Source organism: Arthrobacter sp. Ms25 (assembly GCF_059090365.1).
Genome location: NZ_JBNHFP010000003.1, coordinates 1 through 53,316, shown reverse-complemented (window position 1 = coordinate 53,316; position 53,316 = coordinate 1). Strand labels below are relative to the sequence as shown.

59 protein-coding genes, 3 tRNA genes, 1 rRNA gene and 1 other RNA gene (1 of these 64 only partly in view) are annotated in these 53,316 nt (G+C 67.0%); 33 read left to right on the top strand and 31 right to left on the bottom strand.

Features of this window, described 5'->3' with window-relative positions:
* A protein-coding gene (locus AC5RT8_RS08370; protein WP_494095254.1) for an FAD-binding protein crosses the window boundary here: on the bottom strand, nucleotides 1-16 show its 5' portion. Its footprint begins 620 nt before the window's first position; 16 of the gene's 636 nt are visible here — the first part of the coding sequence; its start codon is at nucleotides 14-16; its stop codon lies off the left edge, out of view.
* Between the two features lie 165 nt (nucleotides 17-181).
* Here AC5RT8_RS08370 and AC5RT8_RS08365 point away from each other — a divergent pair, with 165 nt between their 5' ends.
* Nucleotides 182-1,183, top strand: coding sequence for a universal stress protein (locus tag AC5RT8_RS08365; RefSeq protein ID WP_494095253.1), 1,002 nt, complete (start codon nucleotides 182-184; stop codon nucleotides 1,181-1,183).
* Between the two features lie 11 nt (nucleotides 1,184-1,194).
* Here the strand turns inward: AC5RT8_RS08365 and AC5RT8_RS08360 are convergent, their stop codons facing one another.
* Together AC5RT8_RS08360 and AC5RT8_RS08355 are read right to left on the bottom strand one after the other, a co-directional pair.
* On the bottom strand, nucleotides 1,195-2,124 hold the full coding sequence (locus tag AC5RT8_RS08360) for a cation diffusion facilitator family transporter (RefSeq protein ID WP_494095252.1): 930 nt from the start codon (nucleotides 2,122-2,124) through the stop codon (nucleotides 1,195-1,197).
* Nucleotides 2,125-2,133: 9 nt separating this feature from the next.
* Entirely contained in the window at nucleotides 2,134-2,493 is a 360-nt protein-coding gene (locus AC5RT8_RS08355) for a metallopeptidase family protein (protein WP_494095836.1), read from the bottom strand.
* Nucleotides 2,494-2,638: 145 nt separating this feature from the next.
* On the opposite strand from AC5RT8_RS08355, the gene AC5RT8_RS08350 reads away from it, so the two are divergent.
* The 8 genes from AC5RT8_RS08350 (at nucleotide 2,639) to AC5RT8_RS08315 (ending at nucleotide 5,474) form a co-directional block, all read left to right on the top strand.
* Nucleotides 2,639-2,711 (top strand) — tRNA-Glu (locus tag AC5RT8_RS08350).
* Nucleotides 2,712-2,770: 59 nt separating this feature from the next.
* A tRNA-Asp gene (locus tag AC5RT8_RS08345) sits at nucleotides 2,771-2,844 on the top strand.
* A 56-nt stretch (nucleotides 2,845-2,900) separates the two neighbouring features.
* Nucleotides 2,901-2,976: transfer RNA gene (locus AC5RT8_RS08340), tRNA-Phe, on the top strand.
* Between the two features lie 159 nt (nucleotides 2,977-3,135).
* Nucleotides 3,136-3,645, top strand: coding sequence for an Asp23/Gls24 family envelope stress response protein (locus tag AC5RT8_RS08335; RefSeq protein WP_494095251.1), 510 nt, complete (start codon nucleotides 3,136-3,138; stop codon nucleotides 3,643-3,645).
* Between the two features lie 62 nt (nucleotides 3,646-3,707).
* Complete coding sequence (locus tag AC5RT8_RS08330; RefSeq protein ID WP_494095250.1) at nucleotides 3,708-3,899, top strand: hypothetical protein; 192 nt, start codon at nucleotides 3,708-3,710, stop codon at nucleotides 3,897-3,899.
* 17 nt (nucleotides 3,900-3,916) lie between these two features.
* The gene (locus AC5RT8_RS08325; protein ID WP_494095835.1) at nucleotides 3,917-4,282 is read left to right on the top strand and encodes a hypothetical protein; all 366 of its coding nucleotides are present in this window, start codon (nucleotides 3,917-3,919) and stop codon (nucleotides 4,280-4,282) included.
* Nucleotides 4,279-4,866: a DUF6286 domain-containing protein gene (locus tag AC5RT8_RS08320; RefSeq protein ID WP_494095249.1), complete on the top strand. Its 588-nt coding sequence runs from the start codon at nucleotides 4,279-4,281 to the stop codon at nucleotides 4,864-4,866. The genes AC5RT8_RS08325 and AC5RT8_RS08320 overlap by 4 nt, the downstream gene beginning before the upstream one ends.
* Nucleotides 4,863-5,474, top strand: a complete 612-nt coding sequence (locus tag AC5RT8_RS08315) for a hypothetical protein (protein WP_494095248.1) — start codon at nucleotides 4,863-4,865, stop codon at nucleotides 5,472-5,474. Before AC5RT8_RS08320 ends, AC5RT8_RS08315 begins: the two co-directional genes overlap by 4 nt.
* A gap of 5 nt (nucleotides 5,475-5,479) precedes the next feature.
* Here the strand turns inward: AC5RT8_RS08315 and AC5RT8_RS08310 are convergent, their stop codons facing one another.
* From AC5RT8_RS08310 to nadE, 3 genes are all read right to left on the bottom strand, one after another.
* Nucleotides 5,480-6,328, bottom strand: a complete 849-nt coding sequence (locus AC5RT8_RS08310) for a DUF8083 family protein (protein WP_494095247.1) — start codon at nucleotides 6,326-6,328, stop codon at nucleotides 5,480-5,482.
* 2 nt (nucleotides 6,329-6,330) lie between these two features.
* Nucleotides 6,331-7,134 carry an exodeoxyribonuclease III gene (locus AC5RT8_RS08305; protein ID WP_494095246.1) on the bottom strand — a complete coding sequence of 268 codons (804 nt, stop codon included), beginning with the start codon at nucleotides 7,132-7,134 and terminating at the stop codon, nucleotides 6,331-6,333.
* Between the two features lie 112 nt (nucleotides 7,135-7,246).
* Nucleotides 7,247-8,068 carry an NAD(+) synthase gene (gene nadE / locus AC5RT8_RS08300; protein WP_494095245.1) on the bottom strand — a complete coding sequence of 274 codons (822 nt, stop codon included), beginning with the start codon at nucleotides 8,066-8,068 and terminating at the stop codon, nucleotides 7,247-7,249.
* Between the two features lie 138 nt (nucleotides 8,069-8,206).
* Between nadE and AC5RT8_RS08295 the strand changes: the two genes are divergently transcribed.
* A complete protein-coding gene (locus AC5RT8_RS08295; protein ID WP_494095244.1) occupies nucleotides 8,207-10,093 on the top strand; it encodes a tetratricopeptide repeat protein in 1,887 nt (628 codons plus the stop codon).
* A 95-nt stretch (nucleotides 10,094-10,188) separates the two neighbouring features.
* The gene (gene pyrE / locus AC5RT8_RS08290; RefSeq protein WP_494095243.1) at nucleotides 10,189-10,758 is read left to right on the top strand and encodes an orotate phosphoribosyltransferase; all 570 of its coding nucleotides are present in this window, start codon (nucleotides 10,189-10,191) and stop codon (nucleotides 10,756-10,758) included.
* 19 nt (nucleotides 10,759-10,777) lie between these two features.
* Here the strand turns inward: pyrE and AC5RT8_RS08285 are convergent, their stop codons facing one another.
* Nucleotides 10,778-11,530 (bottom strand): HAD-IIA family hydrolase, encoded by a 753-nt coding sequence (locus tag AC5RT8_RS08285; protein ID WP_494095834.1) that lies wholly within the window; start codon nucleotides 11,528-11,530, stop codon nucleotides 10,778-10,780.
* Nucleotides 11,531-11,688: 158 nt separating this feature from the next.
* On the opposite strand from AC5RT8_RS08285, the gene AC5RT8_RS08280 reads away from it, so the two are divergent.
* The 4 genes from AC5RT8_RS08280 (at nucleotide 11,689) to AC5RT8_RS08265 (ending at nucleotide 14,746) form a co-directional block, all read left to right on the top strand.
* Nucleotides 11,689-12,357, top strand: coding sequence for a TrmH family RNA methyltransferase (locus tag AC5RT8_RS08280; RefSeq protein ID WP_494095833.1), 669 nt, complete (start codon nucleotides 11,689-11,691; stop codon nucleotides 12,355-12,357).
* A gap of 126 nt (nucleotides 12,358-12,483) precedes the next feature.
* A complete protein-coding gene (gene fbaA, locus AC5RT8_RS08275) occupies nucleotides 12,484-13,503 on the top strand; it encodes a class II fructose-bisphosphate aldolase (RefSeq protein WP_494095242.1) in 1,020 nt (339 codons plus the stop codon).
* Nucleotides 13,503-13,925, top strand: coding sequence for a DUF3151 domain-containing protein (locus AC5RT8_RS08270; RefSeq protein WP_494095241.1), 423 nt, complete (start codon nucleotides 13,503-13,505; stop codon nucleotides 13,923-13,925). Before fbaA ends, AC5RT8_RS08270 begins: the two co-directional genes overlap by 1 nt.
* 167 nt (nucleotides 13,926-14,092) lie before the next feature.
* A complete protein-coding gene (locus AC5RT8_RS08265) occupies nucleotides 14,093-14,746 on the top strand; it encodes a GyrI-like domain-containing protein (RefSeq protein ID WP_494095240.1) in 654 nt (217 codons plus the stop codon).
* Here the strand turns inward: AC5RT8_RS08265 and AC5RT8_RS08260 are convergent.
* The 3 genes from AC5RT8_RS08260 to AC5RT8_RS08250 all read right to left on the bottom strand — a co-directional run bounded on the left by AC5RT8_RS08260 (nucleotide 14,713) and on the right by AC5RT8_RS08250 (nucleotide 16,745).
* A complete protein-coding gene (locus AC5RT8_RS08260) occupies nucleotides 14,713-15,423 on the bottom strand; it encodes a class F sortase (protein ID WP_494095239.1) in 711 nt (236 codons plus the stop codon). The two genes, AC5RT8_RS08265 and AC5RT8_RS08260, sit on opposite strands and share 34 nt — an antisense overlap.
* A gap of 23 nt (nucleotides 15,424-15,446) precedes the next feature.
* Complete coding sequence (locus AC5RT8_RS08255) at nucleotides 15,447-15,923, bottom strand: excalibur calcium-binding domain-containing protein (protein ID WP_494095238.1); 477 nt, start codon at nucleotides 15,921-15,923, stop codon at nucleotides 15,447-15,449.
* 228 nt (nucleotides 15,924-16,151) lie between these two features.
* Nucleotides 16,152-16,745 carry a hypothetical protein gene (locus AC5RT8_RS08250; protein WP_494095237.1) on the bottom strand — a complete coding sequence of 198 codons (594 nt, stop codon included), beginning with the start codon at nucleotides 16,743-16,745 and terminating at the stop codon, nucleotides 16,152-16,154.
* 219 nt (nucleotides 16,746-16,964) lie between these two features.
* On the opposite strand from AC5RT8_RS08250, the gene AC5RT8_RS08245 reads away from it, so the two are divergent.
* Nucleotides 16,965-18,254 carry an adenylosuccinate synthase gene (locus tag AC5RT8_RS08245; RefSeq protein ID WP_494095236.1) on the top strand — a complete coding sequence of 430 codons (1,290 nt, stop codon included), beginning with the start codon at nucleotides 16,965-16,967 and terminating at the stop codon, nucleotides 18,252-18,254.
* Between the two features lie 95 nt (nucleotides 18,255-18,349).
* On the opposite strand, the gene AC5RT8_RS08240 is transcribed toward AC5RT8_RS08245, so the two are convergent.
* Entirely contained in the window at nucleotides 18,350-18,895 is a 546-nt protein-coding gene (locus AC5RT8_RS08240) for a CueP family metal-binding protein (RefSeq protein WP_494095235.1), read from the bottom strand.
* 97 nt (nucleotides 18,896-18,992) lie between these two features.
* Here AC5RT8_RS08240 and AC5RT8_RS08235 point away from each other — a divergent pair, with 97 nt between their 5' ends.
* Together AC5RT8_RS08235 and AC5RT8_RS08230 are read left to right on the top strand one after the other, a co-directional pair.
* Complete coding sequence (locus AC5RT8_RS08235) at nucleotides 18,993-20,291, top strand: ATP-binding protein (protein ID WP_494095234.1); 1,299 nt, start codon at nucleotides 18,993-18,995, stop codon at nucleotides 20,289-20,291.
* Entirely contained in the window at nucleotides 20,288-22,081 is a 1,794-nt protein-coding gene (locus AC5RT8_RS08230) for a hypothetical protein (protein ID WP_494095233.1), read from the top strand. Before AC5RT8_RS08235 ends, AC5RT8_RS08230 begins: the two co-directional genes overlap by 4 nt.
* A 22-nt stretch (nucleotides 22,082-22,103) precedes the next feature.
* Here the strand turns inward: AC5RT8_RS08230 and AC5RT8_RS08225 are convergent, their stop codons facing one another.
* Entirely contained in the window at nucleotides 22,104-23,099 is a 996-nt protein-coding gene (locus AC5RT8_RS08225; RefSeq protein ID WP_494095232.1) for a DUF2804 domain-containing protein, read from the bottom strand.
* A gap of 98 nt (nucleotides 23,100-23,197) precedes the next feature.
* Here AC5RT8_RS08225 and AC5RT8_RS08220 point away from each other — a divergent pair, with 98 nt between their 5' ends.
* The 5 genes from AC5RT8_RS08220 to AC5RT8_RS08200 all read left to right on the top strand — a co-directional run bounded on the left by AC5RT8_RS08220 (nucleotide 23,198) and on the right by AC5RT8_RS08200 (nucleotide 27,051).
* Nucleotides 23,198-24,316, top strand: a complete 1,119-nt coding sequence (locus AC5RT8_RS08220; RefSeq protein ID WP_494095231.1) for an NAD(P)-dependent alcohol dehydrogenase — start codon at nucleotides 23,198-23,200, stop codon at nucleotides 24,314-24,316.
* A gap of 38 nt (nucleotides 24,317-24,354) precedes the next feature.
* Nucleotides 24,355-25,161, top strand: a complete 807-nt coding sequence (locus AC5RT8_RS08215) for a carbon-nitrogen hydrolase family protein (RefSeq protein ID WP_494095230.1) — start codon at nucleotides 24,355-24,357, stop codon at nucleotides 25,159-25,161.
* A gap of 197 nt (nucleotides 25,162-25,358) precedes the next feature.
* The gene (locus AC5RT8_RS08210; RefSeq protein ID WP_494095229.1) at nucleotides 25,359-25,919 is read left to right on the top strand and encodes an RNA polymerase sigma factor; all 561 of its coding nucleotides are present in this window, start codon (nucleotides 25,359-25,361) and stop codon (nucleotides 25,917-25,919) included.
* Nucleotides 25,903-26,670, top strand: a complete 768-nt coding sequence (locus AC5RT8_RS08205) for a hypothetical protein (RefSeq protein ID WP_494095228.1) — start codon at nucleotides 25,903-25,905, stop codon at nucleotides 26,668-26,670. The genes AC5RT8_RS08210 and AC5RT8_RS08205 overlap by 17 nt, the downstream gene beginning before the upstream one ends.
* A gap of 120 nt (nucleotides 26,671-26,790) precedes the next feature.
* A complete protein-coding gene (locus AC5RT8_RS08200) occupies nucleotides 26,791-27,051 on the top strand; it encodes a hypothetical protein (RefSeq protein ID WP_494095227.1) in 261 nt (86 codons plus the stop codon).
* On the opposite strand, the gene acs is transcribed toward AC5RT8_RS08200, so the two are convergent.
* From acs to AC5RT8_RS08175, 5 genes are all read right to left on the bottom strand, one after another.
* The gene (gene acs / locus AC5RT8_RS08195) at nucleotides 27,048-29,012 is read right to left on the bottom strand and encodes an acetate--CoA ligase (protein WP_494095226.1); all 1,965 of its coding nucleotides are present in this window, start codon (nucleotides 29,010-29,012) and stop codon (nucleotides 27,048-27,050) included. The two genes, AC5RT8_RS08200 and acs, sit on opposite strands and share 4 nt — an antisense overlap.
* Nucleotides 29,003-29,833 (bottom strand): ABC transporter permease, encoded by an 831-nt coding sequence (locus AC5RT8_RS08190; RefSeq protein ID WP_494095225.1) that lies wholly within the window; start codon nucleotides 29,831-29,833, stop codon nucleotides 29,003-29,005. Before AC5RT8_RS08190 ends, acs begins: the two co-directional genes overlap by 10 nt.
* Nucleotides 29,830-30,888 (bottom strand): aliphatic sulfonate ABC transporter substrate-binding protein, encoded by a 1,059-nt coding sequence (locus AC5RT8_RS08185; protein ID WP_494095224.1) that lies wholly within the window; start codon nucleotides 30,886-30,888, stop codon nucleotides 29,830-29,832. Before AC5RT8_RS08185 ends, AC5RT8_RS08190 begins: the two co-directional genes overlap by 4 nt.
* A gap of 110 nt (nucleotides 30,889-30,998) precedes the next feature.
* Nucleotides 30,999-31,814: an ABC transporter ATP-binding protein gene (locus tag AC5RT8_RS08180; protein WP_494095223.1), complete on the bottom strand. Its 816-nt coding sequence runs from the start codon at nucleotides 31,812-31,814 to the stop codon at nucleotides 30,999-31,001.
* 298 nt (nucleotides 31,815-32,112) lie between these two features.
* A complete protein-coding gene (locus AC5RT8_RS08175) occupies nucleotides 32,113-32,937 on the bottom strand; it encodes a hypothetical protein (RefSeq protein WP_494095222.1) in 825 nt (274 codons plus the stop codon).
* Nucleotides 32,938-33,115: 178 nt separating this feature from the next.
* Here AC5RT8_RS08175 and AC5RT8_RS08170 point away from each other — a divergent pair, with 178 nt between their 5' ends.
* Together AC5RT8_RS08170 and AC5RT8_RS08165 are read left to right on the top strand one after the other, a co-directional pair.
* The gene (locus tag AC5RT8_RS08170; protein ID WP_494095221.1) at nucleotides 33,116-33,733 is read left to right on the top strand and encodes an alpha/beta fold hydrolase; all 618 of its coding nucleotides are present in this window, start codon (nucleotides 33,116-33,118) and stop codon (nucleotides 33,731-33,733) included.
* 67 nt (nucleotides 33,734-33,800) lie between these two features.
* On the top strand, nucleotides 33,801-34,220 hold the full coding sequence (locus AC5RT8_RS08165; protein ID WP_494095220.1) for a CoA-binding protein: 420 nt from the start codon (nucleotides 33,801-33,803) through the stop codon (nucleotides 34,218-34,220).
* Here the strand turns inward: AC5RT8_RS08165 and AC5RT8_RS08160 are convergent.
* A complete protein-coding gene (locus AC5RT8_RS08160) occupies nucleotides 34,217-35,050 on the bottom strand; it encodes a DUF1206 domain-containing protein (protein WP_494095219.1) in 834 nt (277 codons plus the stop codon). The genes AC5RT8_RS08165 and AC5RT8_RS08160 overlap by 4 nt on opposite strands.
* 115 nt (nucleotides 35,051-35,165) lie before the next feature.
* Here AC5RT8_RS08160 and AC5RT8_RS08155 point away from each other — a divergent pair, with 115 nt between their 5' ends.
* On the top strand, nucleotides 35,166-35,552 hold the full coding sequence (locus AC5RT8_RS08155; protein ID WP_494095218.1) for an MmcQ/YjbR family DNA-binding protein: 387 nt from the start codon (nucleotides 35,166-35,168) through the stop codon (nucleotides 35,550-35,552).
* Complete coding sequence (locus tag AC5RT8_RS08150) at nucleotides 35,549-36,121, top strand: DUF1990 domain-containing protein (RefSeq protein ID WP_494095217.1); 573 nt, start codon at nucleotides 35,549-35,551, stop codon at nucleotides 36,119-36,121. The genes AC5RT8_RS08155 and AC5RT8_RS08150 overlap by 4 nt, the downstream gene beginning before the upstream one ends.
* Here AC5RT8_RS08150 and AC5RT8_RS08145 read toward each other — a convergent pair.
* Both AC5RT8_RS08145 and AC5RT8_RS08140 read right to left on the bottom strand, forming a co-directional pair.
* On the bottom strand, nucleotides 36,097-36,633 hold the full coding sequence (locus tag AC5RT8_RS08145; protein WP_494095216.1) for a GNAT family N-acetyltransferase: 537 nt from the start codon (nucleotides 36,631-36,633) through the stop codon (nucleotides 36,097-36,099). The two genes, AC5RT8_RS08150 and AC5RT8_RS08145, sit on opposite strands and share 25 nt — an antisense overlap.
* A gap of 97 nt (nucleotides 36,634-36,730) precedes the next feature.
* Nucleotides 36,731-37,339 carry an NADPH-dependent F420 reductase gene (locus tag AC5RT8_RS08140; protein ID WP_494095215.1) on the bottom strand — a complete coding sequence of 203 codons (609 nt, stop codon included), beginning with the start codon at nucleotides 37,337-37,339 and terminating at the stop codon, nucleotides 36,731-36,733.
* 97 nt (nucleotides 37,340-37,436) lie between these two features.
* On the opposite strand from AC5RT8_RS08140, the gene AC5RT8_RS08135 reads away from it, so the two are divergent.
* Complete coding sequence (locus tag AC5RT8_RS08135; RefSeq protein ID WP_494095214.1) at nucleotides 37,437-37,871, top strand: MarR family winged helix-turn-helix transcriptional regulator; 435 nt, start codon at nucleotides 37,437-37,439, stop codon at nucleotides 37,869-37,871.
* A 24-nt stretch (nucleotides 37,872-37,895) separates the two neighbouring features.
* On the opposite strand, the gene AC5RT8_RS08130 is transcribed toward AC5RT8_RS08135, so the two are convergent.
* The 7 genes from AC5RT8_RS08130 to AC5RT8_RS08100 all read right to left on the bottom strand — a co-directional run bounded on the left by AC5RT8_RS08130 (nucleotide 37,896) and on the right by AC5RT8_RS08100 (nucleotide 43,642).
* Complete coding sequence (locus tag AC5RT8_RS08130) at nucleotides 37,896-38,288, bottom strand: hypothetical protein (RefSeq protein ID WP_494095213.1); 393 nt, start codon at nucleotides 38,286-38,288, stop codon at nucleotides 37,896-37,898.
* 55 nt (nucleotides 38,289-38,343) lie between these two features.
* On the bottom strand, nucleotides 38,344-40,641 hold the full coding sequence (gene purL, locus AC5RT8_RS08125; protein WP_494095212.1) for a phosphoribosylformylglycinamidine synthase subunit PurL: 2,298 nt from the start codon (nucleotides 40,639-40,641) through the stop codon (nucleotides 38,344-38,346).
* Nucleotides 40,638-41,420: a phosphoribosylformylglycinamidine synthase subunit PurQ gene (gene purQ, locus AC5RT8_RS08120; protein WP_494095832.1), complete on the bottom strand. Its 783-nt coding sequence runs from the start codon at nucleotides 41,418-41,420 to the stop codon at nucleotides 40,638-40,640. The genes purL and purQ overlap by 4 nt, the downstream gene beginning before the upstream one ends.
* Nucleotides 41,417-41,671: a phosphoribosylformylglycinamidine synthase subunit PurS gene (gene purS / locus AC5RT8_RS08115; RefSeq protein ID WP_494095211.1), complete on the bottom strand. Its 255-nt coding sequence runs from the start codon at nucleotides 41,669-41,671 to the stop codon at nucleotides 41,417-41,419. Before purS ends, purQ begins: the two co-directional genes overlap by 4 nt.
* A gap of 126 nt (nucleotides 41,672-41,797) precedes the next feature.
* A complete protein-coding gene (locus AC5RT8_RS08110) occupies nucleotides 41,798-42,031 on the bottom strand; it encodes a hypothetical protein (RefSeq protein ID WP_494095210.1) in 234 nt (77 codons plus the stop codon).
* A 99-nt stretch (nucleotides 42,032-42,130) separates the two neighbouring features.
* Nucleotides 42,131-42,550 carry a hypothetical protein gene (locus AC5RT8_RS08105; RefSeq protein WP_494095209.1) on the bottom strand — a complete coding sequence of 140 codons (420 nt, stop codon included), beginning with the start codon at nucleotides 42,548-42,550 and terminating at the stop codon, nucleotides 42,131-42,133.
* A 162-nt stretch (nucleotides 42,551-42,712) separates the two neighbouring features.
* On the bottom strand, nucleotides 42,713-43,642 hold the full coding sequence (locus AC5RT8_RS08100; protein WP_494095208.1) for a 3-methyladenine DNA glycosylase: 930 nt from the start codon (nucleotides 43,640-43,642) through the stop codon (nucleotides 42,713-42,715).
* Between the two features lie 127 nt (nucleotides 43,643-43,769).
* Between AC5RT8_RS08100 and AC5RT8_RS08095 the strand changes: the two genes are divergently transcribed.
* A complete protein-coding gene (locus tag AC5RT8_RS08095; protein WP_494095207.1) occupies nucleotides 43,770-43,985 on the top strand; it encodes a hypothetical protein in 216 nt (71 codons plus the stop codon).
* Between the two features lie 92 nt (nucleotides 43,986-44,077).
* On the opposite strand, the gene AC5RT8_RS08090 is transcribed toward AC5RT8_RS08095, so the two are convergent.
* A complete protein-coding gene (locus AC5RT8_RS08090; RefSeq protein ID WP_494095206.1) occupies nucleotides 44,078-45,364 on the bottom strand; it encodes an aspartate kinase in 1,287 nt (428 codons plus the stop codon).
* Between the two features lie 217 nt (nucleotides 45,365-45,581).
* Here AC5RT8_RS08090 and AC5RT8_RS08085 point away from each other — a divergent pair, with 217 nt between their 5' ends.
* Both AC5RT8_RS08085 and AC5RT8_RS08080 read left to right on the top strand, forming a co-directional pair.
* Nucleotides 45,582-46,523, top strand: coding sequence for an ABC transporter ATP-binding protein (locus AC5RT8_RS08085; protein ID WP_494095205.1), 942 nt, complete (start codon nucleotides 45,582-45,584; stop codon nucleotides 46,521-46,523).
* Entirely contained in the window at nucleotides 46,520-47,581 is a 1,062-nt protein-coding gene (locus tag AC5RT8_RS08080) for an ABC transporter permease (RefSeq protein ID WP_494095204.1), read from the top strand. Before AC5RT8_RS08085 ends, AC5RT8_RS08080 begins: the two co-directional genes overlap by 4 nt.
* 6 nt (nucleotides 47,582-47,587) lie before the next feature.
* Here AC5RT8_RS08080 and recR read toward each other — a convergent pair whose 3' ends face one another.
* From recR to ffs, 3 genes are all read right to left on the bottom strand, one after another.
* Nucleotides 47,588-48,184, bottom strand: a complete 597-nt coding sequence (gene recR, locus AC5RT8_RS08075; protein ID WP_494095203.1) for a recombination mediator RecR — start codon at nucleotides 48,182-48,184, stop codon at nucleotides 47,588-47,590.
* Between the two features lie 127 nt (nucleotides 48,185-48,311).
* A complete protein-coding gene (locus AC5RT8_RS08070; protein WP_494095202.1) occupies nucleotides 48,312-51,239 on the bottom strand; it encodes a DNA polymerase III subunit gamma and tau in 2,928 nt (975 codons plus the stop codon).
* Nucleotides 51,240-51,315: 76 nt separating this feature from the next.
* Nucleotides 51,316-51,411: signal recognition particle sRNA small type (gene ffs, locus AC5RT8_RS08065), an RNA gene on the bottom strand.
* Between the two features lie 282 nt (nucleotides 51,412-51,693).
* On the opposite strand from ffs, the gene AC5RT8_RS08060 reads away from it, so the two are divergent.
* Together AC5RT8_RS08060 and AC5RT8_RS08055 are read left to right on the top strand one after the other, a co-directional pair.
* Nucleotides 51,694-52,440, top strand: a complete 747-nt coding sequence (locus AC5RT8_RS08060) for a glucosamine-6-phosphate deaminase (protein ID WP_494095831.1) — start codon at nucleotides 51,694-51,696, stop codon at nucleotides 52,438-52,440.
* A 582-nt stretch (nucleotides 52,441-53,022) separates the two neighbouring features.
* Nucleotides 53,023-53,316 (top strand): 16S ribosomal RNA (locus AC5RT8_RS08055); the annotation flags it as partial.

The following is a 53,316-nucleotide window of genomic DNA, read 5'->3' as shown; positions in this document are numbered from 1 at the left end:
GCGCACTGGAATTCACGCAGGTGGTCCTTCCGACGGTCTGGGAACCTCCCCACAGGCTTCAAGGCGGAACCATATAGCCGCCGGCCCTGCCGCGGTAGCGTAGCCGGGTGCCACGCGCGGTACGCTACTGCCAAGGACAGCCGGAAGGTGTTCGCCGGCGAGGAACCGGAAGGGACGGCATATGACTGATTCGACCTGGAGTGCTGACAGCGCGGACGGGCCTGCGGGCATCGTCGCTGGAGTGGACGGATCCGACCAAAGCATCTGTGCCCTGTTCTGGGCTGCGCGCGAAGCGCGGCGGCGGCAGTGCCCGCTGCACGTGGTGACGGCGTACACGGTGCCTATCTTCGCCGCTTCCTCGATGGACGCCGGCTACACCACGGTGGATGACGCCATGATCCGGGACGGCGCCCAGCAGGTGCTGGACGAGGCAGTGGAGCGGATCAGCCACTACGGCATTGAAGTGATTCCCCGCGTGGAGACCGGAGATGCGGCAGCAGTGCTGCTGGAACTGTCTGAAGATGCCGACCTCATGGTGGTGGGCTCGCGCGGCCGCGGCGGCTTTGTCGGGCGCCTGCTGGGCTCCGTCTCCAGTGCCCTCCCCGCGCACGCGAAATGCCCCACGGTCGTGGTGCCGCTGCGGACCGCCGGACGGCTTCCCGACTCGGGAGTGCGGCCCCCGGCAAACTCGCCGGACCCGGACGCGGTGCACCGCGCCGTCGTCGTTGGCGTGGACGGCTCCGAACAGGGCCGCGCCGCATCGCTGGTCGCGGCCGAACAGGCGCAGAGCATGGGCCTGCCGCTGCGCATCCTGTGCGCCCTGCCTCCCTTCACCGGTTCCCTGGCCTGGGTGCCGGCCCCCTTGGACCTGGCGGCGCTGCACGCGGAACTGCGCGAACAGCTCGACGCCGGCCGGGACTGGCTGCAGAGCCACTTCCCCGGGCTGGAAATGTCCGTGGAACTGGTGGACGGTGCGCCGGGGGAGATCCTGATCGAACGCACCGCGAAGGTTGAACTCCTGGTGCTGGGGACCCGCGGCCGCGGGGGCTTCGCCGGCATGCTGATGGGTTCCACCAGCCAGAGCGTGCTGCACCATGCGAAGGGGCCGCTGATGGTCGTGCCGGACCATGATGATCCCCGCCTGCTGGACCGGCCGAACTTCGGACCCATGATCGCCGAGTAACCGGCGGCGGCTCAGGCGTGCTGCTGGCCTTCGTGCACGGCGTGGCTGGCCGGCTCCAGCTGGAACGTGCAGTGTTCCGTGTCGAAGTGGCTGCTCAGGCAGCGGGTCAGCCGGTCCAATACCCGGTCCAGGCCGTCAGGAGTGAGGTGTTCCTCCTCCAGCACCACGTGCGCCGAGAACACCGGAACCCCGGAGGTGATGGTCCAGATGTGGATGTCGTGCGCGTCCGACACCCCGTCCACGGAGACAATGTGGTCGCGGATCATGCCTACGTCCACGCCCTGCGGGGTGGCCTCCAGCAGCACGTCGATCACTTCCCGCAGCAGCGACCAGGCGCGCGGGGCGATCATCAGGGCAATCAGGATCGAAGCCCAGGTATCGGCCTGCTGGTAGCCGGTGGTCATGATGACGACGGCGGAAACCACCACCGCGGCCGAGCCCAGCAGGTCCCCCAGCACTTCCAGGTATGCGCCGCGCACATTCAGGGATTCCTTGCGTCCGGCATGCAGCACCAGCAGGGAGATGAGGTTCGCCAGGCCGCCCACGACGGCGAACGGCAGCATCAGTCCGGTGTCGACGTCGGGTTCACCGCCCAGCCTGCGGACCGCCTCGACGAAGATCACCACGGCAATCACGATCAGGAGCACGGCGTTGGCCAGGGCGGCCAGGACCTCGGCCCGCTGATAGCCGTAGGTCCGGCGCGTGGTGGCCGGCCGGGCGGCAATCCAGGAGGCCACGAGCGCAATGGAGACCCCTGCCGCGTCGGAAAGCATGTGGCCGGCGTCGGCAAGCAGTGCCAGCGATCCCGAAAGCAGGGCGCCGGCAGTCTGGACCAGGACCACCGAGAGGGTGATGAGGAAAACGATCAGGAGCCGCCGCCGGTGCTTCCCGGTGGCGGTGACTGCACCCAGCCCGTGGCTGTGCCCGTGATGTTCACTCATGCTTAAAGGCTAGCCCCAGCCCAGTTCGTGCAGCCGCTCGTCATCGATGCCGAAGTGATGGGCCACCTCATGGATGACGGTAATACGGACCTCGTCCACCACTTCCTCCCGGCTCTCACACATCCGCAGGAGCGGGCCGCGGAACACCACAATCCGGTCCGGCAGGGAACCGGCATCCCACCAGGAATCACGCTCCGTCAGCGGGGTTCCTTCGTAGACGCCCAGCAGTTCGGTGTCCGGATCCTCGTGCGGGCCCGGAACGTACTCGTCCTCGATAAAGACCGCCACGTTATTCATGGCGCGGGACAGGTCCGCGGGGATGGAGTCGAGGGCTGCTTCCACACAGGCCTCGAACTCGTCCGGATTCATCTCGATTGGCACCCCTCCACTGTAGTGGCGCAGCCCTCATCGGAACCGTTTTGGATATTCCGGAAATAAGCCCTATAGTTTTAGAGTCCACAACGGAGCGAAACGACTGGTTCACCAGCCGCTTCAACCCACGTGTGTTCTGTTGGCCCCCATCGTCTAGCGGCCTAGGACACCGCCCTTTCACGGCGGCGGCACGGGTTCGAATCCCGTTGGGGGTACTCAGGAGTGGTAAATCGGCCGGCGAAAGTCTGGTAGAGTTGACACTCGTGAAAAGCAAGGCCCTGTAGCGCAGCTGGTTAGCGCGCCGCCCTGTCACGGCGGAGGTCGCGGGTTCAAGTCCCGTCAGGGTCGCTCAGATTTTCTGAAGCGATTTGGAAGATCTCGGTGATCATCGGTTGATGATGCCAGGCTCTGTAGCTCAGTTGGTAGAGCGTTCGACTGAAAATCGAAAGGTCACCGGATCGACGCCGGTCGGAGCCACCAGCTAAAACCCCGTAGCTGTCTCGCAGGAGACAGGACGGGGTTTTTCTTTTGCCCGGACAGCTTCGCCTGGTCCCTGCCGTGCCCTTCCCGGCCGTCCAGCCCACGGCGTCGGCCGGCGCCGCCCTGCAAAACGTCCGGCTCCCGGGATACGCTGATCCCATGGATGAGCCCCGGAACACACCAGTGAACGCTCCCGTCACAGCTGCACCAGCCGCGCCCGCGCCGGCAACTCCGGTGCCGGCAGCTCCCGCACATGCCGTGGCAGGCACAGACGTCCCGGCTGCCGTCGGCGGTCGTACCTCCATCAGCGAGCAGGCGGTGGCGAAGGTGGCCGCCATTGCCGCCCGGGCCGTTCCCGGCGTCTTCACCCTGGGCAGCACTCCGGGCCGGGCGCTCGGAGCGGTGCGAGACGCCGTCGGCGGAACCAACGCAACTTCCGGCGTGCACGTAGAGGTCGGCGAACGCGAAGTGGCCGTTGATGTCAGCCTGGTGGCTGCCTACGGCAACGCCCTGACCGTGGTCGCGAACAATGTCCGTGCCGCCGTCTACGGTGCAGTGGAGGAACTGGTTGGCCTCAGCGTCGTCGAAGTCAACGTGGAAATCACCGACGTGCACCTTCCCACCGAGCCGGCCGGCACCGCACCGGCTGGCGGGGCCAAAGCGGTATAGGCTTCAAGACAGGTTCCTCGCATGGACGCGCACGTTATGGGGCAGGGAATGAGGCAGGGGAAATGAAACCAACAGTGGTGGGAATGGGCATCGGGGCCGTACTGGCTTTCGCCGCATTGATATTCGACTTTTGGGGCTTTCTGCTGACCGCCCTGTTCATTGGAGTTGGAGCGCTGCTGGGCCGCGCTGCCGAGGGCAAGATCGACTTCCGCAGCGTCACCGATGCGCTGACCGGCCGCCGCTCCTCTTCGTGAGCAGCGCCGGAATGACCATGCCGCTGGCGGAGGCCGGTGCGCCCCTGGCCGGGCACAACCGGATCAGCACCCAGGCGCTGACCAGTACTGCCAAAGCCGTTGCCTCCGAATACTTCGGCGTCCCGGCCCAGCAGGTGCGCGTGCAGTGGACCGATGACCGGGGACTGCTTGCGCTCTCCGTATCCCTGCCTATCGCCCTGCCGCCGCTGCAGTCACTCACCCCGGCCATGCTGCACATCGCCGGCGGCACAGTCTGGGAACGGGCCCACGCCGCAAAGCCTGTCCTGTTGCAACGGGTTGCCGAGCTCACCGGCTCCAGCCTGTCCCGCGTGGATATCCGCATCACCGGCGCCCTGCAGGCCGAGGGCAGGCGGGTGCAGTGAAGCAGGCGGACCACGACGTAACCGCCAGAATCCTCCGGCGCGAAACCCATTCCGCCCGCACCGCCGCGGCGGCTGTGGCTGCGGTGCTCGGCATCCTCTTCTTTGCGTACGTCCTGCTCGAATCGGTGCTCCAGGCGCTGGGCCAGGAGGCATGGCTGACCGACCCGGGGGCCCTGTGGCGGTGGCTGACGGACCTTCCCGCAGGATCGGACCCGCTGGTCCTCGGACTGTCCGGCGCCCTGATTTTCCTTGCGGGGCTGGTCTTTTTCCTGCCCGCGGTGCTTCCCGGACGCCGGGCCCGCTATGCGCTGCCCAACCCGCGTGCCGCCGTCGTTGTGGACGGCGAAGTGCTTGCAGCGTCGCTGGCCCGGTGCGCCCGGACGCGGGCCGGCGTCACACCGCAGCAGGTGCTGGTCACGGTGGGCCGGAGCGCGGTTGAGGTGCAGATCCGCCCGACATCGGGTACTCCCGTGGATGCAGAGGCCGTCCGGGCCGCAGTGGAGGACGAGCTGACGCTGACCAAACTGGATCCGCAGCCCGCAGTCCGGGTGCGGGTTGCTGAAACGGGGGTGATCGGACAGTGAATGCCACACCGCGGGCACTGAACCGCGTCCTGCTCGGCCTGCTCGGGCTGGTGCTGATGGGCCTCGGCGCCGGGCTGGTGCTTGTTTCCGCCTGGCCTGCGGCCGCGCGGACGTGGAACGGGTTCGCCGCAGACGCCGGAGAGGGCGTCGGCGCTGCCCTCTCGGCCACGGCACTGCCGGGCAGCAGCGGCAGCTGGATCTGGGTGGCACTGGCCCTGCTGAGCTTCCTGGGGATTATCGCGATGGGTGTATGGATGGCGGGGCAGGGCGGCGGCCGGACCGGAACGCTGATTTCGGAGTACAACGACGACGGTGCTCCCGGCCGGGTGGCGATCAGCGGAACCGTAGCGGAACAGGCCCTGCGCAGTGCCCTCCGCGAGAACCCGGACGTGACGGCGTCCGCCGTCAGCACCTACTCCGTGAAGGGGCGCAGCGCCCTGCGGGTGCGGATCACCCCGCGGCAGGGCGCCGCTCCGCACCTGGTCGCGGCCGACGCCACCGCCCTGGTGGAAACTCTGGATTCTGTCCTCGGACACCAGACACCGGTGCTGCTGAGCCTGGAGGCCGGGCGGCGGTTGCGGTTCAGCCGGGAGGACCGGGTCCGCTAGGGGACCTAGGAGGCCCGGGCCAGCTGCCGGATCGGAATCCAGCGCGAGGCCAGGCGGCGGTACGCGGCGGCCGCGCCCGTCATGTCGCCGTCGGCCAGCGACTCGATGCCCAGCCGCACATCGGAGGGGGAATCGTCCGGGAACACCAGATCGGCCACCGGGCCGTAATCCAGTTCCAGCACGGCATCCGGATCGAAAACCTCCAGCCACGCGGTCAGCTCGGCCAGTTCATCGAGCAGATCCAGTTCGGGAGCCGCCAGTGCCAGGGCGGCCGAGGCCGCACGTGCCCGGTCGATGCACTGCAGCACCGGTGCCGACAGGCGGACGGTCTGGACATGGCCGTCATCCTCCACCACCTCGGTGTGGTCCTCTTCATGCAGCAGGACAAACCAGCCGAAGGGGACGCCCCAGGTGGCGGAGCGGGTGTGCAGCTTCGCCAGTGAATCCGCAAAGGAGTCCGGGTCCAGCCGTGCCGCATGTGCTTCGCGGGCCACTTCCGGGACCAGCACGTCCACCAGCGGACCCCGGATGGACTCGCCCAGGGATTCTGCCGCCAGGGAGGTGCGCACCGCCAGCTGGTTCGGGCAGTACAACCGGTTGGTGACTCCTTCCTGCGCCGGATAATGCAGGACGCGGACCAGGTCCGTCGCGTTGTGCGGGAACGGGTCGGACACTACCCGCACCAGCCGGCGGACAGCGTCGGTGCGTTCAAGGACCTCGGTCTCGTGGCGTCCGCGGGCACGCTGCTCCATGATGGCCAGCTGCTGGCTGTCGTCAAAGGCGTCCAACGGCTCGTAGACGCGCAGATAGGAGACAAACGGAAAAGTGCGGTACAGCGACGGATGCCGCGCCATGGCTAGTCCAGTTCCACAATCACGGGGGCGTGGTCTGAAGCGCCCTTGCCCTTGCGCTCTTCCCGGTCAATCACGGCGCCGGTAACGCGCTTGGCCAGGGCGGGGGAGCCCAGGACAAAGTCGATGCGCATGCCCTGCCGCTTGGGGAACCGCAGCTGGGTGTAGTCCCAGTAGGTGTAGACACCGGGTCCGGGATTGAACGGGCGGACGACGTCGGCAAACCCGGCATCGAGGAACTCGGCGAAGGCCTGCCGCTCCGGCTCGGTGATGTGCGTGGCGTTCTGGGCGCGGAACCAGTCGATGTCCCACACGTCGTCATCCTGCGGGGCGATGTTCCAGTCACCCATCAGCGCCAGTTCCAGGGACGGGTTCTCGGTGATCCATTCCGCGGCGTGGTCCTTGAGGGTTTTCAGCCACTGCAGCTTGTACGGCATGTGCGGATCATCCACGGCCCGGCCGTTGGGTACGTAGAGGCTCCATACCCGCACGCCGCCGCAGGTTGCGCCGATGGCGCGGGCTTCGGCGACGGTGGTCTCTTCGGTCTTGCCGAACTTCGGCTGGTCCGGGAAAGTGCGCTCGACGTCGTCGAGCCCCACGCGGGAGGCAATTGCCACGCCGTTCCACTGGCTCAGCCCGAAGTGCGCCACCTCGTAGCCGTTCTTTTCGAACAGTTCCCAGGGGAAATTGTCGTCTTTCGCCTTGGTTTCCTGGATGGCCAGGACGTCGACGTCGGAGCGCTGCAGCCAGGCCTCAATACGGTCGGCGCGGGCGCGGATGGAGTTCACGTTCCAGGTAGCTATCTTCACACTGCTACGTTACCGAATCCCGTCGACCTCCACACTGCGCCCCGCGCCACGCGTCGCTGCGGGCGGCCGGAGGGGCCGCCCGCGGCGTGTGGAACGGATCAGGGCGCCGGGACTACTTCCACCACGTGTCGGCAACGGTGACGGGCACGGTGCGCTTGTGCCGGGTCATGACAAAGCGTGCCTCGATCTTTTCGGCGTCTTCGGCGGCGGTGTCCCCGCCTTCCAGGTAGCCGTCTATGGTGTCGTAGCTCAGGCCCAGCTCCGTTTCATCGGTCTGGCCGGGCTTGTCATCCAGCAGATCTGCGGTGGGGGCCTTGGCGATGAGTGTTTCGGGGGCGCCCAGTTCGGCCAGCAGGGCACGGTTCTGGCGTTTGTCCAGGCCGGAAAGGGGCAGCAGGTCCGCGCCGCCGTCGCCGAACTTGGTGAAGAACCCCGTGACGGATTCCGCACCGTGGTCGGTGCCGATCACCAGCAGGTTGTGCTGGCCGGCAACGGCATACTGGGCGGTCATCCGGACCCGGGCCTTGATGTTGCCCTTGTTGAAGTCGGTGATTTTCTCGCCGGTCATCTTCACATACTCGTCCTCGAAGCCGTCCACGGCCGGGCCCACGTTGTAGACCAGGGACTTGTCCGGGGCGATGAAGTCCAGGGCAGCCTGGGCGTCGGCTTCGTCATGCTGGACCCGATACGGCAGGCGCAGGGCGATGAACTGGGCTTCCGTTCCTTCTGCCTTCAACTCGTCTACGGCCAGCTGGGCAAGCTTGCCGGCGAGCGTCGAGTCCACACCGCCGCTGATGCCCAGGACGTAACCCTTGGCATGCGAGGCGTGCAGATAGTCCTTGAGGAAGTCCACCCGGCGGCGGATTTCCGCGACCGCATCAATAGTGGGCTGAACTCCCAGTTCGGCAATGATTTCCTCTTGTAGTTTCCGCATGGACCTCAGCCTATATCCGTGTCGCCCGCAGCGTCCGGGAAAAGGCCGCCCGAGTTGGACGGCCTGCCCGGTAGTGATTTGGTTCACTCGCCGCCATCATGGTTCCCTGATACCCATCGTGACGGGGGAGGGGCACGGATGGACAGCAATCCAGGCGGGGGCGCACCGGACCACGGCGAAGCCCGGGCCGGGTATCAGCGGCTAGTCGAAGCGGCCAACGCCGGCAATGCCGAAGCCATGAATAGCCTCGGAATCCTGTTCGCCCAGGAACAGGATCCGCCGAACCTGGAAGCGGCCCGCATCTGGTTCGCTCAAGCAGGCAACGCCGGCCACACAAACGCCATGTACAACCTCGGAACCCTGCTGGCTACCCAGCTGGATCCGCCGGACCTGGACGCTGCCCGCATCTGGTTCGCGCGTGCGGGAAACAGCGGACATGTGCAGGCCATGAATACCCTCGGAAACCTGCTGATACAGCGGGTGGAGCCGCCGGATCCGGAGGCGGCGCGGACCTGGTTTACACGGGCCGCCGACGACGGCCACACCCATGCCATGAACAACCTCGCGATCCTGTTGGCCGAGGGGATGGACCCGCCGGACGTGGACGGAGCCCGCCGCTGGTTTACGGCCGCTGCCGAAGCCGGCGACGTGGAAGCCATGACCAACCTCGGCACACTGTTGTTGGAACAGCTGGATCCCCCGGACGTGGACGGAGCGCGTGCCTGGTACGCCCGCGCCGCGGAGACCGGCAACATTCGGGCGATGGTCCGCCTCGGGTTCCTGCTGTCGGAGCAGCTGGATCCCCCGGACGTGGACGGAGCGCGTGCCTGGTACGCCCGCGCCGCCGCTTCCGGTGACATCCACTCACAGTTCAACCTGGCGCATCTGCTGCTCAACCGGCTGGACCCGCCGGACGTGGACGCGGCGCGTGCCTGGTACACCCGCGCCGCCGAGGCCGGCCACGTCGAAGCGATGACCAACCTGGGAAACCTGCTGCTGGAACGGCTCGATCCTTCGGAAGCGGACGCGGCCCGGTCCTGGTATCTGCGGGCGGCCGGCTCGGGCAACAGTCCGGGGAGCCTCGAGGCCATGAACAACCTCGGAGTCTTCCACGCGGACCTGAGCGATCCGCCGGATCTGGATGCGGCCGTCACCTGGTATCTGCGGGCAGCCGGTGCCGGGCATGTCAGTGCCATGGCCAACCTCGGGGAACTGATGGCGGACCGGGTGGATCCGCCCGATCTCGCAGCGGCACGCTTCTGGCTCACCCGCGCTGCGGACGCCGGCCATACGGACGCCATGGTCCGTCTCGGCTTCCTGCTGGCGCACCGCCTGGATCCTTCGGAGGCGGAGGAGGCGGCCCTGTGGAATACCAGGGCGGCCAAGGCAGGAAATCCGTATGCGATGTTCAGCCTCGGGGTCCGGTTCTCCGAAGAGCCGGAATCACTGGACCTGGAAGCCGCGCGTACCTGGTACACACGGGCTGCCGAGGCAGGCCATGTGGATGCGATGTACAACCTCGGGGTACTGCTGGCGGACCGGCTGGATCCGCCGGATCCGGCGGCGGCCCTCGAACAATTCACCCGTGCCGCCGAGGCAGGGCACGTGGATGCGATGTACAACCTCGGGGTCCTGCTCGCGGAGCGGCTGGAACCACGGGACCCGGATTCCGCACGGACCTGGTACGCCAGGGCGGCCGAAGCCGGCCATCTCAGCGCGGCATACAACCTTGGACTGCTGCTGCTGAACCGGCTGGATCCGCCGGACGTGCCCGGCGCACGTTCCTGTCTCACCCAGGCCGCCGAGGCCGGAAGCGCGGACGCAATGCTCCATCTCGGAATCCTGTTGGCAGACCGCCTGGATCCGCCGGACGTGCCCGGCGCCCGCTTCTGGTTCACTCAGGCAGCCGACGCCGGCCAGCAGGACGCGGCGCACAACCTACGTGTCCTGGCCAAACATCCGGATCCTCCGGCTGCGGACACGCTCCTTACCTGGTTCGGCGGCTTCCGCCGCCGCAAGACCTGAGCCGGCGGACATCCGGCGCAGCCGGCCCGATACGGACCGCGTCGCAAAAGGGACCGGAACACGAATGAGCCGGGGTCCGTCGCTAGGATTGAGCCATGACATCGCCCGCGATTGCCCCGTCCCGTGCCCGGCTGCTTGAACTGATCATGGAATTGGCGGTGGTGCGCGGCAAGGTGGTGCTTTCCTCCGGCGCCGAGGCGGACTACTACATTGACCTGCGCCGGGTCACGCTGCAGCACGAAGCCTCCGTACTGGTGGGCGATGTGATGCTGGACCTGCTGGATCAGGCGGGCATCGCGTTCACCAACGCGGGCGGCCTGACCATGGGCGCGGATCCGGTGGGTACTGCAGTCATGCACGCGGCCACCCGTACGGGCCGCGCGGTGGACGCCTTCGTTGTGCGCAAGGCGCAGAAGTCCTACGGCATGGGCCGGCAGGTGGAAGGCCCCGACGTCGCCGGGCGCAACGTGGTGGTCCTGGAGGACACCTCCACTACCGGCGGATCCGCGCTGGCCGCCGTCGAAGGCGTGCGCAACGCCGGCGGCAACGTGGTGGCCGTGGCCGTGATCGTCGACCGGAACACGGGCGCCAAGGAACGCATCGAAGCCGAGGCCGGCGTCCCTTACCTGTTCGCATTCGGCAAGGACGAACTCGGCCTCGAATAGCCGTACCGGCCCGGCCGGCTTAGATCGTATTGATCAGGTCAGCCACCGAGTTCATGATCTGCGTGGGTCGGAACGGATACCGGTTGATGTCTTCGCGCTGGGTGATGCCGCTGAGCACCAGCACGGTATGCAGCCCCGCCTCGATCCCGGCCACGATGTCGGTGTCCATCCGGTCGCCGATCATGGCCGTGGTTTCGGAGTGCGCGTCGATCTTGCGCATGGCGGACCGGAACATCATGGGGTTGGGCTTGCCCACAATGTAGGGCTCCATCTTGGTGGCCGCCGTGATCAGCGCGGCGATGGCGCCGGTGGCCGGAAGCACCCCCTCCTGCGAGGGGCCGGTGACGTCCGGGTTGGTGGCAATGAACCGGGCGCCGCCGAGAATGAGCCGGATGGCCTTGGTGATGGTGCCGAAGGAATAGGTGCGGGTCTCGCCCAGCACCACATAGTCCGGATTCGTGTCGGTGAGGATCATGCCGGCCTCGTGCAGCGCCGTCGTCAGGCCCGCTTCACCCACCACGAAGCAGCGGCCCGGGGTCCCGGCGTTCTTCACCTGGTCCTTGAGGAACTCCGCAGTGGCCAGTGCGGAGGTCCACAGGTTCTCCTCCGGCACTTCCAGCCCGGAGGCGCGCAGCCGTGCGGCGAGATCGCGCGGGGTGTAAATGGAGTTGTTGGTCAGCACCAGGAACCGCTTGGACGTGGCGACCCAGCGGTCAATGAGCTCCGCGGCCCCGGGGATGGGGTGGTTTTCGTGGACCAGTACCCCGTCCATGTCCGTCAGCCAGCATTCAATGTTCTCGTTTTCGCCCACGGTCTCCCATTTCTCGCGTACTTTGCTGCCCCGGCGGTCGGTGTCCTCCGCGGCCCGGACCCGGGCCACGGAGCCCCGAAGCGGGCGCTGCCAGTCTTTCACCTTAGGCTGGAAGGGTGATAGACAGCCCCTCAGAACTCCGTAATGACAGCACCGATGAAGCCGCCGCGCCGTTGCACCAGGTAGGGGTGGGCCCCTGGGAGGGGCCGCTGCCGGAGGGGGACCACTGGGATCCGGAGCTGCTGGCGAACGGGGACGCCCGGAACGTGGTGGACGAATACCGCTATTGGAAACACGACGCGATCGTGGCGGACCTGGACACCAAGCGGCACCCGTTCCACGTGGCGATCGAGAACTGGCAGCACGATTTCAACATCGGCACCGTGGTGCGCACCGCCAATGCCTTCATGGCGAAGGAAGTCCACATCATCGGACGACGCCGGTGGAACCGCCGCGGTGCCATGGTCACGGACCGCTACCAGCACATCCGCAACCACCCGACAGTGGAGGATTTCGTGGAGTGGGCGCGCGGCGAGGGCCTGCACATCATCGGGATCGACAACTTTCCCGATTCGGTCCCGCTGGAAACCTATGAGCTGCCGGAAAACTGCGTGCTGGTCTTCGGGCAGGAGGGCCCCGGCCTGAGCCCGGAGATCCATGCCGCCGCCGACGCCACCCTGTCCATTGCCCAGTTCGGATCCACCCGGTCCATCAACGCCGGTTCCGCTGCTGCCATTGCAATGCACGGCTGGATCCGCCGGCACGTGTTCGGCCAGAAGGTGAACTGAGAACCGTCTCCCGGAAGCCGCCGTCGTAATCGAGCGGAACCACCTGCTGCCGCGGGGGCACTTGTGGCTAGGATGTAAGGAGCCAACGAGGGCTGAAGGCCCTGCCGTATCGACCTTGGAGTCAGCATGCCTATTGCAACCCCGGAGATTTATGCCGAGATGATCGACCGAGCCAAGGCAGGGGGCTTCGCGTATCCGGCAGTCAACGTCACCTCGTCGCAGACGCTGAACGCAGCCCTGGCGGGCTTCGCCGAAGCTGGCTCGGACGGCATTGTGCAGGTATCCACCGGCGGTGCGGCGTACTGGTCCGGCGCCACCGTGAAGAACATGGTCACGGGCTCCCTCGCGTTCGCGGCCTACGCCAAGGAAGTGGCCAAGAGCTACAACGTGAACATTGCGCTGCATACCGACCACTGCCCCAAGGACAAGCTCGACGACTTTGTCCTGCCGCTGCTGGCCGCTTCCGAAGCCGCAGTGAAGCGCGGAGAAGACCCGATCTTCAACTCGCACATGTGGGACGGTTCGGCGGAAACCCTTGAGGACAACCTGCGCATCGCCCAGGAACTGCTGGCCCGCACCGCGGCCGCCAAGATCATCCTCGAGGTCGAAATCGGCACCGTGGGCGGTGAAGAGGACGGCGTGGAGAACGCCATCAACGACAAGCTCTACACCACGGTGGCGGACGGCATGGCCACCATCGAGGCCCTCGGCGACGGCAGCAAGGGCCGCTACATCACCGCGCTCACCTTCGGCAACGTGCACGGCGTGTACAAGCCGGGCGGCGTGAAGCTGCGCCCGGAAATCCTCAAGGAAATCCAGGACGAGGTGGGCAGCTCCATCGGCAAGGACCGCCCGTTCGACCTGGTCTTCCACGGCGGCTCGGGTTCCTCCGCCCAGGAAATCGCCGACGCCGTGTCCTACGGCGTCGTTAAAATGAACATCGACACCGACACGCAGTACGCCTACACCCGTCCGGTTGCGGACCACATGCTGCGCAACTACGACGGCGTGCTGAAGGTGGACGGCGAAGTCGGCAACAAGAAGCAGTACGATCCGCGGGTCTGGGGCGCCTCCGCCGAAAAGGGCATGGCCGCCCGCGTGGTCGAAGCTGCATCGAATCTAGGATCGGCAGGCAAGGCACTCTAATGTCAGATGAATTCCGCACCAACCTCCTCGGCCCGGACGCCACGTACCTCCCGGAGGAGCCCGACGTCGTCGCGCGCCTGGAAGCCGGTGACGAACCCGTGGACCTCGCAGCCCAGTTCCCCACCTCATCCCAGGTGTGGGCCGCGCTGGCCGATGAGGCGTTCGAAGAGGGGCAGAATGTCGAGTCCTACGCCTACGCCCGCGTGGGGTACCACCGCGGACTGGACTCCCTGCGCCGCGCCGGCTGGCGCGGCATTGGACCCGTGCCCTGGTCGCACGTTCCGAACCGCGGGTTCCTGCGGTCGCTGTACGCGCTGGGCCGGGCGGCGGCGGCCATCGGGGAAACCGAGGAAGTGGAACGGATCCGCAAGTTCCTCGATGATTCGGATCCGAAGGCCAAGGCGGCCATCGAAGGACTGTAGGTCCTAGCTCAGCAGAACGACGACGGCGGTCCCCGGGTTTCGGGGGCCGCCGTTTGTTTTGTCCGGGGAGCTTTTTGTCTGCCCAGGGGCCGTCGGGCGGGCACGGACCTCCCCGCAGCCGTCGATGGGCGCCTACGCTGAAAGGCCGGCCGAAAGGTGGTCAGCACATGGAAAAGTTCGACCTGAAACGGTCCTATCCGGAACTGTATGCGCCCCGGGGCGGCGACTTCACGCTGGTGGATGTGCCGATCATGCACTACCTCGCCGTTGACGGGCACGGCGACCCCAATACATCCGCCGAGTACACCGAGGCCATCGAGTGTCTCTACCCGGTGGCGTATTCGGTGAAGTTTTCCTCCAAGGATGAACTGGACGCGGACTTCACGGTCGGCCCGCTGGAGGGGCTGTGGCGGGCCGAAGATCCCGGGTCCTTTGTCCGCCGCGAAAAAAGCGCGTGGGACTGGACTCTGCTGATTGCCCAGCCGGAATGGATCACTGCGGAGATGGTGGAGGCGGCTGTTGCTTCCGTAGGTGCCAAGAAGAAGGTTCCGTGGCTGGAAGGGATCCGGCTGTTGACGCTCACGGAGGGGCTGGTGGCGCAGATCCTCTTCGTCGGCCCCTACGATGCCGAGGGTCCGGTCCTGGACCGCCTGCACTCGATCTGGATGCCGGAGCGCCGCCTGACGTTCAACGGCGACCATCACGAGGTGTACCTCAGCGATCCGCGGCGGGTGGTTCCGGAGAAGCTGCGGACCGTGCTGCGTCAACCGGTCCGGCCGGTGGCGGATTACGGTCCGCCGGGTGGAACGAGCTCCGCGTAGACCACGTAGTTGTCGTCAAAGCGGCCCGTTTTCTGGTCGTAGCCGTCGCAGGTGATCAGCCGGAGTTCCGGTCCTGCAGTGTTTCCGTATACCTTCTGCGTCGGAAATTCGTCCTTGGGATACTGCTCGCCACGAAGCACCGTGAACACCGCGGTGCTTCCATCCTCACGGGAAACCTCGATCCGCTCGCCGGCAGCGAGGCGGCGCAGGTCGGCGAAGATCCCGGGTCCGCCGCCCTCGGCATTGACGTGTCCCAGAAGGACAGCAGGTCCGGGTTCTCCCGGCGTGGGGGAGAGTTCGTACCAGCCCGCGGGCGAACCGGGTCTGCCCTCGGGCACCTCCAAGGCGCCCTGGTCATCCAGGCCCAGACGGATCAGCTTCGACGATGCCCCGATTGAGGGGATGCGTAAGGTCTCCGGCGGCGACTCCGGCAGGGCCTGGATGCCTGCGGGTGTGGAAGGGACGGCGGGGCTTCCGGGCGGTACCGAGGCGGTCGGCGCGGGAGAAGCCGGTGCCGGGGAGGCCGGAATGACCGCGCTCGGTGCCGGGGCAGCTTCTGCTGAAGCTGTGGTGCTGCCGGCGCTGACGGGGCCGGTGCTGGCGGTTCCTGCCAGGAGAAGTGCGGCCGCCGCAACCGCACCGAGGCGTCTGCGGCGGCCGCTGTCAGTGGTCCTCATGGTTTCCGCTTACCGGTCTCCGTTTATTTCTGGCCCGCGAGGCGGCGCCGCACCACGAACGTTCCGCCTGCTGCCGCAGCCAGCACCAGGCCTCCGCCCAGGGCCAGGACTCCGGCATTGGATTCCTCCGGCTCCTGCGTGATGCCAGTGTTGGCACCGCCTGCGGGTATGTGCTCCACCTGGGTATCAACCCAGGTGCCGTCCGGCTCCATGTGGCCCTGCCTCATGGGCACCTGGGCCATGGGTTTGGTGGGATCGTCGCAGCCGATGCCGTCCATATCCCTGTCCAGGTGAGCACCGTACCGGGGGTGTGTGTTGGGGATGTTGTAGACGTTCTCCGCTGCGGCTTCGTCGCAGTTGGCGTAGGGCGGCGGCGGAGGCCACGGTTTGCCGTCACCTCCGCCGCCTCCGCCCGGCCCCGCGGCCAGCGCCGGCGTCGCTGACAAAAGTCCGAATCCGGTGATGGCCGTCAGAGTCAGGCCTGCTGCTGTCTTTTTCATGGAAATCCCCTGCTTTCTGAGTAAAGAAGGGCACCCAGTGTTGGATGACTCTGAAAGCCTAGGGAGCCGGGTAATCGGGGCGCTTCCCCCAAGGACGAAATTGGGTTCCGTGCCGCCGAAATAGTTCGGCAAGGCAAAGGTTGCCCGAGTGCAACCGGTCCCGCGTCTGCCGAGCAGCAGATGGGCTTCCGCCGCTCACTAGGTGTCCCTGCTGTCCGGACAGGCCCGTCAGGGCAGGATCGTGGTGGTGACGGCGACAATCTGCGGTGCGGCCGGAACGGAGCTGAAGCCGAACTTCACCGGCGGCTCGACCGGACGCAGCCCGCCCAGGTCATTGCCGTTCCACGCGGCCGTGGCACCGGTCAGGGAGCGGATGGACCGTACACCGTAGAACTCCCGCCGGTCTCCGCCCGCTGATCCGGCCGTCTGCACGCCCGGGACCAGCAGTCCTGCGACGGGATTGATCAGCCGCAGCCACCACGGAGCCACGGCCAGCGGCGCCGGCACGTGTTCCAGCACCCGGCCCAGCAGGGTCACCGGGCCCAGGGACACATCCAGCCGCAGCGGCCCGGCCGCCACCCGGAGTGCTTCCGGGGAAAGCGCCGCGTCCACGGGTGCCACCACGGTCCGGTCAAACCGGTAGGTCCCTCCCACGTACTCCGCCACCGAGTCCGTGGGCGCGAGCAGCGTCCGCACGCCGTCGTCGTCCTCCGCCATCACATCCGTAAAGGAACCCAGCGGGGATTCGAGCCAGTGCCCCACCACCAGCCTCGTGCCGGAGGAGGTGCCCAGCCCGGCAATGTAGCCGCGGAATCGGTCCATGCGCCCACGCTACCCGCGAAGCGCGGAAGATGATTCCCTCCGGCAGTGGATAACCGGGTGAGCCACAGCATGATCGGCTAAACTTGGCAGGTAAGAGCCCCGCAACCTGCGCCGAGGCACGCCGTGACGGCACAAGGCGCTGGTCCAGGGGCGTTCTCATGCACGGTAGCGGATCTGCACCACGCAGCTCCCACGCCGTAACTAATGGGGGAGGATCCCATGCCAGCTATAGTCATCGTCGGCGCCCAGTGGGGCGACGAAGGTAAAGGTAAGGCCACCGACCTGCTCGGCGGGCGCGTCGACTACGTCGTCAAGCCCAACGGCGGAAACAACGCCGGCCACACCGTCGTCGTCGGCGGTGAAAAATACGAACTCAAGCTGCTGCCCGCGGGCATCCTCAGCCCCAACGCGATTCCCGTCATCGGCAACGGCTGCGTGGTGAACCTCGAGGCGCTCTTCACCGAGATCGACGGCCTGGAATCCCGCGGCGCGGACACCTCCAAACTGCGGATTTCCGCCAACGCGCACCTGGTGGCCCCGTTCCACCAGGTGATGGACAAGGTCACCGAACGGTTCCTGGGCAAGCGCGCCATCGGCACCACCGGCCGCGGCATCGGCCCGGCCTACATGGACAAGGTGGCCCGGCTGGGCATCCGCGTGCAGGACATCTTTGACGAGTCCATCCTGCGCCAGAAGGTCGAAGGATCCCTGAAGCAGAAGAACCAGCTGCTGCTGAAGGTCTACAACCGCCGCGACGTCGACGCCGAAGAGGTGGTCCAGTACTTCCTCTCCTATGCGGACCGGCTGCGCCCGATGGTCATTGACTCCACCTACGAGCTGAACTCCGCCCTGGACGAGGGCAAGGTCATCCTGATGGAGGGCGGCCAGGCCACCTTCCTGGACGTGGACCACGGCACCTACCCGTTCGTCACCTCCTCGAACCCGACCGCCGGCGGCGCGTCCGTGGGTTCGGGCATCGGCCCCACGCGGATCACCCGATCCGTGGGCATCATCAAGGCGTACACCACGCGCGTCGGCGCCGGGCCGTTCCCCACCGAGCTGTTCGATGACATGGGGCTGTACCTGCAGAAGACCGGCGGCGAGTTCGGTGTGAACACCGGCCGTCCGCGCCGCTGCGGCTGGTATGACGCCGTCCTGGCCCGCCACGCGTCCCGCGTGAACGGCTTCACGGACTACTTCGTGACGAAGCTGGACGTGCTCACCGGCATCGAGAAGATCCCGGTATGCGTGGCCTACGACGTCGACGGCGTGCGGTTCGACGAGATGCCGATGACGCAGACCGACTTCCACCACGCCAAGCCGATCTTCGAGTACTTCGACGGCTGGACCGAGGACATCACCGGGGCGAAGACCCTGGAAGACCTTCCCGAAAACGCCCGGAACTACGTGCTGGCGCTGGAAAAGATGTCCGGCACCCGGTTCTCCGCCATCGGCGTAGGTCCGGACCGCGACCAGACCATCGTGGTGCGGGACCTCATTAACGAGTAAACCCGCCACCCCGCGGAAGGCCCCGCAGCCCTTGAGGCTGGGGGCCTTCCGCCGTCTTACGGGGCGGACTGCAACGATCCGGTACCTTTCCCGGCTCAGACCAGCTGCAGGGAGGTGATGCAGGTGGGGCTGTCAGTGAAGGTGCTGATGCTTCCCGCGCCGGCACCCTCCGACGAGGCGATTTCCAACGACCCCGTAATTCCCTTCGGTAGCCAGAAACCGACAAACCCGTTGTCATAGGTCCGCACTGTTTCCTCCACGAGGACCGCACCGGTGCTGTCGGTGATACGGACGTCCAGCGGGGCATCCACCAGTTCCCCCTGGCAGCCGGTGAGGCTGTGGTTGAAGCAGTCGTGGGTTGTTGTGATCCACGGCGCCACGGAAAGGTAGAACTGGTCCTCGGGCATCGGCAGGAGGGTCTCCTGTCCGCCTTCCTGCACCACTACGGCATCGTAGGTGACCGACGCTTCCAGCCCGGACCCGCGGTCGTCATTGGTCCGGTCAAGGCGTTCAACAACCTCCCGGGTGTCCGCACCCGCCAGGCCGTAGTCCTCCAGCAAGGAAGCGGATCCGCTGCCGCCGGCGCAGCCGGTGATGAGGAGCAGGGCGGTACCGGACAGGAGCAGGCGTGCGAATTCCATCCTGCCAGCCTATCGATTCCGGGCTGAACACTTTTGTGACACCGCTGGCGTAAAGCAGGAACACGTCCACACCGAGAGTGATTTAGGATTTTTTCCCATGGGGGGAATTAACGACGAACTCATCAATAGCCTGCAGCGGGCCGTGGAAGCCAATCCACAGGAGACGATGCTGCGGCTGCATCTTGCCGACCTGCTGCTTCAGTCCGGGCGCGGTGTAGAGGCGCTGGGGCAGATCAACGCGGTGCTTGCCCGGGAACCGGGCAATGCTGCGGCGCTCGCACTGTTGGGCAGGACCGCCGCGGCCCTGAATCAGGGCACCGGGCAGGAGCCGACGCTTCCGGAGCCGGAGCTTCCGGATTTCGACCCCGAGCCCGCGATCGAAGACATGGTCGCCGACGACGTCGATCCCGGCTTCGATTGGCAGCTGGCTGAGGCCGACCTTGGGGCGGAGGTGCCGCCGCCCTTTGTCCAGCCGCAGCTGCAGCACGGGGACGCGGGTGCACCGCCGCCCCCGCTCGAACCTGCCGGCCCGCCGGTGACCCTTGCCGACGTCGGCGGTCTGCATGACGTCAAGAAGCGGCTGCATGAATCCTTCCTGCAGCCGATGAAACACGCTGAGATCGCCAGGGCCTTCGGCAAGTCGCTGCGCGGCGGCCTGCTGCTCTACGGCCCGCCGGGCTGCGGCAAGACCTTCCTGGCACGCGCCGTCGCCGGTGAGCTGGGCGCGTCGTTCGTGAACGTCACCATGACCGACGTGCTGGACGCGTACGTGGGCGGGACCGAGCGGAACCTGCATGAAGTCTTCAATGAGGCCCGGCGGCGCGCCCCGGCCGTGTTGTTCCTGGACGAAGTGGATGCCCTCGGCATGCGCCGCAGCAGCCTGACGGGTGGTTCGGCCTGGCTGCGGCAGATGGTGAACCAGATGCTGCTGGAAATGGACTCGACGTCCGGGGACAACGACGGCTTGTACGTCCTGGCCGCCACGAACCACCCATGGGATCTGGACGACGCGCTCCTGCGCCCGGGGCGCTTGGACCGGATGGTGCTGGTCAGCCCGCCCGACGCCGGGGCCCGGGACGCGATCCTGCGCTATCACCTTTCCAACCGGCCCATCGCGGGGATCGACGTTCCTGCGATCGTCTCGCGCACCGAGGGCTTCTCGGGCGCGGACCTGGAGCACGTGTGCGTCACCGCCGCTGAAAAGGCCATGACCGCGTCGATTGCAGGCGGCGAACTGTTCCCGATTTCGATGGAGCACATCGAGAAGGCGCTCGCCGAGGTGAACCCGTCCACCCGGACGTGGCTGGAGCAGTCCTCAAACGTGGTCCGGTTCGCGAACCGGGACGGCCGGTACAACGACCTCGCCCACTATCTGCGTTCGCGGAAAATGCTGTGAGCGCGGTCCTCGACCGGGACATCATCAGGTCCCGGGTTGAGGTGCTGATGTCCTCCGGCCGGGAAAACGACGCCCTCACCCTGCTCCGGGACCAGGCGCCCCACCATCTGGACGAACCGTGGCTGCATGAGGACCTGGCCCAGCTGTACATCATCCTCGAGCGCGGGGAAGAAGCCGAGCATGCCGCCCGCGAGGCGCTGGCCCTGGCACCGGACACGCGCGACGGGCTTCTGCTGCTGGCCGTTGCGCAGCAAAGCCTGAACGATTCCGCCGCAGCCCGGGAAACCGTTGCTGCGGCGGTCGCCGCGTATCCGCACGATGACGTGGTCCACCGGATTGCCGCGGGTGTCTACATACGTGCCGAGGAGGAGGCCGAGCGGGCCAGGGGCTGGAAGCACATCCAGCGGGCCCTGGAACTGAATCCGCACGATCCGGCGCATTATTCCGTTGCCGTGTACGCCAACACCGCACTGAACGGACCCGCCGAGTTGACCCGGCTTTACCTGGAGGAGGGCCTCGCCCTGGATCCCGGGTACCAGCCGTTGATCCTGGCTGCCGCCGCCCTGCGCGAGCGCCCGGCCGGCATGGACCCCGCCGCCATGGTGTCGTCACTGCTGGCCGTTAACCCGCTGGACCCGGATGCCCTGGAGTCGCTGCGCGGGGAGTTTTTCAGCCGGCTCGCCGGCGTCGCCTTCATCCCGTGGCTGCAGGTCCTCGCTTTTGGCTTCCTGGCCGGTTCGCTCCATAACGGGGGCACCAGCGCGGTGGCCGCCCTGGTGCTGGCGTTGGTGTTCCTCCCCGTGACGTTCGGCCAGCGGCTGCTTCACCACCGCCGTTACACGCCGGGCGGGTCCGGCAGGCTCCCGGTGGACAAGCGGCAGAGGCGGCGGGCGGCAGGAGCGCTGGCCGCCCTGGCCGCGGCTGCCGGAGTGTCCGGATGGATCTCCCCGGATGCCGGTGCAAGCGCGGCCCTTGCCCTGGGTCTTGCCGGAGTGCTGCTTGCGGTGCTCCTTGTCCGGGTGCTGGCGCATCTGCGCCGTTTCCCGTCCGGCTACGGCGCTGATCTTTTTCGGCGGAACCGGCATGCCTGGGGCGGGGCGGGGGCTGCTGTCGCCGCCTTCGCCGCCGCCACGGCCGGAACGATCTGGGCCGCCGCATCCGGGGGCGAAGCTCCGGCGGTATTCCTGCTGGTGGCGTCGGTGATTCCGACGGCGGTGTCAGTCCATCTATTCGAGGGGGCGGAGCGGGGGGCCATACCCTCGCGAAAGGACCCGGCCTTCGAGGAGTACCGGAAATGGCGGCTCCGGATAGGCCTGCGTCCGGTCTGGTACCTGGTGGCCGGTATTGTGCTGGGATTCCTTCCGCTGGCGTCCGATCCCCTCGGCGCGCACCCCCTGACCGGCCCGATGGCGGTAGTTGCCGGGGGTCTGACCCTGGCCCGAGGGGCCTACACGGCGGCCCTGCTGCTTGCCGCCGGGGAGCGTCCCCGCAGGCTCCGTTCGCTGCTGGTGATCCGGGCCGCCGGAGCGGGAACGCGCGTCCTGGTTCCCGCGAATGTCTTTGTCACCTCGGCATTGGTCATTCCCTTGGTGCTGCTTGCCCTCGGAACGGCCGTGATGGTCACCGGCGCCGGACCGGCTGCCTGGCTCGCCGACGTTGATTTGCCCCAGGCTCCGGATTTCCGGCAGGACCGGGACGCTCCGGAGATCCCGGATGTCCCCGGCCTCACGCCGGAGCCCCGGCCGACCTGGAGCGTGCCACGGCCAACGGACCTGGCCGCCGGCAGCTGAATCCAGGGCGGCGTCCAGACAGCTACCAGCGGTTCCGGGCCTCTTCAATCCAGCCGGTCAGCCCGTCCAGTGAATACTGCGAGCCGTCCGGGGTGCGCGCCGTCCCGGACCAGGTGCCGAACGCCTGCCAGGTCTGCGAACGGATGACGACGGCGTTCGTCGCCGCCGTGCGCCGGTGGAACGGGGTGAGGACGGCGTCGATCCACGGACCGTGCACGCGCCAGGGCGACGCCGGATCGGCGAGGTCGTAGGCAAAGTCCAGTTCGCCGTCGTAATGGTGCAGTCGCCCATCCACGACCAGGGCGTTCTCCGTGGCGGGAGTGCCCGCGGTCCACTTCCCGCCGATCTGCAGTCCGAGCCGGGTGCCGTCCACCGTTCCGGACCCCACTCCCCAGTTCCAGCGTCTGGAGTAGGGCCAGCGGCCGCGGCCGCGGTCCAGTACGGCGAACGAACCCTCCCCGCCCACTTGGTACTCCCGCCCGTCCACGGTCACGGAGCCGGACACCCGGCGGGCCACGTCCTTGAGTGTGTACTGGTAGCGGCGCTCGGACCACGGCACCACCACGGAAAGGACGTCCCCGTCCGCTTCGGCAAACAGATCCGCGGTGATCCGGGACGACGTCGCCTGCAGCCGGGTTCCGCCGTCGGCGTCGTGGAACCGCAGGCCGGATCCGCCGAAGGAGCCGTACGCAGTCAGCGGCGGCAGTGCATCCGGCAGGGAAACATCCGCGTAGGAGGGCAGCAGTTTCAGCGGGTCGATGCTGATCTCCTTGCCGGTGCTGCGTTCGAAAACGTAGAGCTGCAGCGTGGCGGCATAGTCCAGGTGGGCAATGGTCAGGCCGACGGCGAGCTCAGGGGTGAGGATGCCCCAGTACTCCCAGCGTTTGGTCCGCCAGCCGGTCCGGACGCCCGAGGGAACCACGGGACGGTGCAGGGCGCTGCGGGCAAAGCCCACCGCTGCCGGATTGAGCACGCCCGCCGGGCTGCCGAGGTCAACGGGGGTAGTGATTTCTTCCATGTCGCCCAAGTGTAGGGCGGGCGTAGGGTGAAGGGTGTGCCGGAGCACCGTCGCAGACCGTTGTGTCGGTTGTCCCGATCCGGCAGGGAGAGGCAGACATGACCAGCACAGCCACAGCCGCCGTCCTGCGCGGCACCAACGAGCCCTTCGAACTTGCCGAAGTTACGCTGGATGATCCCCGTCCCGACGAAGTTCTGGTCCGGGTGACGGCAAGCGGCGTCTGCGGCACCGACCTGGGTGTGCAGGCAGGCCATATTCCGTTTCCCCTGCCCGGGGTCCTGGGGCATGAGGGCGCGGGGGTCGTGGAAGCCGTGGGAAGTGCCGTGACCTCGGTTCAGCCGGGCGACCACGTCCTGCTGACCTTCACCAGCTGCGGGGTCTGCCGCAACTGTCGAAGCGCCCACCCGGCGTACTGCGTCGAATTCCTGCCCCGGAACCTCCTCGGAGGCGAACGTGCGGACGGCAGCTCCACCCTTTCGGAAAACGGCACTGACCTGCACGGGCACTTCTTTGCGCAGTCTTCCTTTGCCAATCTGGTCCTGGCCGATGAACGCGGTGTGACCAAGGTGGATCCGGCTGCGGATCTGTCCCTGCTGGCCCCCCTGGGCTGCGGCATCCAGACCGGCGCCGGAGCCGTACTGAATGTCCTGAAACCCGAGCCGGGTTCCGTGCTGGCCGTTTTCGGTGCGGGTCCCGTCGGGCTGGCAGCAGTGATGGCCGCCGCCCTGTCTCCGGCCACGCGGATTATCGTGATGGACCTGGTGGATTCACGGCTGGAGCTGGCCCGGGAACTGGGGGCCACCGACGTCGTGAACTCCGGCACTACCGATGCCGCCCAGGCGCTGATGGAACTGACCGGCGGTGAAGGCGTGACCCACGCCCTGGAAACCACCGGCAGCGTCAGGGTTGCTGAAACTGCCGCGTCGGTGCTGGCCCCACTGGGCAAGCTCGGCCTCATCGGGGCACCCGCCGCCGGGAGCACCATGAGCCTGGACGTGAACTTCATGCTCAATGGACGCCAGATCCTGGGCATCACCGAAGGCGATTCCAATCCACAGCTGTTCCTGCCGGCCCTGGTGGACCTGGTGCAGCAGGGCCGGTTCCCGTTGGACAAGATGATCACCCGGTACTCGTTCAGGGACATCAATGAGGCAGCCGCGGCGGCCAGGAGCGGAAGCGTCCTGAAACCTGTGCTGCACTTCGAGGACCTGGTTTAGGCTGGGAGCTACCAAGCCCGAAGCGAAGGTGGTCGAAAGTGTTAGTCAGCGTCGGTCAGTTCAGTCCCACGGGAGATGTCCGGGAGAACCTGGACACCATGCGGTCCCTTGCCGGCAAGGCCCGGGCCGAGGGATCCGAGCTGATCATTTTCCCCGAAGAATCCATGTTCAGCATCGGCAAGGTGGACGGCCCGCTGGCCGCCGCCGTCGACGCCTCATGGACCACTTTCGTCTCCCAGCTGTCCCTGCTGGCCGCTGAACTGGACATCGCCGTAATTGCCGGCGGCTACGAATCCAGCAGCGAGGAACGGCCCTTCAACACCCTGGTCCTGATCGATGCCACCGGCCGGATTGTGGACACGTACCGCAAGCTGCACCTCTATGACGCGTTCTCCTACGCCGAATCGTCCCGGATCAAACCGGGCGACGGCGGCCTGAAAGTCATGCAGGTAGGGGACCTCCGGGTGGGGGTCATGACCTGCTATGACCTGCGTTTCCCGGAACTGTCCCGGGCGCTCGCCGACCTCGACGCCGACCTGCTGGCCGTGCCGGCGGCCTGGTTTAAGGGCGAACACAAGATCGACCACTGGGAAACCCTGCTCAAGGCGCGCGCCATCGAGAACACGCTGTGGGTTGCCGCCGCGGGAACCTCCAGCCGGCATACCGTGGGACATTCCGTCATTCTGGACCCCATGGGCGTGCCGCAGGCGGCGCTGGAGGAAGAGCGCGAAGCGGTGGTGACAGCGGACGTCACCCGCCGCAGGATCGACGATGTACGCGAGTTCCTGCCGGTCTTGAAGAACCGCCGCTTTGCCGGAAACGCGAACATCGTCGAGGCGCATTAGGGCCGGGCAGACCCGGCACAAAAAAACTTTCTGCGGCTGCGTAACCTTTTGCTAGCCGCCGTCGATTACCTCTGTGTAACGGCCGCGCCGAGGCTTATCCCCCCAACGAGCATCGGTGTGGCCGTTGCGCGCAGGTCTGCGGCGGCGGACACGGTAGCATTTGGACCACTCCCGCATCCTAGGAAAGTGAATCCGCCGTGCCCGCACCGCTTACTGAGCAAACGCTCCGTGATGCGCGTGCCCGTAAACCCGCGGCGCTGCGGGAAATCTACGACGACTTCGCGCCGGGGATCCTCGGTTACCTCCGCTCCAAGGGATGTGACGACCCCGAAGCTCTCACGCAGGAAGTCTTCCTGACGCTGTTCGCTCGACTGGACACGCTCAAGGGAGGGCTCCGCGGCGCCCGCACCTTCGCTTTCTCCGTTGCCCACGCCCGTATGGTGGACGACGTCCGACGGCGCGAGCGCGAGCCGGCAATCACCGTATTCGAGCCGGAACTGGACCGCCGTGAGTCCGCTTCCGCCGAGGAAAGCGTGCTCGGCTCCGAAGCCGGAGCCGCGGCCCTGCTGGAAGGACTCACCACGCAGCAGCAGGAAGTCCTGCTTCTACGCGTGGTGGCCGACCTTTCCATCGAAGAATCGGCGAAGATCATGGGACGCAGTGCCGGATCGGTCAAACAGCTTCAGCGCCGTGCACTGGGCGTACTCAAAAACCAACTGGAACGGAAGGAGGCACCGGACAATGAACGAGCTTCCTGACGCGCAGGATCGACGCTACGTCCGCGGCCTCCTGGCGGAAGCCGGCGTGGAGGAGACGCCGGAGCTGGTAGAGGCGCTGGTGGCCCTGCGCAGCGGATCCCGCCCAGGGGTTCCGGAACCCCAGCCCGAACTCGCTGCCCTGTTCGAGGGAGCGCCCGTACCCCTTCGTCCCCGCCGCAGGCGCGGCCGCGGAGTCATACTCGGTACAACCCTGATCGGGGCGATGGCGGTAGGCGCCGGCGGTGTGGCGGCCAACCCGGATTTCCTGGTGCGGGCAGATCCCTCTCCCGTTGTCAGCTTCACCCCGGAGGCCCCGTCGCCGGAACGGGCCGAACCGGCGGAAACGGAGCAGCCCGCCCAGATGGAGACGCCCGTGGCGGTTACCGAGCCCCAGCCCGTTCCCGTGGTCGAGGACATTCCCCTTCCGGCTCCGGTACCCGAACCCGAACCCGAGCCGGCGCCGGCGGCCACCGTTGTCCCTGCCCCGGTTGTGCAGCCCGGCGACCGTGCGCTGCCGGGCCCTGGAGAAGGGGGCGGGCCGTTTTTCAATCCGCCGTCGGGTTACGTGCAGCATGACGGCCCCCGCTCCGGGGACCGGGCGCAGGATCCCCGGCATGCGGACGGCCATCTGCCCGGCGGCCGGGAATCCACACGCGAGGGTCCCGGCCGGGGCAACGGTTGGGGCAGCGGCGGCGAAAACTCCCGGGACCGCGGACCCTCCGGGCAGGGACACTCCGGCCCGGGCCGGTAGGTCGAGCCCCTTCCTCGGGTGGTCTTGGACGGATCAGGTCCGTCCCCGTTGCGGTGAGCACGGAACATGGGCTTAGGTTGCAGTTGGGACGCGTGCTCCGCAGGCATTCAGGAGGCCGCAGTGGACGAATACGTGATTGTTGTTGAGACGGGCTACAAGATGGCCTCGGCTGCCCACCGGGTAACCTTCACCGAGCCGATGAGCCGCAGGGAAGCCGTTCGTCTGTTCCTCGACGTGATGGACGGCCTGCGGGAGGACCTGCTGCCGGCCCGGACGGACAGCTCCATCCTGGAGGTCTCGGCCACCGAGTTCCTGCAGGTCCATCAGGCCATGGGCGGCGCCATGGTGCTGGACCGGGTCACGCTGACCAGGAAGCACTAGGCCCCCGCTTCACGCCGCGCCGAACACACCGCCTTGATGGCCTCAATGCAGGGCTCGTTCTGCAGGCTGCTGGTGTCGCCCAGCGCGCTGCCCTCGAATAGCTGGGTGAGCAGCCGGCGCATGATCTTCCCGGAGCGGGTCTTGGGCACATCGGGAACGACGACGACGGCGGCGGGCCGGGCGATCGGCCCGATCTCCCGGGCAACGTGCGCCCTGAGGACCTCGGCGGCCCGGACGGCCTCGGCTGCTTCCGTCAGGACCACAAACGCCGCAACCGCATGCCCGGTGCGGGCATCGGCAACCGGGCAGACACCGGCTTCCACCACCCAGGGGTGGGACACCAGGGCGGACTCGATCTCGATGGTGGACAGCCGGTGCCCGGACACATTCAGCACATCGTCCACCCGCCCCAGGATCCAGGTGTCGCCGTCGTCGTCGTACCGGGCGCCGTCGCCGGCCAGGAACCATCCCTGCGGCGCGTACTGCCGCCAGTAGGAGTCCAGATAGCGCTGCGGGTTGCCCCAGACCGTCCGGGCCATGCCGGGTCCGGGGCGGTCCACCACAATAAAGCCCTGCGCATGCGGTGCAACGGTTTCTCCGGCAGCATCCACAATGCGGGTGGAGACGCCGGGCAGGGCACGGGAGGCGCAGCCCGGCTTGAAGGACGGATCGGTGGGGCGCGGGGACAGAATGGCTGCTCCGGTTTCGGACTGCCACCAGGTGTCCACCACGGGCACTTCGCCCCGGCCGAACTGCTCCCGCAGCCAGCGCCAGGCCTCCGGATTCACCGCCTCTCCCACCGTGCCGAGCAGGCGGATGGAGGAGAGGTCATACCGGGCGGGCACACCCTCCGGGAACCAGCCCATCAGGGACCGGACCAGGGTGGGGGCGGTGTAGTAGCTGGTCACCCCGTAGCGTTCGATGATTTCCAGGTGCCGGCCCGGGTGCGGGGTGTCGGGGGTTCCCTCGAAGATCACCTGCGTGGCACCGTTGGCCAGCGGTCCGTAGATCTCATAGGTGTGGGCGGTGACCCAGGCCAGGTCGGCGGTGCACCAATGGACGTCCGCGGCCCGCTGCTGCGGGTCCGGGTGGGCGAAAAGGTACTCATAGGTCTGGGCGGCCTGCGTCAGGTACCCGCCGGTGGTGTGCACCAGTCCCTTCGGCCGGCCGGTGGTGCCCGAGGTGTACATAATGAACAGCGGGGTTTCGGCGTCGAAGGACCGGGCCTGGTGGCTGTCCGACGCCGGATCCACGGTCTCGTGCCACCACACGTCGCGTCCGGGCACCCAGCCGATGTCCGACCCGGTGCGGCGGATCACCAGCACGTGCTCAATCCTGTTCTCCCCGGACACCGCGGCATCCGCGGTGTCCTTGACCGGTATGGCGGCCCCGCGCCGGAACTGGCCGTCGGTGGTGACCAGCAGCTTGGCGCCGGTGTCCTCCACCCGGAACTTCAGCGCTTCGGCAGAGAATCCGCCGAACACCAGCGAGTGGACGGCACCGATCCGTGCACAGGCAAGGGTGATGACAATGGTTTCCACCAGGACGGGAAGGTACACCACCACCCGGTCCCCGGCCCCGATGCCCAGGGCCTCCAGGGCGTTGGCCGCACGGGAAACCTCCCGCAGCAGCTGGGCATAGGTCACGCTGCGGCGGTCCCCGGGTTCGCCCTCGAAGTGCAGGGCAACCCGGCTTCCCTGCCCGGCCGCCACGTGTCGGTCCAGGCAGTTGACGGACGCATTCAGGCGGCCGCCGCTAAACCATTCAATAGCCGGGACGCTGTATTCCGCCTCCGCTTCCGGAACGTCCGGGCCGCTGAGCCGCCGCGGTGGGTGGAAGGTATGAGCGGTGTGCCAGGGTTCGTCCCACTGCAGGCGGCGGGCGGCGGACTCCCAGAAGGCAATCCGTTTCCTTTCGGCGGCGGTGTCAACGGCGGGGATGGACGGTGTGGTCAGGCCCATTTCCGCACCGCCCTTTTCTCCGCGACGCCCAGCAGGGCATCGGTGGCCTTCCCGATGACGGCCAGTGTGATGATGGCCAGGAACATCCGGTCGGTCCGGCCGTTGTTCTGCGAGTCCATCAGCAGGAAGCCCAGTCCCATTGAGGATGCAATCAGCTCCGCCGCAACCAGGAAGAGCCAGGACTGGGCGAGCGCGAGCCGCAGGCCCGAAAAGACGGCCGGCACGACGGCCGGCAACTGCACCGTGGTCAGCAGCTTCACCCCGCGGAGCCCGAAGGCACGGGCTGCCTCCACCAGGTTCCGGTCCACGTGGCGCAGGGCCAGGGCGACGGTGGTGAAGACCGGAAAGAACGCGCCGATGGTAATCAGCGTGATTTTGGAATCCTCGCCGATTTTCATCCAGAGGATCAACAGCGGAACCCACGCCAGGGAGGGAACCGCCCGGAGGGCGCCGATGGCCGGACCCAGCAGGGCGTCGGCCAGCCGTGACAGGCCGAGCAGGGCACCCAGAAGCAGTCCCAGGGCGGCACCGATCAGAAAACCGGTCAGCACGCGTTGGGTGGAAATCGCCACATGGGTGCCGAATTCGCCGCGCTGCACCAGGTCCGCCGCGGCATCGTACACGGCGCCGGGGGAGGGGAGCTGGACGGCGCTGAAGACCCCGGTGGAAGAGGCGAGCTGCCAGGCTGCGGCCAGCAGTACCGGGACGATAAGGCCCAGGCCGAGCCGGGGGAGCCGCCGGTCCAGCCGGGCGGCCTTCGATGCCGGTGCAGGTGTGGAAACGCCGCCCGTGCGGGCGGGGGATGCGGCGGGGGACGTCATGAGCCGGCTCCGAGGGAGTCCGGGTCCGCGTTCCGCACATAGGAGTCGTCCAGGAGGCTGTCCAGCGCATCGTCCACCTGCTCCTGGCTGGCCACGTCGCCGGTCTCCACCAGAGTGGGGCCGATTTTCGCCAGGACGGACCGCTGCGCCCCGCCGGGCGCCGGGTCCACGTCCAGGTTGCTGCGCTCCCCGATCACCGTTGTGGCGACGGCGGGGTCCAGGCCGGCAACATCTGCCAGGATCTGCGCGGTTTCCTCCGGGTTGGCTGCTGCCCAGGCACGGGCCTTTTCGTACGCGTTGACCACTGCCTGCGCCTGCTCCGGATCTTCCGCGAGGAAGGACTCGTTCGCTGCAAGGAGCCCGTAGGTGTTGAAGTCCAGGTTGCGGTAGGCCAGCCGGGAACCGTTCTGCTCGGCTCCGGCCATGATGGGATCCAGGCCTGCCCAGGCATCCACTGACCCGTTCTCCAGGGCGGCGCGGCCGTCGGCATGCTGCAGCTGTTCCACGGTGACATCGGAGAGGGACAGCCCCGCCTCGTCCAGCGCCTGGACCAGGAAGAAGTACGGGTCGGTCCCCTTGGTGGCGGCTACGGATTTCCCGGCCAGATCGGCCACGGAAGTGATGCCGGAATCGGGGCGGACCACCAGAGCCGACCATTCCGGCTGGGAAAAGACGTCTATGACCTTGATCGGGGAGCCGTTGGCCCGGTTAAGCAGGGCAGCCGAACCTGCGGTGGAACCGACGTCGACCGCCCCCGAACGGAGGTTTTCATTCGCCTTGTTGGACCCGGCGGACTGGACCCATTCCACCGTGACCCCGTCATCGGCCAGGGCGTCCTCCAGCCAGCCCTGGTCCTTGATGATCAGGCTCAGCGGGTTGTACGTGGCGAAGTCCAGAGTGAGCGTCCCGCCGTCGGCCTCCTCAACGGCGGAGGCACCGGTGGTGTCTTCCCCGGCGACGCATCCGGTGAGGGCGAGGCAGGCGGCGGCAGCGGCGGCGGCGAGCGTGAGGGGCACGCGCCGCGGGAGGCGGGGCAGGTAAGAACGGCTGTTCATGATGGTTCCTTAGGGGAGGAGGGTGCGCGAAAGCGCAGCGAGGGTATGCAGGCGGGGGCCGGGGGCGGCGTAGTGGGCACGGTGGTGCCCTTGAGGAGACCCGGGGAGGGCTAGTGGCGCTGTACGCCCAACAGGGCGAGGAGCTCGCCGCGCATTCGGGCAAGCTCCGCCGAGGCTCGGTCCCGCGGCCGGCGGCCCGGGACGCTGACAACCTCGGTGATGGTGGCGCCGGGAGCGCTAGCCTCGGGGCCGAGGACCACGATGCGGTCCGCCAGCTGCAGGGCTTCATCCACGTCATGGGTGACCAGCAGGACGGTGGCAGGCGCGGCCCGGTGCAGGGAGAGCAGCAGGTCCTGCATCTTCAGGCGGGTCAGGGCATCCAGGGCGCCGAAAGGTTCATCCAGCAACAGGACGCCGGGTTCCCGGGCGAGGGCCCGGGCCAGGGAGGTCCGCTGGGCCATGCCGCCGGACACTGCCCGCGGCCGGTGCTTGGCGAAGGCGGACAGCCCCACCAGGTCCAGGAGCTCGGCAACCTTCGCCTTTCCCCGGCTGGCGCTCGCGGACTTCGGGAGCCCGATGGCGATGTTGGCCTGCAGCGTCTGCCAGGGTAGGAGGCGCGGTTCCTGGAAGGCGACGGCGCAGCGGTCATCGATTCCGCTGACGGGCTTGCCGTCAATCAGGACACCGCCTGCGGTGGGGAGGTCCAGCCCCGCGGCTGCCCGCAGCAGTGTGGACTTGCCGCACCCGCTGGGGCCGAGGATGGCCAGCACCTCCCCGGGACGGACGTCAAAGGTAATGTCCCGAAGGACAATGTGTTCATCAGGGCCGGTGCCGAAACTGCGGCCGAGCCCGGCGAACCGAACCGGCAGGGCGGACCCGGCGGCGGAAGGGGATGCGGACGTGGAAGAGGGCAATACTGCAGTCATAGAAACGCTCCATCGATCCTGGCAGTAGCACCCTACGGAAGGTGTCCTGAGCCGGGGTAACGGCTTCCTGCGACACCAGCCTCGTTATTGCCGCAGCTCAAGGAGGAGATGCGGCAACCAGGGTTGCTGCGGCTTCATCGATCCAGGTCTCTCAGCCGCTCGGGATGGTCAAGCACTACTAAACCTGCCTGCGGGACGGCGGGCAACCCCACTGCGTAATATTTCGCGGCAGCCCGGATCGCCGCCGCGTCACCCGGGGCGGGAATGCCCGCGCCGATACAGGTCGTGCGCGGCAGGGTCAGCTGCGAAGCGGTTCCAAGGCGGGGTGGTCGGTGATTCCACGTTCGCCGTACAGTGCCCAGACGAGGTACGCGCCGGCCAGCGGTGCCTGCGGCCCGCCTATGAGCAGTGGTTCGGCTGAAGGAAATGCCAGTACCAGGCTGTTGTTCTCCGGCTCGGGGTAGCAGGCGGTCACCGCGGAATAGTAAAAGCTCAGCCAGCGGCCGTTGGCCAGGCAGATGATTCGCCGTTCAGTGAGGAACATTTCGGTGTGCTGAAGTTCCCGCCACTGTTCACGGGACGCCGCTTCGGCAGCCCGGCGCCGGGAACTATTGGCCATGGCCGTTACACCCATTCCGGCGAGTACAAATGCGGGATGGCCCCAGAAGAATCCCGACGTGTGGATGTATTGGCCGTTGAGGCCGTAGTAACGCGCGTAGTCCGCGCTGATGTGCAGCCGGACGTTTTCCCCCGGTTCGAGCACGATGCCCCACATGCGTTGCGCTGGCGGCTGCTGGTTGTGCGCCAGCTGCCGGGTCAGGTGGCGGGCGGCAGACCAATGCGCGGAGTGCAGCTGCCGCAGGTCCTCCTCCGCACGCTCGGACTTGGTTAGGTGTCCGGCAGAGCGGCGGTAGCTGCGGAAGATCCGGTGGGCATTCCGTCCTGCGCACACCAGGAAAATGATGCTGGCAACCACCCACACGAAAAACACCAGAAGGGCGAGCAGGGCCGCCTGAACTTCCGGCAGGCCGGAGGCGATAACGGCGGACGAGATAAGCCCCGCAGCGACATAGGCAGCGACAGTGCCGAGCAGCGGAACGATCCAGCCCAGGTGCTTCTTCATACCGGTCACCCTAGCGGCCGGACAACCGGAGCCACAGACTTGTCCACAGGTGTATCCGGTCCGCGCGGTCAGCCTCCCGCCGCTACCCGTTGACCCCCGCCCGCGGGCGCTCCTACCCTGCCTTAAGGGTCATGGCCGCGCCCGGCCCGTGAGTCCAGCCACCGTGTAAGGGGTTGTTATGGCCAGCTCAAATGCCGCATCCGGAAAGGCCCTGTCCGCCGATGGAACGCCCATTGCCTGGTCCCGGCAGGGCAGCGGGCCGCCGCTGGCCATTGTGGGACCGCTCCTGGCACACCGCAGCAGCCCCGCGACGGTGGCCCTGGCGGATGCCCTCTCGCAGAACCACACCGTCTACACCTATGACCGGCGGGGGATAGGCGAAAGCGGCATGGGCGAGGAATACACTGCCGAGTCCGACGTGGATGACCTGCTGGCGGTCCTTCAGGTGGCCGGAGGGTCGGCTGACCTTTACGGTTTCGACGAAGGGGCGTTCCTGGCTCTTCGGGCGGCGGAGGAATCCACCGTAGTCAGCCGGGTAGTGGCACTGGAACCCACCCTCTCCCTCTCCGACGGGGAGGACGAGCTGATGGTCCTGCAAAGCGAAATCGAGGGCCTGGCCGGGGTTCGCATTCCGGTCCTGGTGATGGCCGGCAGCAGCAGCGGCGACGAGACGCAGGACCTGGCCCGGCAGACCGCAGACGCCCTCGATTCCGGAGAGTTCCTGCTGGTGGAATCGGACACCCGGGGTGTTCCGGATGCAGCGCTGACGGATGCCATCGAGTCTTTTTTGATGTAGCCGGGCCGGACCTGGACGGCGCGTAAGCTGGGATTCCCATCACCGGCTCCGGCAAAGGAAGAAAACTGTGGCACACGTCAATGATCCTGCGGTAATCGAACGGCTGCTCCGGAACAAGGCGGCACGCTGGGCCGTCGTCGGCCTGTCCAACAACCCGCTCCGCCCCGCCGTCGGCGTCTCCCGCTACCTCCAGGACCACCTGGGAATGGACATCATCCCGGTCAGCCTCAAGGGCGACGACGTCCACGGCAACAAGGGTTACCGGAAGCTGGGCGAAATTCCGGGCAGCATCGACGTAGTGGACTGCTTCGTGAACTCCGCCCGCGTGGGCGACATCGTGGACGAGGCCATCGAAGCGGGTGCCAAGGCCGTCTGGCTGCAGCTGGGCGTGGTGGATGAAGCCGCCGCTGCGCGTGCCGCGGCGGCAGGGCTCGACGTCGTCATGGACACCTGCCCGGTCATCGAAGCGCCGCGCTTCGGACTCTAGAGCTTGGCGAACCTGGCACGGATCACGCCGATGTACAGCCCGTAGAGCATCAGCCCGGTCCCCACTGCGGCGAGTGCACCGGCACCGAAGGGCTGGCTCCGGAGCGTGTGCAGCGCGCCGTCGAGCCCGGTGGACTCCTGCGGGTCCGCCTGCACGGCGGCCAGGGTAAGCAGTATGCCCAGGATGCCGAGCGAGATCCCCTTGGCAATGAAGCCGGCCACGCCGGTGATGTCCACGGCCCGCTGCCATAGACCGCCCGGGATGCCGGTGAGATCGCGCCGGAAACGCTGGGAGGCACCCTTGAAGATGAAGTATCCGCCGACCCCCACGACAACCAACCCGGCGAGTCCCAGGAGCCACTGCCCCGCGGGGACCGCCAGCAGCCGGGCCGTCCAGCTGACGGAGGAAGAGCTGCCGTTGTTGCTGCCGAGGCCGAGCGCAAAGGATGCAAAAGTCGTGCCGATGGCTGTATAGAGCACTACCTGACCGGCATTCGAGGCCCGGTTCTTCCAGAGCTCCTTGTCCTTGGGCTGCGTTCCGGTGAAGAAGATCCGGGTGAGCTGATACAACGCCAGTGCGTAGCAGCCGAGGAAGCAGAACCAGACCAGCACCAAACCGGCGGGACGCTCGGCAACGGCGGCGACAGCGCCGCTGGTGTCCGCGTTGCCGGAACCGCCGGCGGCAATCTGCAGGGAAATGGCACCGATGACGATATGCACGATCCCGCTCGCCACATAGCCCACCCGGGCAAAACGCTCGAAGGCTTTGGAATCGGCAGCGCGCTCCGCTGTATCGCTGACGGACCTGCCATTGCTGCCGCTGTGTCTCAAACCATGTGCCTTTCCGCTCTGCTGCCGGCACCGCCGGAGGCAAAATACCTGTTTTTCCTATCCTGTCATCCGGGGGCAGCGGCAGTGCAACTGTCGCGGTATTAGGCTTTCGGGTATGGATGCGGGCGAGCTTCGGGGGTTGTGTCTTGCGCTGCCCGGGGCGTTTGAGGATTTCCCGTTCGGTCCGGAATCCTCGGTCTTCAAGGTGCGGGCCGCGGGCGGAAAGGCCAAGATGTTCGCCCTGGCCGCCCTGGACGCCGAGCCCCTGATGATCAGCCTGAAGTGCGAGCCCGAGTTGGCGCTCCAGCTGCGGGCCGCTCATCCCGAAATCACCGGGGCATGGCACATGAATAAGACCCACTGGAACCAGGTGGAAGTTGCCACCGGCCTGTCACACGGGATGATCCGGGACATGGTGGAGGACTCCTGTGACCTGGTGGTGGCCTCCCTGCCGCGCAGGGACCGCGAATCCCTTGCCTGGAAGGGGTTGGCGGACGGATGAGGGACACCGGCTTCACCTACGCGGAACAGGGAAAAACCGAGCGGCCCTATCCGGCGCCGATGACGGACCGCTGGCCGAAGGGGTACCGGCTGGTGCTGCGCACGGAAGAGCTGGAGGTGGCCGATCCGCAGGCCGGTTTCCTCCGCCTTACCGACGGGCTGCTGGACTGGGACCTGCACCGCCGGGCAGGGCTGAACGTGGCATCCGGTACGCCGCGGGCGGCGCCGGGGGTGGCCATGGCCTCGGGCGTGGGGTTGTGGCGGGTGCGGTACTACGCACCGTGCCGGGTGATCTGGGCGGCAGAGGCTGTGGTCGACGACGCCGGCACGCCGGTCCGCGGGCAGCGCAGCGGTTTCGGCTACGGCACCTTGGCCGGGCACCCGGAGCGCGGCGAAGAGGGGTTCTACGCCGAACTCGGCGAAGACGGGCGGCTGTATTTCCGGATCGCCGCTTACAGCCGGCCGGGCAACCGGCTGGTGGCCGCCGCAAACGCCGTCAACGTGCGGGTCCAGCAGTTTTACACGAACCGGTATTTCACGGCGGCCTACCGGCTGGCGTCCGGGAGCTGATTCCTCCGGAGGGCGAACGTCACGGTGAGGCCGTTTCCCTCTTCCGGCATGAAACCGGCGCTCAGGAGCAAGGACTGGGAAGCTTCGTTGCCCGGCTCCGTGTACGCAATGATGGTGTCCACCTCCGGGTAGGTGAGCGCGGCCCGGGCCAGGGCCACCAATGCTTCCGTGGCATAGCCCTGTCCTTGGCTGGAGGGTGCAACGTTGTAACTGACCTCCACCGCGCCCTCGTCGGGGAGCCCGGCAAAGCCGATGGTCCCCACGACGACGGCGGTGGAACGTTCGCGGATCAGGCGGGTGCCGAAAGCGGCCGCTGCGGGGCCGAGCAGTCCGGTTTCGAAGAACTGGCGGGCGGCGTCGTAATCAGTGGGCTGGGGGAAGTCCTCGGCCCAGTCCGGACGGCGCGTCTGGATGATGAGGGCGTCCACCTCGGCCACGGTCATCAGGTCCAGGGACAGCCGCTGCGTCGGAATGCCGGCGTCCGCGGCCAGGTTCTCGGGGATTATGCTCACGAGCTAATCTTGCACGTACTTTCGGGTTTTCCTTCATTTGGTTCCTTGCGACCCACCGAACCCGGGCGGAATATCCGAAAAGACAGGTAGGTGCGGGTCAGCGCGTCACGGCAATGTTGAAGCTCGGAGTACGAAGGGCGCCCATCAGGGCGGCAAACAGCAGGAAGTAGTGTTCGGAAGCCCGGGCAGTAGTGATACCGCCAAGGTCAATCTGCCGCTCCGGGTCCCAGCCGAGGCCGGTCAGGAGGCCGGAAACTGTTTCCTTGGCCGCCTCATCGTTGCCCGAAAGGAACACGCTGGTCGGCGCGGACAGGAGGGAGGGGTCAACACCGATGGGTCCTCCGACGGTGTTGAGCGTCTTCACCACCTTGGTCCGGGGCAGTGCTGTCTGCAGCCGTTCGCCCAGGCTGGAATCCGGGTATATCAGGTCCATGTGCTCGTCCACCGCGTTGCCGATGTCGATCAGGATGCGGCCGGCGAGGGCCTCGCCCAGCGGGGTGAGCGTCTCGAGGGAGCGGGCGGCTGCCAGCGCACTGACGACGACGTCGGACTGGGCGATGGCGTCGGCGTGGGCAAGCACCGGTGCCGGCAGGCCCTGTGCCTGCTTCGGGTCGCGGGACCCGTACATGACGTTGTGGCCGGCACGGATGAACCCGGCCCCAAGCGTGCGTCCCATGTGTCCGGTGCCGAGAATGGTGATATCCATGATGTCTTCCTGTCCGGCGCCGAGGCGCCTGATATTGTTCAAAGTTGAACTACGGGAAACATAGCAGGTAGTTCAAATTCATACAATAGGAGAATGCATGACCGCCCGGATCAGCGCCGAGGAGCTTTCGGCGTACTTCGCCCTGCGTCACGCAGCCGACCGTCTGGAACGTGCCGTGGCACGGCAGCTCAAGAGCCACAACCTCACCGAGATCCAGTTCTCGATCCTCGCGCAGCTGGTCTCACGGCCGGCGGGGGTAGGCATGGGCGATCTCGCGCGCGAACTCGTGGTGACCAAGAGCGGGTTGACCTACCAGGCAGGCCAGCTCGAAGGCCGCGGACTGATTGCCCGGGAAACCAGTGGAACCGATGAGCGGGCGGTCCTGCTCCGGCTGACGGCGGAGGGCAGGGAGCTTCTGGGCGGGGCCCTGCCGGCGCATATTGAGCTGGTGCGGGAGCTGTTCCTGGACCGTGCAACGCCCGAAGAGCTGGCCACGCTGCGGTCTGTTTTGGAGAAGGTGGCCTCGGCGTAGGTCCGCGGAATCCAGGGGGCGGAGCTAGTCGCTGCCGTCCGCGCGGACGAAGAGCATCAGGAGAGGGCTGATGACCAGCAGGGCCGGGACGCCGGTACTGACTGTCGGCTGATCCAGGAACAGTGCGCCTACGAGCAGGAGGACGCAGACTCCGAAGATTACGGATGCGTATCCGTACCGCCATGTGTCATCCGTCAGCACTTCAGCGCGGCCGCCGCGCGTTCCTCCGAACAACAGGTAGATCCCCACCCCCACCGTGATGGCTCCGGCGGTAGCTGCCAGCCAGGCCGCTACGGGATCATTCCCGCCGGCGGTGAACAGGTAGGGCCAGTTCACGACCAGCGGAACAAGGCCCATGGCCGTCGCGAGTATTCCGCAGATGAGCCTGGCCGCTTTGGTGTGTTGAGCTTTCCCCATGACTGGGGAGCCTACACGGACCCGGTGAAACGCCGGGCCCGTGCAGGCAGCCGTCCTAGCCGAAGTGCTTCGGCAGCGTGCCTTCGTACGCCGCCCTCAGCTCCTCCAGCCGCAGGCTGAAGTTGCTCTGGAAATCGAGTGCACCGATCTCCGTGTCCACCACGCCGATCCGGGCAAACGGGAAGCGGCGGGCGGAGCACATGTCGTTGAAGCGGACTTCCTCGCTGCGGGCCACGGCGACGACGGCGCGGGCCTGGGACTCAGAGAAGAGCAGGGTGAACAGGTCCACCCCGTCGCGTTCGCAGACCTCACCCAGGCCGATGCGCGCGCCGACGCCGAAGCGCAGGGCCATCTCGGACAGTGCGGCGGCGAGGCCGCCTTCGGAGAGGTCGTGCGCGGCGTCGATCATGCCGTCGCGGGAGGCGTTGACCAGCAGTTCGCCCAGCAGCTTCTCGGCCTGCAGGTCCACCTTGGGCGGCCGGCCGCCCAGGTGGCCGCGCAGGTTCGCGTATTCGGAACCGTCCAGCTCGTCCCGGGTGGTCCCCATCAGGTAGATGGCCTGCCCGTCCTGCCGCCAGCCCGACGGCGTGCGGCGGGCGACGTCGTCGAACACGCCCAGCACGCCCACCACGGGGGTGGGATGGATGGCGACGCCGCCGGTCTGGTTGTAGAGCGAGACGTTGCCGCCGGTGACGGGAACGCCGAGTTCGCGGCAGCCGTCGGCCAGGCCGCGGACGGCCTCGGCGAACTGCCACATGACTTCGGGGTCCTCGGGGGAGCCGAAGTTCAGGCAGTCAGTGACTGCCAGCGGTTTGGCGCCGGCGGTGGAGACGTTGCGGTAGGACTCGGCCAGCGCCAGCTTCGCGCCCTCGTACGGGTTCAGGTAGGCGTAGCGGCCGTTGGCGTCGGTGGAGATGGCAACGCCCAGTCCGGTGGTTTCATCCACGCGGACCACGCCGGCGTCGTCCGGCATGGCCAGGGCGGTGTTGCCCTGGACGTAGCGGTCGTACTGGTTGGTGACCCAGGACTTGTCGCACATGTTCGGGGAGGCCATCAGTTCCAGGATGGCGTCCTTGACCGCGGCGCTGCCGAAGGGCCGTTCCGCGGCGAAGGAGTTGGCTTCGATGCTGTCCTGGGCTGCGGGGCGGGACATCGGGCGCTGGTAGACCGGTCCCTCGTGGGCCACCGTGCGGGGGTCGACGTCGACAATGGTTTCCCCGTCCCAGTCGATGACCAGCCGGCCGGTGCCGGTGACCTCGCCGAGCCAGGAGAACTCCACGTTCCACTTGGCCATGATGGCTTCGAACGCCTCGACGTTCTCCGGGGTGACCACGGCCATCATGCGTTCCTGCGACTCGGACATCAGGATTTCGCCGGGGGTCAGGGACGGGTCGCGCAGCAGCACGTTGGTCAGTTCCACGTGCATGCCGCCGTCGCCGTTGGAGGCGAGCTCCGACGTCGCGCAGGAAATGCCGGCCGCACCGAGGTCCTGGATGCCCTCCACCACGGAGGACTTGAACAGTTCCAGGCAGCACTCAATGAGGACCTTTTCGGCGAACGGATCGCCCACCTGGACTGCGGGGCGCTTGGACGGCTTGTCCGCGTCGAAGGATTCGGAGGCCAGCACCGAGGCGCCGCCGATGCCGTCGCCGCCGGTGCGGGCGCCGAAAAGCACCACCTTGTTGCCGGTGCCGGAGGCGTTGGCCAGCCGGATGTCCTCATGCCGCATCACGCCCACGGCCAGGGCGTTGACCAGCGGGTTGCCCTGGTAGACGGAGTCGAAGACCAGCTCGCCGCCGATGTTGGGCAGGCCCAGCGAGTTGCCGTAGCCGCCGATGCCGGAGACGATTCCGTGCACCAGGCGGGCGGTGTCCGGGTGGTCGATGGCGCCGAAGCGCAGCGGATCCATCACGGCCACCGGGCGGGCGCCCATGGAGATGATGTCGCGGACAATGCCGCCGACGCCGGTGGCCGCGCCCTGGTAGGGCTCCACGAAGGACGGGTGGTTGTGGGATTCGACCTTGAAGGTCACCGCCCAGCCCTCACCGATGTCCACGACGCCGGCGTTCTCGCCGATGCCCACCAGCAGGTGTTCCTTCATTTTGTCGGTGACCTTGTCGCCGAACTGTTTAAGGTGCACCTTGGAGGACTTGTAGGAGCAGTGCTCGGACCACATCACCGAGTACATGGCCAGTTCCGCGGCGGTGGGCCGGCGGCCCAGGATTTCGCCGACGCGGCGGAATTCGTCTTCCTTCAGCCCGAGTTCGGCCCAGGGCAGCTCTGTGTCCGGGGTGGCGGCTGCGTGCTCCACGGTGTCGATATTGAACTTCTGCGCGGCGGGGGTGACGGTCATGGCTTGCCTCCGGCAACGAGCGAGTTAAGGACTGAGGAGAAGATGCGGAGCCCGTCGGTGCCGTAGCCCAGGCCCACCTCGCCGTAGGCGGAGGAGTCCGGGCCGAAGCCGGGTTCGACGGCGTGTTCGGGGTGGGGCATCAGCCCGACGACGTTTCCGGCGGCGTTGGAAATGCCCGCGATTCCGCGGCGGGATCCGTTGGGGTTCTCGCCGTCGTACCGGAAGACCACGCGGCCTTCGCCTTCCAGTTCGTCCAAGGTCTTCTCATCCGCGACGTACTGGCCGTCCTGGTTCTTCAGTGGAACGACCATCCCGGCTCCGCTCTCATAGGCGGAGGTCCAGGCGGTGGTGTTGTTCTCCACCCGCAGCAGCTGGTCCGCGCAGGAGAATTTCAGGTGGTTGTTCTTGATCATGGAACCGGGCAACAGGTGCGCCTCGGTGAGGATCTGGAAGCCGTTGCAGATGCCCAGCACGGGCATGCCGCCGGCCGCGGCATCCACCACCTTTTCCATCAGCGGGGCGAAGCGGGCAATGGCGCCGGCCCGCAGGTAGTCCCCGTAGGAGAACCCGCCGGGGATAATCACGGCATCCACCGACTGCAGGTTCGCCTCGGCGTGCCAGAGCCCGACGGCGGTGCCGCCGGCGATGGTGACGGCGCGGGCGGCGTCCCGGTCATCCAGGGTGCCGGGGAAGGTGATGACACCTACCCGGACGGCGCGCAGTGCGTCGTTGTCGGGGGCGACGGAAAAGTCGCCGATCAGGGGAGTGCTCAAGGTCAGGCCTCCGGAATTACTTCAACGCGGGTGACGTCTTCGATCACGGGGTTGGACAGCAGTGTTGCGGCAGCGGTGCGGGCCTGTTCCAGGAGTTCGGGGGTGACGTCCCCGTCGACGGTGAGCTCGAAGCGCTTGCCCTGGCGGACTCCGGTAAAGCCGCTCAGTCCCAGGCGTGGCAGCGCGCCGGCAATGGCCTTGCCCTGCGGATCGAGGATTTCGGGTTTTGGCATGACATCAACAACGATCCGGGGCATCCGGCAACTCCTGTGAACGAGATGGGTGGCCGCGGACCCTGCCGTCTCACGCTGATTCAGCGCTCCGCGAGCTTGCAGGACTCATTCTAGCGGCGTTACCTGCGTTACGGTGACGGGCTCCAAAGCCTAGGCGGGGATCTCCAGCTGGAAGCCGCAGGCACAGCGCAGGACAACGGTTTCCAGCTGGACATCCACCGGCTCCTGCGGGAGCGATTCGGTGCTGATGGGTTCGAAAATGGAGCGCTGACGGCTGTCCCGGGGCTGCATGGGTTCGCCGCAGTGCATATACTCGGCGTCATCGGACTCGAGGATTCCGCGGGCCCAGAGGTGTTGGTCCTCGGGGTTTGCTGCAATGGACATTCTTACGCTTTCGGTTGGGTCCGGAACTCCATCGTCCGGATACTAAGCATGCTTACTCAATAGTATGTCAGCGGAGCGGAGGATGTACAGATCCGGTAACTAGAGGGCGCCGTCCGCCGGTCCGAGCAGTGCGGTAAGCCGTTCCCAGCGCGGAATCTGGCAGCCGTCCCTCAGCGAGAAGGTGGTGTCCACGGCTTCGCCGTTCACCACTCCGGTGACGTGCGCACGCTGCATGCCGCGGATCTCCTGGGTGCAGCTCATGCCCGCCGGCGGCTCCGCGAGGGCAGCCGCGCCCTGTTCCGCGAGCAGGGCGCAGGCCCCGGCGGGATCCGGCGCGTTCGAGCCTTCCCGGGGCACGGCGCCGTCGCACTGCAGACTCCAGGTGCTGCTCGGCGTCGTCCCGTCTGCCCTGAACTCGACGGTTAGCGACACCGGTGCCTCCGCCGTGGTGCCGCCGGTCCCGGGAACCGGGGTGGGGGAGCCGATCGGTTCAGGGGGACCGATGGGGGACGCCGACATCAACGGTGATTCCGTCGGGGCGTCCGGAGATTCCGCGGAATCCGGCGAACGGCCGGAATCCGTGCCGCAGGCGGCGAGCAGAAACACGGTGCACAGCAGCAGGGGGACTAAAGCGGTTCCGGTGCGCACGATGGGGCCTCCATTGGTAGCGGAGCCCCCAGCCTAGCCACTCTGCCGGGCGAAGGGTTCCAGCAGGTCCAGGATCCGGGCCCGCAGCTGCTGCGACTCCTCGGCGAAGCCGCGTTGTGCGGCAGCATACTGGGCACGGCCCGCCGGTGTCTCCACCTCAATCGGGGTGTAACCCCAGTCCGCGAGGTCATAGGGGGAAGCGCACATGTCCATTTCCCGGATGCGCCAGGACAGCTCGAAGGCGTCCATGACCACCTCGCTGGGAAGCAGCGGCACCAGCTTGTAAGCCCATTTGTACAGGTCCATGTTGGCGTGCAGGCAGCCGGGCTGCTCCAGGTCCCGTTGGTTTTCGCGGGTGGGGGTGAGCTCGTTCAGGGGCACGGCTTCCGGTGTGTAGAACCGGAAGGCATCGAAATGGGTGCAGCGGATCTTGCTGCGTTCCACCAGTTCGTCCGTTCCCCTGGCGCCCAGCCGGAGCTGCAGGTAATCATGCCGGATGCCGTTGTCCTCCGACTTGTAGGCCATGGCCCACTCGTGCATCCCGAAACAGCCCAGCACCGGCTTCCGTGCGGCCGTACGGGATAGCAGCATGGAGGTGAAGCCCAGGGCGTCACCGCGCGCCGCGGCGAACCCTTCGACATCCACGGTGACGGCCGGTGTTGCGGCGTCGATGCCCGCTGCCTCCCGTTCCGCGTCCGTCAGGGTCCGGTAGAACTTCCAGTCCGCGCGCTCGAGGGCGGACGGGCCGGTGAGGACGACGCCGGCGCCCGGGTGCCAGCGCAGCAGCTGGCCCGGCTTCTGCGAGTAGTAGGTAAAGAGGAAGTCCTCCACCGGATGCTTCTTCCCGGCCGAGCGGCGTTTCAGGAAGCCTTCGGTGAACGGCCGGACACGGTCGACATGCTGGGCCTGGCGCGGCAGCCACTGGTCCTCGGTGAGGACGGCGGGGCGGTCGGGGGAAATCACTCTTTCATTATCCTGCCTCGCGGTGCAGCCGTCTCCCGGCGATGCGGGAGGAGCCGCCGGAACGGACGCCGACGGCCGGGTTCGTTAGTACGATAGGACCGGAAAGGCCCGGCGGAAGGTAGGCAGCATGGTTAAGCGGGAAAGCAAGGTCTCACGGTTCATGCGGGCCACGGGCAAGGTGCGGCTGATTTTCGGACCCGCGCAGCAGGGCTCCACCGATCACCCCATGACTGAGGAAAACAAGGCCCTGCTGAAGGCACAGCAGGAGCAGGAAAAGGCTTTGTGGGAAACCGTCACCCGGGCCGACGGCAGCAGCTACATCGTCTCGCGCAAGCCTGAGTAGGTTTTCACCTTTACGCGCAGAAGAGGCCGGCACCTTGCAGGTGCCGGCCTCTTCTCTGCTGAACTGATGCGGGAATCCGGCCCGCCGCGGTCCTAGCGCCCGGTGCCGCCGTAAACCGTGGCCTCGTCGTCGCCGTCGAGCCCGAATGCCGCGTGCACCGCACGCACAGCCGTGTCCAGCAGTTTGGCGCTGGTGACCACGGAGATGCGGATCTCGGAGGTGGAGATCATGTCGATGTTCACCCCGGCATTGTGCAGGGCCTCGAAGAAGCGGTGCGAGACGCCGGGGTTGGAACGCATGCCCGCGCCGATCAGCGACAGCTTGCCGATCTGTTCGTTGTACTGGATGGCGTCAAAACCGACCTGCTCCTGGGCGGCGTTGAGCGCGTCGATCGCTTCCTTGCCGTCGATGATCGGCAGCGTGAAGGAGATATCCGTGCGGCCGGATCCCTTGGTGGAGACGTTCTGCACAATCATGTCGATGTTGGAATTGGCACCGGCAACAATGCCAAAGATTTCCGCGGCCTTGCCGGGAATGTCGGGAACACCCACCACCGTGACCTTGGCTTCGGAGCGGTCATGGGCGACGCCGGAGATGATGGGCTGTTCCAAGGGTTCTCCCTCTTGAATCTTGATCTTGTCATCGGGGCTGGGCAGCACCCAGGTTCCCTCATGCGAGCTGAAGGACGAGCGGACGTGCAGGGGCACGCCAAAGCGGCGGGCGTATTCCACGCAGCGCAGGTGCAGGATTTTCGCGCCTGAGGCCGCGAGTTCCAGCATTTCCTCGCTGGAGATCTTCTCGATCTTCTGGGCGCTGGAAACGACCCGCGGGTCGGCGGTGTAGACGCCGTCGACGTCGGTGTAGATCTCGCAGACGTCGGCGTCCAGGGCCGCAGCCAGGGCCACCGCCGTCGTATCCGAGCCGCCGCGGCCGAGGGTGGTGATGTCGTGGCTGTCCTGGCTGACGCCCTGGAAACCGGCCACGATGGCGATGTCGCCCTTTTCGATGGCGGTCTTGATCCGGTGCGGGGAGACGTCGATGATCCGGGCCTTGCCGTGGATCGCATCGGTGATCATGCCGGCCTGGCTGCCGGTGAAGGACTGCGCGGAACCGCCGAGCTCGTTGATGGCCATGGCCAGCAGCGCCATCGAGATGCGCTCCCCGGCGCTGAGCAGCATGTCCATTTCCCGGGCATTGTTCAGCGTGGTGATCTGGCCGGCCAGATCCAGCAGTTCATCGGTGCTGTCGCCCATGGCGGAGACGACAACCACCACTTCGTTTCCGGCGGCATGGGTGTCCACCACGCGTTTGGCAACGCGCTTGATGCCTTCGGCGTCGGCCACGGAGGACCCGCCGAACTTCTGCACTATCAGGCTCATGCGTACGCTTTCTCAAATGTCGTTGTGGTTGCTGATGCCCGGCATCTTCGGCGCGGCTTCGAACGGTGTCCCCGGGAAAGCGGGCGGTAGAACCCGCTTGCATCCGTTTGGAAAAGTCTATCGTCGCCGTCGGGAAGTCCTGAAATGTGTGCACGTAACCTTCAGCCACCGGCGAGTCTGCGCCTGCCGTGCCGACGCCGGACCTAGCGTGGGCGACATGGGGAAGAGAGCCGTTACGGGCACCGGCGTGGTTGCCGAAGGGATTCAGCGCAGCTTCGGGACGGTCGAAGCGATCCGCAGCATGGATTTCACTGCGCCCGCGGGCGAGGTGACGGCGTTGATCGGCCCGAACGGTTCCGGTAAGACCACCCTCCTGCTGATTCTTGCCTCGCTGCTGGCGCCCGACGCCGGATCGGTGCGGATCAACGGATTCGACCCGCTGACCGACCCGCGCCAGGTCCGGGCGGGGATCGGCTGGATGCCGGACACCCTCGGTACCTGGGGGTCCCTGACCGCGCGGGAAATCCTCGTCACCGTCGGCGGCCTGTACTGCATGGAGCGCGCGGCGGCCGGCCAGCGGGCGGCCGAGCTGCTGGAAACCGTGCACCTCACCGACTTTGCCGACAAGCCGGCCCGCGTGTTTTCCCGCGGACAGCAGCAGCGGCTGAGCCTGGCCCGCGCGCTGATCCATGACCCGTCGGTCCTGCTGCTGGATGAACCGGCTTCGGGCCTCGATCCGGGGTCCCGGGTTGACCTGCGGGTGCTGCTGCGCCGGCTCGCTGCCGCGGGGAAGACCGTAGTGGTCTCCTCGCATGTGCTTTCCGAACTGGACGAAATGGTGGACCGGGCGGTCTTCGTGGCCCGGGGGACAACGGTCATGACCCAGTCACTGGCCGACGCCGGCGCGCAGGAACGCTGGTACACCATCCGTTCGCTGAACACCGGTTCCCTGCTGCGGCAGATCGACGCGCGCGGCATTGCCTACCGCCAGCAGGGCGGAGCCGCCCGCCCGGAGGTCCAGGTCCGGCTGGCGGGAGAATCCGCCGCTGCCGAGCTGCTGCGGTCCCTGGTGCTGGCCGACGTCGCCGTCACGGCTTTCGGACCGGCCGGCGGTGCCCTGGAGGAGACCTACATGAGTTTGGACGCCGATCGCCGATGAGTACGCAGACCCTGACCCCTGATGCGCCCGTGCTCGGCTATTGGAGCGGGGTGCGTTCGGTGTTCGCCCTGGAGATGAAGCAGCGGCTGCGGTCGCGCAGCTGGTATGTGCTGCTGGTGGTCTGGTTCGTGGTGATCGGGCTCGTGGCCACACTGACGGCGCTGAGTTCCTCCGCCATGGTGGGGCCGCAGGGTCCGGTGCTCTATGAGCTGATGGTGGGCTTCATCCTGTTCTTCGGGCTGCTGCTGGCACCGGCGCTCTCCGCCAATGCGGTGAACGGCGACCGCGCCGCAGGGACGCTGGCCATCCTGCAGGTCACCTTGCTGCGCCCCGGCCAGATCCTGGCCGGAAAATGGCTGGCGTCCTGGCTGGCGTCCATGGGTTTCCTGGCGGCCAGTATTCCCTTCCTGCTGTGGGCGCTGGCCCTGGGCGGTGTCCAGCCGCTGTCCGCGGTGGTCGCGCTGGTGATGCTGGCAGTGGAACTGGGCATTGTCTGCGCTATCGGGGTGGGGGTTTCCGCCCTGGCCGCACGTCCGCTGTTCTCCATTGTGGTCACCTACATGCTGGTGGCCCTCCTGGGGCTGGGCACCCTGATCGCGTTTGGGCTGAGCGGCTTCCTGACCCAGGAGACCGTTAAGGTCAACAGCACGATCTATACCACCGGTGCCACGGACGTGCAGGAGTACACCTGTTCGGGCCCGCTGATGGATGTGCCGGTGGCCCATACGGAGCGGATTGCCTGGATCCTGGCCGCAAACCCCTTCGTGGTGGTGGCCGATTCGATTCCGGTCACTTCGGAGGCGGACGACGGCGGATTTGTCGCCAGCGGAGTGATGGAAGGGATCAGCAACACGGTGCGCGCTGCCCAGGCCGGACCGGAATACACCATGACCTGCCTCAACGGGGAGAGCCGGGGAGCCGACTTGCCCGACGTGCCGCCGATCTGGCCGCTGGGACTTGCCCTGCAGGCCGCGTTGGCCGCGCTGCTGGTGTTCCTGGGTCGACGCCGGCTCCGGACGCCGGTGCGGAACCTCGCCTCCGGGACCCGGATCGCGTAGGCGCGCTTAGCTCATGCTCCTGCGGCCCTCGAAGGCCCGGCCCAGGGTGATTTCGTCGGCGTACTCGAGGTCTCCGCCTACGGGCAGGCCGGAGGCCAGTCGGGTGACCGTGATGCCCAGGGTCTTGAGCATCCGCACCAGGTAGGTGGCAGTGGCTTCACCCTCAAGGTTCGGGTCCGTTGCGATGATGATCTCCGAGATCTGTTCGTCCGACAGGCGGCTGAGCAGCTCACGGATCCGCAACTGGTCCGGGCCGATGCCCGCAATAGGATTAATGGCCCCGCCCAGCACGTGGTAGCGGCCGCGGAAGGACCGCGTACGCTCCACGGCAATGACGTCCTTGGATTCCTCCACCACGCAGATCATGGTCGGGTCCCGCCGAGGGTCGCGGCAGATGCTGCAGGTTTCCTGCTCGGTGACGTTGCCGCAGACACTGCAGAACTTCACCCTGTCCTTAACCGTGACAATGGCCGTGGCCAGCTTCTTCATGTCATCGGGATCGGACTCGAGGATGTGGAACGCGATGCGCTGGGCGGACTTGGGCCCGACGCCGGGAAGACGGCCTAGTTCATCGATGAGTTCCTGAACGGCACCTTCGTACACGTAACCTTCTCTGCTGGGTTGGACTGCGGTTGTGGCTGGTTGCTGTGATGTTCCGGAGTGTCACGCCGGTCTGCGGGCCCTGCCGGCCTGCCTATGCGGTGGTGCTGGATCCCGGCTTTGCCTGGGTTCAGCGTCCGTCCAGGCTGCGTTCCTCGATCAAGCGTCCGCCGAGAATCCGTTCAATTGCCTTACGCCCCACCAACCCGGAATCTTCAAGCGTGATGTCATCCGCGCTGGGAACATCTTCGACGTAGGTCGAGTCTACTGGCCGGCTCCCCCTTACAGGGGCACCGCCGCCGCGCTGGGCGGCTTCGTTGAGGAGTTTCTGGTAACGGCTCAACGGCTGGTTCTGCGTACCTCCGGCGACGGCGGGGGCAGCCGTCGGAGCCGGGGCAGCAGGCGTTCCGGTTCCCGGCCCAGCGGTTAACCCGGTGGCGGGAACGGCGGACGCCGGCTGTCCCGGAACTCCTGCAGGTGTTCCAGCAGCGGTGCCGGCAGTCCTGGCGGTGGATCCGGTGCCGGCCCAGTCGGTGCTGGCCCACTCGGAGTCCGACAGGTGGCCGCCTGAATACACGTCTGCGGGCGCCTCGGCGGTTTCCCACGCGTTGCTTTCCGGCGCGTCGTTGTACGGATCACTGGGCTCGTCCGGCCAGGGCTCGTCCGAGGGACGGTTTCCGCCGGCCTGTCCTGCCTGCCCTGCCGGCCGTCCGGCCGCCGGGCCGCCGATGCCGTTCCTACCGGAACTACCCTTGCCCGAGTTGCTCCGGGCCGCGTTTCCGGAACCGGCGGGATTGCCGGCGCGCCGCCGAAGGGCAGCCGTTGCGGCGTTCGCCGGTGCAGCTGCTGCCGGGCCGGGAACGTGTCCGGGACCAGCTGCAGCCTGGACGGGGGAGGCAGGCTCCACCGGTGCAACTGCCGCGGGAGCGGCAACGGGCGCCGGAGCTGTGGCAGGTGCCTGCTTGGCCTGCGGCGGCTGTGCCGGGCGCGCGGCAGGTGCCCGATCGGCCCCGGCCACCGCCGTCGAACCGGCAGGTGCCTGCGCCGCGTTCCGCGCCGCAGCTACAGGGGAGACTGCCGGCGATTTTGCGGCCGTCGCGGATGCCGGCGGTCGCCGGCTATCGGCTTTTGGGCCCGACTCACCCGCTGACGCCGAGCTGTCATGGATCGGATTGATCTGGCAGTCCAGCGCCAGGACCTGATGGATCGCCTTGCGCAGGTTCTCCAAGTGGTCGGGGCGGTTGAAGTTGGTGGCAGCGCCGGGGTTGGAGAAGGCAAGCTCAAGGACCTTGCCGTCGAAGGCCCGCGGGCTGGAATTCTTGCTGACGTTCAGCCAGGTGGCGCGGCGGATGCTGGTCAGGGCATCCATGATTTCCGGCCAGGCACGGCGGATCATCTCGATCTGCCCGCCGCCACCTGGAGCTCCGGCGGGTGCCTGCTGGGCGGGTGCCTGCTGTGCAGGGGCCTGCGGCGAAGCTGCCGGCCTGGACGGGGCGCCGCCAGTGGAGGCTCCTGCAGCGGATGCAGACGGGGCTGCTTCGGTCTGCCGATTCGATCCGGGCCGCGAACCGTTGGAGTCCTGACCCGGAACCTGCGGCGAAGCCGCTGCAGCCGGAGCAGGCGTCGGCGCCGGGGTGGACCAGGTGCCGCCCCAGTCCAGGGAGCTCCCGGCAGGCTTGCCGTCCGCAGCGGAGGCTTCCGGTGCAGCGGGACCCGCGGCAGCCGCCTCGTGGGGGGCGGGGGTTGCCGCAAAGTCGGTTCCCCGGGGTGCGGATGGAGCTTCGTCGACTGCGGGTGCTGACCCGGCCTGTGAAGCTGTGGGCGCGGCGGCGGGAATGGTGTTCACGGGCGATGCGGCAGCTGCAGCGCGGCCCATCGCCTCGGTGGGATCGCCGGCGTAGCTGAGCCGGCGCTCCAGCCGATCCACCCGGGCGGCGGTTCCGCGTTCCGCCTGGTCCGCGGCGGGAAGCAGGATGCGGGCACAGAGCAGTTCGAGGTGCAGCCGCGGGGACGTGGCACCGGTCATCTCTGTGAGTGCAGTGTTGGTGATATCTGCGGCACGGGAAAGCTCGCTGCCGCCCAGCTGGGCAGCCTGGGTCTGCATCCGGCTGATCTGGTCCTCCGGCATGCCGCGCAGCACCGCGGCGGCACTGTCCGGCATGGCGTTGACGATAATCAGGTCGCGGAAGCGCTCCAGCAGGTCTTCGACGAACCTGCGCGGATCCTGGCCGGTCTGGATGACGCGGTCCACGGCACGGAAGACCGTAGCTGCATCGGCGGCGGCAACGGCGTCGACGACGTCGTCGAGCAGGGACACCGGCGTGTAGCCCAGCAGCGCCACAGCCAAATCGTAGTCCAGGCCGTCGGGACCGGCGCCGGCCATGAGCTGGTCAAGGACGGAGAGAGTGTCCCGTACGGATCCTCCGCCGGCGCGGATGACGAGGGAAAGCACGCCCGGGGCCACGGCGACGTTTTCCTGAGCGCAGAGCTTTTCCAGGTAAGCCAGCAGCGGCTCCGGCGGAACCAGCCGGAAAGGATAGTGGTGGGTGCGGGAACGGATGGTGCCAATGACCTTGTCCGGTTCCGTGGTGGCGAAGATGAACTTGATGTGCTCCGGCGGCTCTTCGACGATCTTCAGCAGCGCGTTGAAGCCGGCGGACGTGACCATGTGGGCCTCGTCAATGATGAAGATCTTGTAGCGGTCGCGGACCGGAGCAAAGGTGGCGCGCTCCCGGAGGTCGCGGGCGTCGTCGACGCCACCGTGGCTTGCCGCGTCAATCTCGATGACGTCGAGGCTTCCGGAACCGTTGCGGGCGAGCTCGACGCAGCTGTCGCACTTGCCGCAGGGGACGGGGGTGGGGCCTTCAGCACAGTTCAGGCAGCGGGCAAGGATGCGCGCAGAGGTGGTTTTGCCGCAGCCGCGGGGGCCGGAGAAGAGGTACGCGTGGTTCACGCGGTTCTTCTGCAGGGCCGCCATCAGCGGCTCCGTGACGTGCTCCTGGCCGATCACATCCGCGAAACTCTCGGGACGGTAGCGGCGGTAAAGGGCTGTACTCACAGATAGAAGCCTATCGGTTGGCACTGACGGTTTTCCTCCGGCGGCCGGCACGGCGGAAACTCCACTTCCTGAGAAAATTAAAGACCCCCCATGCACCTGCCAGAGCCCGCTTACCCTTGCTACCTTCCGGTCCTGGGGGAGTTCACAGGATGACACCACATGAGGGGCCGGAAACCAGTCTACCTGAAAATTCCGGGGCTCTGCCCGCGGCGGAATCCGGGCGGATTTCCGCGGGAGGGGTGCCGGACTTCGGGTGTAACGCCATACTGGAGAACCCGCCGGATGAGGAGTGGTGCATGCAGCATTCCATAGTCACGCACCCTGAGGGAGCCGCCGCTTCCCCGGCGGCGGTGCCGCGCCGGCGGAGACAGGCTCCGCACAATGCCGCCCTATATGCCGCCCTATATGCCGCCCTATATAGGGGCGGCCATGTTCTAAGGGGGCACCGTTGAGCCTGGCTCTTTACCGGGTGCCAGACGCCGAGGGGCTGGGCGAACTTGGCGCCTCCTTTGTAGAGGTGCTGGTCCGGGACCGGCCGGACCCCGTGCTGGGGCTCGCCACGGGCTCCTCACCGATGCCGGTATACCGGGCCCTGGCGGCACGCGACCTGGACCTCTCCCGCGTCCGCGCGTTTGCCCTGGATGAGTATGTAGGCCTGCCGGCTGGCAGTGAGCAGTCGTATGCTGCCGTCATCGACCGGGAGGTCACCCGCCCCCTCGGGCTGAACCCGGACTATGTGGCCGTACCGGAGGGCAGCGCCGAGGACCCCGCCGCAGCAGCCGAAGCATTCGAGCGCCGGTTGGAAGGCGCCGGGGGAGTGGACCTTCAGCTGCTCGGCATCGGACACAACGGTCACTTGGCGTTCAACGAGCCCGGATCGCCTCTGGACTCCCGTACCCGGGTGGAGCGTCTGTCCGAAACCACGCGGCAGGCCAACGCGCGGTTCTTTTCCTCAGCGGCGGACGTTCCGCGGTTCTGTATTACGCAGGGGCTGGGGACCATCCGCCGTGCACGCCACCTGGTCCTCCTGGTCCGCGGAGAGGACAAGGCGGACATCCTGGCCCGTGCACTGACCGGACCGGTGGGCCGGAACTGCCCGGCATCCATCCTGCAGGTGCATCCACGCGTCACGGTCATCGCAGACGAAGCAGCCGCTTCCGGTCTGGAGGGTTTGGAAGAGGCGGTGCTGCCGCCGGGTTAGGGCCGACGGCGCCGGTTTGGGTACGCTCTGCACACACCGGAAGACGCCACCGGAACCGGACATCCGACGGGTGTCCGGGGTCACCTCGGATCCGATTTGCAGCCGGGGGCGAACCTGTGTAAAGTCTTCTAAGTCGCCGCGGCCGGGACGCTGAAAAAGCGCCCGAGCATGGCGGCCAACCCACCAAAAATCTTCAGTCCAGCTGATGCGTACCCCTTGCGGGCCGGCAGGGAAGACTGCGGTTGATGCTGGGTCCGGAACGGCGGTGGAACGCTTTCCAGGGAATCCCGATAAGGGATGATCCGGGAATTGCGGAAAACGCCGGAATGGAATAAGATATAAAACATTGCAGCGAAGAAGAAAAGGAAAACATAAAAGGTTTTCCCGAGTATTTTCGGATTGCGTCTGTTGTTTGAGAACTCAATAGTGTGCCAAGTTTATTGATACCAATGTATTTTGATTGGTTGAACAGGCCGTTTCCGCCCACCCCGTGGGTGCGGGACGGTTTTTTTAGCCGGTTTCGAATTTAGTGCAGTGTCTGCAGCCAATTTTCCTTGGCTGCGGCATTGTGTCTGTAACACATTTACGGAGAGTTTGATCCTGGCTCAGGATGAACGCTGGCGGCGTGCTTAACACATGCAAGTCGAACGATGACTTCTGTGCTTGCACAGAATGATTAGTGGCGAACGGGTGAGTAACACGTGAGTAACCTGCCCCTGACTTCGGGATAAGCCTGGGAAACCGGGTCTAATACCGGATACAACGGACCACCGCATGGCGGTCCGTGGAAAGCTTTATGCGGTTTTGGATGGACTCGCGGCCTATCAGCTTGTTGGTTGGGGTAATGGCCCACCAAGGCGACGACGGGTAGCCGGC

Bases quoted from the DNA above. Each gene is read 5' to 3' on its own strand.
- AC5RT8_RS08255 (WP_494095238.1), bottom strand. From the start codon at position 15,923: ATGAAAAAGACAGCAGCAGGCCTGACTCTGACGGCCATCACCGGATTC.
- AC5RT8_RS08130 (WP_494095213.1), bottom strand. From the start codon at position 38,288: ATGGGGAAAGCTCAACACACCAAAGCGGCCAGGCTCATCTGCGGAATA.
- AC5RT8_RS08335 (WP_494095251.1), top strand. From the start codon at position 3,136: ATGGATGAGCCCCGGAACACACCAGTGAACGCTCCCGTCACAGCTGCA.
- purL (WP_494095212.1), bottom strand. From the start codon at position 40,641: ATGACCGTCACCCCCGCCGCGCAGAAGTTCAATATCGACACCGTGGAG.
- AC5RT8_RS08360 (WP_494095252.1), bottom strand. From the start codon at position 2,124: ATGAGTGAACATCACGGGCACAGCCACGGGCTGGGTGCAGTCACCGCC.
- AC5RT8_RS08090 (WP_494095206.1), bottom strand. From the start codon at position 45,364: ATGAGCCTGATAGTGCAGAAGTTCGGCGGGTCCTCCGTGGCCGACGCC.
- fbaA (WP_494095242.1), top strand. From the start codon at position 12,484: ATGCCTATTGCAACCCCGGAGATTTATGCCGAGATGATCGACCGAGCC.
- AC5RT8_RS08155 (WP_494095218.1), top strand. From the start codon at position 35,166: ATGGATGCGGGCGAGCTTCGGGGGTTGTGTCTTGCGCTGCCCGGGGCG.
- AC5RT8_RS08170 (WP_494095221.1), top strand. From the start codon at position 33,116: ATGGCCAGCTCAAATGCCGCATCCGGAAAGGCCCTGTCCGCCGATGGA.
- AC5RT8_RS08150 (WP_494095217.1), top strand. From the start codon at position 35,549: ATGAGGGACACCGGCTTCACCTACGCGGAACAGGGAAAAACCGAGCGG.
- AC5RT8_RS08225 (WP_494095232.1), bottom strand. From the start codon at position 23,099: ATGGAAGAAATCACTACCCCCGTTGACCTCGGCAGCCCGGCGGGCGTG.
- AC5RT8_RS08260 (WP_494095239.1), bottom strand. From the start codon at position 15,423: ATGAGGACCACTGACAGCGGCCGCCGCAGACGCCTCGGTGCGGTTGCG.
- AC5RT8_RS08110 (WP_494095210.1), bottom strand. From the start codon at position 42,031: ATGTCCATTGCAGCAAACCCCGAGGACCAACACCTCTGGGCCCGCGGA.
- AC5RT8_RS08245 (WP_494095236.1), top strand. From the start codon at position 16,965: ATGCCAGCTATAGTCATCGTCGGCGCCCAGTGGGGCGACGAAGGTAAA.
- AC5RT8_RS08265 (WP_494095240.1), top strand. From the start codon at position 14,093: ATGGAAAAGTTCGACCTGAAACGGTCCTATCCGGAACTGTATGCGCCC.
- AC5RT8_RS08250 (WP_494095237.1), bottom strand. From the start codon at position 16,745: ATGGACCGATTCCGCGGCTACATTGCCGGGCTGGGCACCTCCTCCGGC.
- AC5RT8_RS08190 (WP_494095225.1), bottom strand. From the start codon at position 29,833: ATGACGTCCCCCGCCGCATCCCCCGCCCGCACGGGCGGCGTTTCCACA.
- AC5RT8_RS08355 (WP_494095836.1), bottom strand. From the start codon at position 2,493: ATGAATCCGGACGAGTTCGAGGCCTGTGTGGAAGCAGCCCTCGACTCC.
- nadE (WP_494095245.1), bottom strand. From the start codon at position 8,068: ATGCGGAAACTACAAGAGGAAATCATTGCCGAACTGGGAGTTCAGCCC.
- AC5RT8_RS08325 (WP_494095835.1), top strand. From the start codon at position 3,917: ATGCCGCTGGCGGAGGCCGGTGCGCCCCTGGCCGGGCACAACCGGATC.
- AC5RT8_RS08180 (WP_494095223.1), bottom strand. From the start codon at position 31,814: ATGACTGCAGTATTGCCCTCTTCCACGTCCGCATCCCCTTCCGCCGCC.
- AC5RT8_RS08105 (WP_494095209.1), bottom strand. From the start codon at position 42,550: ATGTCGGCGTCCCCCATCGGTCCCCCTGAACCGATCGGCTCCCCCACC.
- AC5RT8_RS08085 (WP_494095205.1), top strand. From the start codon at position 45,582: ATGGGGAAGAGAGCCGTTACGGGCACCGGCGTGGTTGCCGAAGGGATT.
- AC5RT8_RS08365 (WP_494095253.1), top strand. From the start codon at position 182: ATGACTGATTCGACCTGGAGTGCTGACAGCGCGGACGGGCCTGCGGGC.
- AC5RT8_RS08175 (WP_494095222.1), bottom strand. From the start codon at position 32,937: ATGAAGAAGCACCTGGGCTGGATCGTTCCGCTGCTCGGCACTGTCGCT.
- pyrE (WP_494095243.1), top strand. From the start codon at position 10,189: ATGACATCGCCCGCGATTGCCCCGTCCCGTGCCCGGCTGCTTGAACTG.
- AC5RT8_RS08080 (WP_494095204.1), top strand. From the start codon at position 46,520: ATGAGTACGCAGACCCTGACCCCTGATGCGCCCGTGCTCGGCTATTGG.
- AC5RT8_RS08135 (WP_494095214.1), top strand. From the start codon at position 37,437: ATGACCGCCCGGATCAGCGCCGAGGAGCTTTCGGCGTACTTCGCCCTG.
- AC5RT8_RS08185 (WP_494095224.1), bottom strand. From the start codon at position 30,888: ATGAACAGCCGTTCTTACCTGCCCCGCCTCCCGCGGCGCGTGCCCCTC.
- purS (WP_494095211.1), bottom strand. From the start codon at position 41,671: ATGCCCCGGATCGTTGTTGATGTCATGCCAAAACCCGAAATCCTCGAT.
- AC5RT8_RS08285 (WP_494095834.1), bottom strand. From the start codon at position 11,530: ATGGACGGGGTACTGGTCCACGAAAACCACCCCATCCCCGGGGCCGCG.
- AC5RT8_RS08205 (WP_494095228.1), top strand. From the start codon at position 25,903: ATGAACGAGCTTCCTGACGCGCAGGATCGACGCTACGTCCGCGGCCTC.
- AC5RT8_RS08310 (WP_494095247.1), bottom strand. From the start codon at position 6,328: ATGGCGCGGCATCCGTCGCTGTACCGCACTTTTCCGTTTGTCTCCTAT.
- AC5RT8_RS08235 (WP_494095234.1), top strand. From the start codon at position 18,993: ATGGGGGGAATTAACGACGAACTCATCAATAGCCTGCAGCGGGCCGTG.
- AC5RT8_RS08270 (WP_494095241.1), top strand. From the start codon at position 13,503: ATGTCAGATGAATTCCGCACCAACCTCCTCGGCCCGGACGCCACGTAC.
- AC5RT8_RS08140 (WP_494095215.1), bottom strand. From the start codon at position 37,339: ATGGATATCACCATTCTCGGCACCGGACACATGGGACGCACGCTTGGG.
- AC5RT8_RS08240 (WP_494095235.1), bottom strand. From the start codon at position 18,895: ATGGAATTCGCACGCCTGCTCCTGTCCGGTACCGCCCTGCTCCTCATC.
- AC5RT8_RS08220 (WP_494095231.1), top strand. From the start codon at position 23,198: ATGACCAGCACAGCCACAGCCGCCGTCCTGCGCGGCACCAACGAGCCC.
- acs (WP_494095226.1), bottom strand. From the start codon at position 29,012: ATGGGCCTGACCACACCGTCCATCCCCGCCGTTGACACCGCCGCCGAA.
- AC5RT8_RS08295 (WP_494095244.1), top strand. From the start codon at position 8,207: ATGGACAGCAATCCAGGCGGGGGCGCACCGGACCACGGCGAAGCCCGG.
- AC5RT8_RS08095 (WP_494095207.1), top strand. From the start codon at position 43,770: ATGGTTAAGCGGGAAAGCAAGGTCTCACGGTTCATGCGGGCCACGGGC.
- AC5RT8_RS08330 (WP_494095250.1), top strand. From the start codon at position 3,708: ATGAAACCAACAGTGGTGGGAATGGGCATCGGGGCCGTACTGGCTTTC.